The organism is Spirosoma liriopis (genome assembly GCF_023196085.1).
Taxonomy (GTDB): Bacteria; Bacteroidota; Bacteroidia; order Cytophagales; family Spirosomataceae; genus Spirosoma; species Spirosoma oryzicola.
In genome coordinates, this window is sequence record NZ_JALPRF010000002.1 from 1,095,758 (window position 1) to 1,151,385 (window position 55,628).

The following is a 55,628-nucleotide window of genomic DNA, read 5'->3' on the forward strand; positions in this document are numbered from 1 at the left end:
AGGGCATGGGTACCCGCGCATTGGCATTGTAACCAGGCGTTGCGCCCGTGCTCGTGTACTCATTCATCAACCCGTTAAAACCCGCGATTGCCTGATTACCATAAAAGCCACTATTCTGAATCGTCGGGAAACAGTAGCGGTCGGTCAGGTGGTTGACGTTCGCCACTGGAGCCATAGGTACCGAGTCAATCCCTAAGCCCAATTCAGACAAAACGATTCGCTGACTGTCGCCAAAAATCTCACCCAAATTTTGGGTGTAAAACATATTAAAACCTTCGTCTTTTACTTCATGAATCATCACAAAGCCCTGCTCGATCAGCTGACCATACACGTACTTTTCGCATCGATATTTACGAGACTGATACTCGACCTGCGGTTGGTAGAAGTAGCCAAGCAGCTTGCGGTTTTTAGGCGTGTTAGGTAAGTCGAAGCCATACACCCGGCTACCCTGTATTGCTTCGAAGTCAAGGAGTGGGTTAAACCGCTCTAGGGTTAGAGAGCCAGCGGGCGTTAGGTCTGCTGGCTCCCCATCAATTCGTATATCAATCATTGAAGGTCTGATTTTTCTTTAACTACGTTAATTTGGTTACTGACGTTGACGAACGTCTGTACGCTGACCGATAGGTCTTTTGCCGCAATACGGCCTAGCAAACCGGACTGGTAGCCTTGCTCGGATTTGGTCTGAGCCAGGATGTCTTGCACCCGTTGCAGTTCGGTACGGTTCGAATCGGATAACGCGCCCAAATCGTCGTGCGTGACTTCTCTCAGGTCATCCAGTTGGTTCTGTAAGAGCGTCATCAGGTTCGTGAAGTGGGTCTTTGTGTCTGTTCGTAACGTCTGAGCCTGCGTAGCCTGAGCGAGTTTTAGGGCTTCCAGATCAGTATGCACCCCTTTCTGAAGGGTTACCAGATTGGTGTCGATGTTGGTATCGAGCGACTCCAAATCATCATGCACGTTGTCACCCAACGTGGTCAAGTCAGTATGCAGCATTTTTTGCAGGTTTTCCAGATCGGTATGAATACTTTTCTGCAAGCTGCTATTGTCTGTTTTCTGAGCCGCGATCAGCTTGCCAAAGTCGTCGTGATTCGATTTAAGCAGATCCGCCAAGCTGGTTTTAGTTGCATCTTTCAGACTGGAGATATCCAGACTTCGTGCTAGGCTGAACATCGACAAGGCAAATAACAACGACGTACGGAAATTGCCCAGTTCGGTAACCACCTCATTACTCATACCCGTCGATTCGGCCCTGTATGTGTTTTGCAGAGCGACCAAATCAGTATGAATACTATCTTTCAGACTCATAAGAAGTAGGGCTTGCATCAGATTGGAATTGCTGAAACCCTGCCGTACCTCCGTCCGCAGGCCGGTCATTTGCGTATCGAGCGTCGAAGCGCTATTAATCGCATTGGTACTAATCAGCGTCTGGAGGTTGCCCAACGTCAGGCCCATCTTATCCAGCGCTTCAGCGGTCGCCAGCGTATTTTTCTGGATATTATCCATCGTGGCTTGTGACTTCTCAATCTGTGCCTGTGTATTGGCATCGATAGAATCCGCACTACCATACTCGCTGGATGAGTCACTACCCGAATAGGAGCTTTGGTACTCGCCACCGCTGCTGGCTCCATTGTCCATCTCCTGAATGTCGTTCATCCAGCCACCATCCGCAAAACGACGCAATCCACCATTCCGCAGGCTGTCTGCATAGGTGCCGCCATCAGAACCGAAAATACCACCGTTCAGCATAATTGGGGCCCCATTGCGGTGCAAGCTGGAATGGAGCAAGCTATCGACAACGTTACGATTATTGGCGTAGGTGTTGCGCGATAATACCATGATCGGTTCCCCCCCTTCCATTTCGGCTACTTCCTGCCCATTATCCCGACGCGTAATGCTCAGACCCGAATCGCCATAATTGGACCCATGACGAGGGCCTTCAGGTACACCGGCATTACGGATTTTACCCCCTTTAGCCAAGCTAGGCGGTTGCTGGTTTTTGATCATCGCAATCTGAATACCGGTCGTTACAGCGGCACCGGCCACCGCGATCAGACCGAGCGGCCAACCTAACGTTGCTAGCGATTTCAGGGCGGCTTGGGCACCATTGATAATCGCCAGCGCAATGTCGATTTTCTGCTGACGTTTGAAGGCTTCCAGCTGGGCCGTTTTGGTTTTGGCGTCCGCTTCCTTATTGATTTTATCAACCCCTTTTTCGTACTCGTCCTTATTGATCAGCCCTTTGTCGTACTTCTCTTTCCAGCTGTTTAGTTGGGTATCTTTCTCTTTTTTGATGTTGGCCAGCTCTTTGTCGAGCTTCATCTGAGAGAGCTTTTGCAACGCCTGCACCGCCATGACCGTATACTGGCCCACTTCATCAATGGTATCAATCTGCTGCTTCTGGCTTTCGGTAAGCTGCTTTTTCTCACCAGCCAGCTTCTTCGTCAGAATGTCGGTGAAGGCCGTAAAATCGCCATCCATCAGGGCTTTGATCGCTGCAAAATATTGCTGCTGATTAGCGCGACGTGCTTCGGTTTTCTCCTGTGTCAGTTGCGTTTTGTCATTCTCGTACTGAACATCGTTCGCTTTGAGTTGCGATTTCAACCGGTCATCAACAACCTTATCCGCTGCCGCGCGCTGATCATGATCAGCGAGCATACCTGCATTTTTGATTTTATCTTCAGCGGCTTCGCGCTCCAGCTTGGCCTTATTGTATTTATACTCTTCATCCAGACGCATTTTTTTTGCATCATAGATTGCCTGCGCATTATTACCAGCAAGGATTAATCGGGCCTGTGCGTCGGCTACAGTAGCTTGATAGAGGGAATCTTGTAAGGCGTTCTCCTGCTGCTGTTTTTTCTGACGATACTCTAGATCAACCTTTTCCTTATCCCGAACGAGGTTATCATTAACCTGCTTGAGCATGACTGCTTTCTGCGTTTCGTCGGTAATATCCTTCTGGATTTGGGCGCGCTGGGCAGTGGCCACATCATCCAGCTTTTGCAGTTTGTCAGCTTTCTCGTCACCCGACAATTTTATCTTCAGATCGAGAATGCGTTTTGCTGTTTCGGCGTCCTCTTTCTCTTTCTTCTTTAAATGCTCCGAATTGGCTTTTTCAATATCACGAAGCATCTGTTCATTGAGGGCTTTCTCGAATACCGCTTTTACTTCGGCACTGGCTTTACCAGCCATCATCGCTTCCACTTCAGCATCCCGCTTCTGGCGAATTTTGGCGGTTTCCCGTTCCAGATCATCTTTAATAGCTGCAATGCGGGCATCCTCAATTTTTTTCAGGGCTTCATTATTGGCCTTAACCGCTTCTTCTGCCTCTTTTTTAGCCGCTTCTGCCGCTTTTTTGGCTTCACTATCACGGTGCTTATCATTCTGAGTGGCCTTGCGGTCGAGTGCCTTTTGCTCCGACGATGTGACGATATCCACCAACTCGTTCGCATTTTTCTGTTCCGCTGACTTCTTGGTATTGAGCGTTTGTTGGTGGGCTGCTACCTGTTTCGGACGATCTTCTGCCAGTTTATCCCCATATCCCTTGTTGAAAGCGTCACCGATCATGCCCGCTGCGGACTTAACCTTACCGACAATTTCATCGACGTGCAGAAACGTCGATATGGTAGAACCAATCGATTTGATTTTAGTGATACCGGTGTCGATCAGGCCCCAAAAATTATTGAGAACGGTACGAACTGGCTCCAGCGCTACACCAATGCGAGACAGTCCATTACTGACAAAGCCACTAACCGCACTAGTTAAATCGCCCAGGTAGTCTATACCTGTTTCGATCACACCCCATACCGACGATAGCACACTTTTGACGGTATCGAGCGCGGGCCGCAGGGGTTCCAAACCTTTCTGAATCCACCCAAGCACTTTATCGGTTAGATCGCCCAATAAGCTGACCCCCGTTTTCATTACTTCCCACGTACCAGCGATGGCACCACGAACCGTTGAACTGTTGTTGTAGATTGCAGTCAGGCCGGCCACAAGCAAGGCAATAACAGCGACAACAGCGCCAATCGGGTTTGCACTCATAGCCCCATTCAGGAGCCACTGAGCAGCTGTGGCGGATTGCGTCCAGACTAGCCGGGCTTTTTCAGCTGCTGCATGAGCAATACTGGTGGTAGTAGCAACAATCAGGTTGGTGTTCATCGCCAGAATCGCTACACCGAGGGCGGCAAAACTGGTCTTGTTTTCACTCACAAATTCAGGAATAGCCCGAACGACATTGACGAATGCAACAAGTCCCTGCGCCCCTTTTGTAATAGCGGGTAATAGAGCCTGCCCGATTTCAGTAGCGATAAGCGCTACTGCTTTCTGAGATTTCTCGTACTCAGCAGCTGCATTCGAATTGACAGTATTGAACTCTTTTTGCAGACTGGTGCCCTCAGTCATGGCCTTATTCGCCAAATCCTGCTTTTGCCGAACTATATCGGTCTGTCCACTCAAGAGTGACATAACCTTCGTTGCTTCCTGTGACTTAATACCTAAATCATCCAGGCGCTTCGCCAACTGATCAGCGGGTACATCCTTAAATTTAGCCGCTAATTGAAGTAGGAACTCATTCGGGTTGGTATTAATCAGTTTCTTAAAGGCATCTTCACTCATGTTCAGCTGCTGGGCAAACGTGGCCGTATCCTTAGCTGCTGTCAGCAAGATATTGGATAGGCCGCCTGCTGAGATTTCAGCACTCAAACCCAACTCTTGGAAGGCCGCCCCTAAGCCCATTGTCTGGCTGATCTGCGGGGATAGATTACCAAGTTGACCCATCCGGGCGGTGAAATCAGCAATCACAGGACCAGTGGCCGCACCATCAGCGCCCAACTCGTTAATAGCAGATCCTATTTTGTTGATGGCTTCACCCGCTTCGAGGTCCTTCGTTTCTTTGAACAACTTTTGAAGACCTCCTAATTTAGAACTGACTTCTTCAGCGCCACCAGCAAACTCGTCGCCCAAGGCAACGTTCGCCATATCGACCGATTTGACGAAACCTAATAATTCATTGTTGGCCACGCCCAACTGCCCCCCGATCTGGGCAATCGTCATTAGACTTTCTTTGCTCGAACGGGTGTCAATCTTATCAATTTCCTTCGATAGCTGATTGACTTCTTCCGCGCTTTGACCAGTCGCTTTAGCAACCCCGGCCATCATGTCATTAAGTGCTAGTGCTTTTTTAATGCCATCCTGAACGAAGCTGAAGGCCCGTTCCAGCAGTTCAGTAGCGCCAAACGCGGCCAGATAGCCGGCGGCTGTTGACTTGGCTCGTTCCCAAAGCGACGGTTGCTTTTCAACTTCTTCGTTGACACCCCGAACCGTCTGCCGGTGGTTACTCAGTACGGTGTTGACTTCGGTAATCTGTTCCGCCTTTTTGATGTAGGCTTCGGTACCAGGTGTTAGGTCCTTGATTTCCCGATTAAGCTGTTTGTAGTAGCCTTCCAACTGGCGAACGGTCATACCCGATACGCCCATTTCTTCACGGACTAGCTTAATCGATTCCTCCAGTTTTTTAATGTCCTCCTTGTTGTCAGCCCACTCTTTCGTCCCTTTCTCGACAGACTTTTGAGCTTCCTTGACCTCAAGCAGTTTTTTCTCCAGTTCCCCAAGCTCATTATAGACGGGTTTACCGTCGAATTTGAGCGTAAAAAGGGCTTCTTCTTTTAATTGCATGGTGCTGGGTGGATTTTACCAGCAGCGAAAGAATCACTCAGAAAACCGTCATAGTAGGACGGAATCCCCCCAAAAAAGAAAGCCTGACCGCACTACGGTCAGGCTTTGCCGATTACAACAAAAAAACCTAATTAACCCTTTCCAGCATTTCTTTGATACCCTTCATGATGGGTTCCGGTAATGCGTCCAATAGCTTATAGCTTGTCTCATAAATGAGCTTCCCCCGTGTTGGATTATAGAACGCATTGCGCTTATAATACCTAATCTTGGCCGTGAAAATCCGGGAACGTGAAATTCCCCAGGCGATCCGGTTGATTGCTCGGTTGTCCGGAATGTTCAGCACCCGGTATTTGGCATTCAGCAAGTAGCCAGGCACGTACTTGAATTTGTCCAGACCAATCTCCCGCACGTATTGCTCCATTACCTGCACCGGAGGCATTTTCTCGTATAGCAGCTGCCGCATGTCCTTAAAACGGCCATAGCCCGAAAAGCCAATGCTGAACTCGGCATACAGGTCACGAGCCACGACAACAGACTGGTGGCGAATGGAGTCTAGTAGCTCGCCTGTCAATACATAACCAGCGTCCTGTAGCTTCCGTTGCATTACTATCGACGCTTCAGCCACAATATTACCAATCACATCAGTAGCGACTTCTTCAAACTGTTCCTGTGTTAGATTAACCGCGAATCCCATCTTTATAAATCGACTAGCTGAACGTATAGTTTGTCCATGCTGGCCACGATCAGCGAACTACCAGCAGTCTTACCAAACAAACTGTGATACTCGTACCCATCGGGGTTGTAGACAAACGTTTTCTCCAGATACAAAACCCCATTATTATACACCCGTAGCCGTGCCGAAGCGCCAGCGGTACCGTAGGTAAACAGTCGCCACGCGTCGGGGGTGAAATCAGTCGAGGGGAAATTCAGATCATTACTTCCGGTCGGATAAACATAATTACCACCTTGCCCTTGCATCGTCCAGGCATTACCCATATAAGGAGCCCCACCCGTTTCGATTCCTAATCGACTCGCCAGATTACCCCGGTAGTGCCAGTTGCCATCGGGAACATTAAAGGTATAGCCAGCTGGGTTAGCCAGGCACGAACCGTACTGATTCGCGTACGCCTGCGTATCCATCGCTTTGAGGGCGCTGTCGATGCGGCTCTGTAGCTGTGCGGCTGTTTCGGCACCATACATACCCGCAGGGATAGTGAGCGTAGCAACCGTCGCTTCCATATCTGCACCACAGTTATTTCGTTTGTAAGAGCCGGCTTTCTGCACCAGATCATTAACATAGGGCGTTGTGGCACACAGAGCCGACGCGATGGGCGAGACATAACCGTCTGTTCCGGGCGTGTTGGACTTCGAGCGAAGCGGTTTTACCAGACTCCCATCATCAACATAACGAAGCTCCAGCTTGGCGGCTCCGAGATAGCCAGTCCGCAAACCGTTGTCATTAATCAGACAGAAGGTATTCACCGGTACCCATTTTGTCGCGCGGGCCGGAGCGGTGGGCGGGCTGGGCAAGTTGGAGTAAGCGACTTCGTTTTTGGCAAAACGGAACATCAGGATGCGACCGGCCAAATCTTCATCATCAGATCGCAGCGCCAGTGCGGTATCAGTCGAGTCGGGCAGGCTCAGGGCGACAAAACCTTCCTGAGCCACTAAATACACTTCTTCGCTCAAGACCACTTCACTCAGGTAGTTCAGTTCATCGCCATCGCGCAGACCGGTGGCCACGGCTAACGTTCGCTCACCAATGCGGTTATTACGGAAAATTTCGGCAGTGGTGGGCAAGTACTGCGGATCGAGCGCGCGTTGACTATCGGTGCCGACCACTGTCAAGGTGCGGGCGCTCTGTCCAGTACAACGTAGGGTATCGTACCCGCCCAATGAATTGGCAAACAGTAAATACAGAATGTTGGCTTCATAATCGCGGTTGACGTAGTAGGTACGCACTTCGCTCAGACGCTGAGCCGACTCGTTAGCAATCCAGACTTGATAGGAGTGAACTTTCTTACCGGTTGCGGCTTCGCGCTCGGGTAATCCCAACGCCACGAAGCCCACCGGCATACAGTAGACCATATACTGGTTAACTGTCGTCATGCGCTGTGCAGTCAGCGTGTCGATACTACCATCGGAGTAGGCAATGTCTACCCGCAATCGCAGCTCCGCAGGCTTCGGCGTGAAGTTGACTAGGTAGTACAGAAATTCAGGCTGCACCGTATCGACCCACTTCTCGTTCGGCTGCCAGGTTAGGAACTGGCGACTTTGTGCCAGGTACGTTGTAAAGAATTGATCACGCCAGCCCGCGAACTGTTCGACTGACAGCGCGCCTTTAATCGCATATTCGAGGGGTAACGTTTTGTCGGTACCGGCCACCAGTGCTCCATCCTGCTCAACACGCGTTTGCGTCAGGTAGGGCGTGATCATATCTCCGCAGGTCACGATACCCACCTGATCAGGCGTAGGGGCGGTACGGCTTAAAAAGTCGTCGATAAAAATGCCCACATCAAAGGTTGCTCCGGGATAAATCGTAGCGCCTAATTCCTTACGCGGGGGAAACTCTCGACCGGGTAGAGTAAGCAATTCTGCATAGTCGCCGGAGCCGTAGGTTTTCGGCATTTTGAGCGTCAGGAAATAACCCAAACCAGACCGGTTTTGACTGTCAGCTACAGCGTCGATGGTGTAGGCCATCGGGTTGCGCGACAACCGAAGGGGTAAAAAGGTGAGTGGTGTTAAAGCGTCCATTAGGGAAACAGCAGGTGGTTGGCAGAAATCGTTATATCCAGATCGACATAGTACCCTTCTAAACTCACGTTGGCTAACATCCCGATCGGAAATATGCGCTCACTAGGCGTGACACAGAATTGGTAGCCTTCGCCCTCCTGTTCGACCGTCTCAGCACTTTCTTCGGCCTTTATCTTCAGCTGTCCCAATATCGACAACAGCAATTTCATGGTGTTGTCACGCGTGGCCAGCCCCGCGCGGGCGCTCACGTCGTCAGGCTTCTCGGCAACGGTGAGTGAACAATAAAACGTCACTTGTTGCAGACCGGCCCGGTTGTCTTTGGGGCCAATTTCGGCTATCTGGAAAAATGCAGTCGTGCCGGCGTAGGTGTCGTTATAAAAGGCGCTGATTTCATCGACTGCCTTTTCTCCATTTGATAGGGCTAAAAACTGAACAATGCCAGCGGTGCCGGTGGCGATCTGCTCAATGAATTCGGTTAGGCTTAGTAGATCGGTAATCATTTGGGTTGATTCTTTAAAGCTTCTTCTTCTCTATCCTGCGCGTCCAACAAATCATCGAGCATCGTCGCAAACAACAAATGGGCAGGGGTTTGACAGACCTTATCGAAGTCGCCAAAATGCCCATCTTTCGCTACGTTTTTGAGAATCATAATCCAGCCACGTCCGTCGCCATACCGAGGCTGTTTGTCGGCTCCAAACAACTCACCGTAACTTTCCAGAAACTGATTATTCATGCGCTCGAAGTAATCCAGTACAACCAGCTTCATGCTTAGATCGAGGCCGGCCAGATCCTTCGCGCGGTCAACCATCCGGGATTCGTTGAAGGGTTCGCGCAGGTCTCCATTCCATTCGGCTGAATTGCGGAACTTCTTGAAGTCTGCGCGACGTGGTCGGCACAGTATAGCAATCAGCCGGTCGAGTGCGTCAGGCGTCGGCTCTTCAGGATTAGCGAACTCCAGATAAGCCATGTTCGCAAACGACAGCTCTACTGCACTGGTGTCGCCATAAGCGTCTGCGGGCAGGTGATAATTCACACCTTTATGAGCAAAGGAATTGATAGGCGGCTTGCCTTCGGGTCGGGTCGTGAACAACCAGTTAAACTGTTGCCTGAGTTGTCCCCACTGCCAGTGTGCTAGTTCCAGCTTTACCCAAACCTTTGGACTCATGCCTAGCCAGGCACGACAGGCCGCAGCTTCGTTGTCGAGCGTTTCATACGAGCCGTCCGCTTTCAGGCGGGGGCACATGATCAGCTGAATATACTGCTCTGGCGTTAGCTCTGACCACTTCTCGGCAACCTGATAGGTCTTACTACCAAATTCAATTTTTCTCATTAGTCGGCGGATTAAGGGCTTTCTCCAGATACTTAAAAATGAGCGCCTGACGATCATGGGTGAGTATACCGTGATTGATCAGCCACTTACGGGTTTTGGGACGAGTTGGGCCGGGAAACTCTTTAATTGCATCCTTGCCTTCATGCTCTTTGATGTAAGCAATCAAGTCATTAAAAGCGGCTTCTTTCATCTGCTTGCTCATCACAATCAGTCTTGCTTCGACAACTTTCAGTTGCTTCTGAGTAGACCAGTGCTTATCTGCCAGTGAAATATGAATGTAAGTGAGGTAGGCTATCAGCACCAACCCAACGAAAAATATTACAGGTTCCATAAGGCTATTTCGGTTTGTCTAATCCAAGTTCTTTACGTTGTTCTTCGCGGGTTTCAAGCCGATATACACGGCGGTCTACATCCTCAATTTTCTTGAGTCGTTCCTGAATGTACTGCCAAGCAAAAGCGGCCAAGCCGAATGAAACGACCTGGCCAGCTAGTGAGGTAATAATGTTGGTAAGCGTCTGTGACATTAGTCTAAGATTGTCCAGTCTTCAGCTAACATATCGGTCTGAGAGGCTAACCAGCCATTGACGATAAAACCATCAGCGGCAACCATACATAGGTAAGATGTGAACTTGATGGTAGGCTCTTCGCCGGGAACTAGAGGTCTATACCCCTCATGCATCTTAGCATAGTAATCCTTTACCGTATGTGGTAAAGATTTTACTTTGTTGACGACCGTATCTACCGTCAATGCATCACCGGGGCGCATGAAGACAAACATACCTTTGCCATTCCAGCCTACGCGGGCAATTCGTTTACCTTGTTTAACAGCTTCGAGAGCCAGAGAAAAAGAGAGCATACTAGTAGGGGTTAAGCCTGTAATCGGATGTCGATCAGTTTTCTGAAAGCCAAAACTAGTTTCTCACGATAGAAGGGGCTAGGACAAAACCTCCGGCAGATGTGGTCGATGTACTCCTGCCGATTTTTCAGACCATACTTCCGAATCACGTAGCCTTCGTACATTTTGTAATCTGCCATTGAGTCTGATTCTTCTGCGTACACCGCGTAACCTTGATCGTCCGTCGTTAGGTATAGACTCAGCCAGGGATGCATGCGTCTGATCTTGAGGGCGAACAGATTATGGTTCTGCATAATCCTAGTTTTGGGATACCAATAACCCGTTTCAACCGCACTAATGGCAAACGCCACGTCGGGGTAAGTATAACCTTGTTCACGTATCAGTTTCCAGTAGGCTATATTAGTTTTAGCCTGACGACCACGTATAGTAACACGGCCCCGCGCGTTATCCAGTTCTCCAGTCTGGCTGCGCGCAGTTTCTTCCGGTAGGCGTCGGTTTGGGATTGGGCAGTCGTGACCCGGTTCTTTTCCTGTTGTTTGCCCTCGTTCAGTTGTTTGATGGTCTGCCCCTGACTTGTCAATGCCTGTTGTTGCTGAGCTAGTAGGGTGTCCTGCGACTGTACCTTTCCGATCAGCAGGATCAGATCTGCCTTGTCTTTGAGTACCTGACGTGCCCCGGCTTCGGTGAGTCGAATCGGTTTGGGGTCGAGCCGTTTCAGGGAGTCCATTGTACATCCGGTCGAATTCGTGCTGTAAAGCATCGCCAGACAGAGAATCAATCTGACGGAAACGAGCCATGCGTTTCTTGTCCAATTTGCGTAATCGTTCCTCATGGGCTTGTTGTTGGAGATATAGGTTTAAACTAAGTTTGCCCTGACCCTCCAGTGTCTTGTAGTATGTGGTCGAATCAAGTGACCACTGCTTTGGCTGATTGTACTGTTTGTAAATCAGGGTGGCACTTAGAAGGCCCAACAGGACCTGAGCGAAGATTGCCAAGGCAATTAGCCAGGCTGGTGTGGAAAGATTTTTATTCATTATGATTCCGGAATGAAGCGGACAATATTTCGTATGTAATGCTTGGGGCGGGGAATGTTGACGTACACGCCATGCACACTGTTACCTGCGGTCGTGTTGCCACCAACCGCGTAAAAAACCCTGACGCGGGGGTCGAGCGGCCAACTGACTACGAACTCGACATGACTCCACGTTTTGTAAGTGACCACATCGCCCGGTATAGCGTGAGAGCCAGGAGGAAGCCGTTTCTTCTTCATAGCATCAAAGGAGGCCACCGCTGCCAGATTTGCGCCTTTAGGTGTAGGAACACCACAAGTTTTTAACACCCAACCTACAAATGCCCCGCACCACGGTTTAGCCGCTGCCGCAACACGCTCTGGATGCGCCCACCCGATAGCCTTGAAATAGACGTCAATCTGTGGATGGTCGTTGCGGTTCGACTTCTCCTTGACGTGGGCCTGTGAACTGGCGGTTTCCAGCACACAGGCCCGTTTCTTATTCAGGCTGTCTAGGCGTACAGCGACTGGTAGAAGCTGGCAAACAGCTGCATGAACGTGTAGAACAAGCCCAACAAGAAGAGCAAGACGGCCCAGGCGGGCGATTCGTTGATTAAGGATTCGAGCGACCGCTCGGAATCGATTCGATTGTGCCATATACGATAGAATTGAGGGAATGCAACACGGATGAAAAAGACAGCGACCAGAAACGTCAGGAACGTGAGCGTGAAGCTGAGTAGAGCCCGAAGTGGAGCATTCGATATCATACTCTGCCCCATGGCATTATTGGGATCAGCTGAAATGAAGGAGCCTACGACGCAAGTCAGGATAAGAAAGGCGATGAACACCCCGATAATGATCTTAATGGCTTTGTTGGTCGATAGAGGCTGGAGTTTGGTAGGCTCTTTACTGACCTCTGGCAGCGGGTCGTTCAGATTCAGTTCAGCACCTAGTTTCGTGGCTTCGGCTTCGGCATCCTTCGCCCGACGCAAATAGTCTTTGGCCTTCACAGGATCGTTGTTGGTACGGGCCATTTCGCGCCAATCGGTAGCATCTTCCAACAGGTTCGACCGCTTATTGAGCTTGTCCTGCCGGGCGGCTTCGGCTGCTTTTGCGGCCTTCGTAGCCATCTCCTGTTTACGCTGAGCAATGCCTTCTTCAACGGCGGCTATTTCAGCTTCTTCGTTGGCTACTTCTTGAGCCAACTGTTCAGCCAGATCAGGCTCAACTTCGTCGGGTTTCGTAACCCGGAATGTGTTCTGCTTGGGTTGCTCGCGGGCTACCATGTCTTTTGGTTTATCGTCGTTTTTTTTCATAAAAATTTGGTGGTTAGCGAAGACGGAATACGCCTTGATATTGTGAATTATCGGGAAGCTCGTTTGGACCTTTGGCCGTGTACCGGTCAGAATTTTTGTAGAGTGGGTACTGATCAGCGTTCTCGGTTAGATATGCCTTGAGTGCTACCGACGCGCTCGATGCTTCGCCATCAGCCTTACGTTGCGCTTCTAAGAGTAGCTTCGGATCGACCGCTTTCTGGTTGTAAATGCCATCGAAATCACTCAGGATGCGTAACCCACCGCCAGAAGTCTGCACCACGTTCAGGTAGTACAGCGCCAGTGCGTAAGCGTTAGTGGCGGTCGCCTGTCCAACGGCCTCCAGCAAACGAATGTCGGCAGGCTGTAAAGGGTCCGTCGATACGCGTTTAGCCTTCAGATCGTCGTACAAAGCCGAGCCGATCAGCGGCTTGATACTGTTTTTTTCGGCTTTATGTAGGTATGGTACCAGCGATAAAAACAACCGATAACTGCCCGCTGCTTGGGGCAAATACTCGGTCAGTTCGGTAGCGGAAAAGACAAACAGACTACTCGACCGTTTGTAACTGTCAGAATTTAGCCAGGTTGGGTACTGTGTCCGATGCTGATACAGATACACCAATGCCTGTTCCAGTGCGTTCGCGGCATTCTCAGCTGATTCGCGTAGGCGCTTATCCAATACACCCATACGAACCGGCTTTGTCTTTTCGGTATCCTGTTCCTGTAGGCCATTATCGCCATCCGTTCCTAGCGAATAGGGTAGGTATTTGACGTAGGTATAGAAGGCCAATGCGGACTGTAAGCGGGTCAACAACTCTTTGTTGGCAGGGGTAACGCTGGATGGCGTAGCGGTGAACTGCGTGGTGAGTTCGGCTAGCATTTCGGGACCGATAGCCCGCAAAATGAACTCATTTTCTGCCAGCTGAATGTACGACTGGATGAAGTCGATCTTAGTCGCCTGACTAATGGCGCGGCCCAAATGCAGTTTCAGCCCTTCGATGGTGTTGAGAATCATTTGCCCGACGTTTTAGTAGTGGTTTTCTGGCTATCCTGCTTCTTATCGCCAGTCTGCTTGGAATCCGCCTTTTCTTCTTCACCAGCTGTGGTGCCACTGGTGGTTTTCTTGCTCGATCCGGATTTTTCCTTGTCGAGCGTTTCCAGAAGAATGTTTTTGAAGCCAAAAAACACGTCGTCGGGTAGCTGTAACTCGCGTTTGATATGGCGATTCCAGTAGCTTTCAATGACCTGACGCTCACGCGGGGTGCGGTAAAACTGCTGGTATTCGGCAGAAACGCGTAGTTCGGAACCTGATCCGCCCAATACCTTCCCGTCGGATACGCCCGCCAGTCCAGAAAGAATGCCGGAGGCATTGGCGAAAGCGGTAACGGCGATGTTATAGAGTTCGGAATACTCCTTGCCAGTCAAGCTGGTCGGAATATTTTCAAACTCGATGTAGGGGACCATCTTACCATCGGTGCCCATCGCGCACTCGTCGAAGATCACCCGACGCTTACCTTCCTTGTTGAACAGGATCTCATCGACCGACTTATAAAAATCGTCTCGAAACTTGTCCTTCGACTCATCGGTGTCACCACCAAATTTGTCGATATAGGCTTCGGCCACCCGACAAATTTTGTTGGCATTATACTCGGTGTCCAGCCCGTTATTGTGAAAGTCCGGAATCCGGTTAGCCAGGCGAATCCACTTCTGAGCCGCCCACCAGATTGCAAAGCCGTAGTAGAATTGCCCTGACTGCTGACGCTTCAGCTGAAGGATGGTTTCAGGCGCATCTTTGGTTTTTTCCGAATACGCAGGGACAGCCACTACATTTTTTTGGTTACTCCAGTCCGGAGCCAGCAGCCACGTATCAACCGCAGCACCCTTTGCCACCACCGCCCGACAGGTCAGGCTATCCCGAATCGAGAGGGTCAGTTTTCCATCTTCGCGGCTGTGGTTCATAAAGACGTTACCCGTTTCAACGAGGTAGGTCATCTGCCCATTTGCCAACGCGTGAAGGTCATTTAACTCGTCAAATTGCTTGATTTTGGCATCCGTATAGGGTGTCATTACCAAGTCTTTACCATCCATCGAATGCTTAAACCAGCCGACACCTGAGCCAAACAAAAAGTCGGCACGAGTCTGAACGAGGTTCATCACGTCGCCATTCGAGCGATAGAGGTCTATCATCTCGTTTACCAGCAGGTTATTCGGTCCCCACGGGTAGTAATCGTAGCGCTTTTTGTTGACGGTTACCGACCGTTTGTTGTTACCCTTTGCCGAATTGGTATCCTGATTCCCTTCTTCGAAGGAGACAGCCGCCGAAGGTTGCGAACTGGTCATAAAGGCAGTAGTGCCGAGTCGTGAAACGTCCATTAAAATCGGTGGTCAATCAATTTGCCGTTGTAGGATAGAAGCAAGGGAATGTGCAGCTCGAACTTGTGGCCGGTCTGGTCGATCAGGTGCAGCTTTCCGGCGTGGCGGTTCTCGTGCTTAATGCTGGTGAGGTCTTTCTTTTGTGGCGGAACATCACCAGCCCGACGACGAACGCTTGTTTTTCCGCCATACGCACCGTCGGCTTTACGGTAGGTCAAATCGAAGAAAGGACTGTGGCCACTGGTGCCACTAGCCCGATATTCTGCTAAGACCTGAGAGAGATAGATACCAAACATTTGCCCTTTTTTTGATGCAATGTTCGGGTTTGGCCTACTTCGATAGTAGGACGAAACTTTTTAGGGGGTGTTTTCGGGGTTTTTCCGGTCTACTGCAAGCAATCAAAATTCACTACCAAGCAGTTAGGCCAAAAAGAGGGGTGTTTTTTTCCGGTTCTCTCAAGGCTGATCGCCCACGCTATAGCGAAACTGGCGACCGCCAAAACGAAAAAATGAATATATGCCGCCTACTTTTGGCGCTGACTCGCTCGACCGCGCAGGCGAGTGGGCGCGGTCGAGCATTGAAAACCGAAAACAAAAAATTAAAAATTCGAATCGACGATTCGTTGGCTATCGAATGGTAATGCCGCCAGTACGGGTCGTGCCACCGACTGGCACATACTTATGGAACTTCTTATAGAGAATATAATCGAAGCAGTCGCTTAAGTGTGTTGCGAACTCTTGAGGCAAAGCTTTGTTTCGTTCAGACGTTTTGATCTTCTCATAGGTTGTGCCATCGACAGGTGCGGACTGAAGGCTTATGAGTAAGGGTTTGCAAGTTGTCTCGTTGATCCGAATCTTAGGCAAACGAACATTTGTTTCTTGCAGTAAAGCATTGATAACACGATAACGAATCGAATAAGCGGGATAAGACTCTTGAACTTTGTCAACGATAGTCCAACCTTTCGCTGTTAGGGTGTCCTTGATAATACCGAAGTAGGTCTTATTGCGTCCAGCGTCTTTCTTATTAGCCCCATTGTCGCCATACACATACAACACCTTCTTACGGTGCCCTTTATACTTCTCAGCAAAGTCATTGGCCAGCTTCTCAACAAGGCTCTCGGTAGCGGTCTTAACAAACAGGGTGTCAATAAACCTATACTCCGAATGATGGTCCTGAGACAAGATCAGGGAGGTAAACACTGCGTTAAAATCCCAACTTGATTCTAGAGGCTTATTTGGGTCATAATCCAGACGCTGATCAGGAACATAAAGCCGCTTTTCATCATCGAACTGATAGCCATAAGCCATCGAATAGGCATGACGATTAGCATCCAGTGCGTGGTAAAAACCGTTAGGTATGCGCGTAACCCGGTGGTTCAGAATCTCCACCCCAAATGTCAGCTCATCACCACAGGCTTCGCGCTGATCATCGATGAACGAGCCGGGTAAAAACTCCAGATTATCATAGGCGGTCGATTCCATAAAAAAGTACTTATCTGGATTCGACTTTTGGAGTTCCTCGGTTTTATAGACCCATTGGCCCTGCGGTAGCCAGGGTGCCGATGTGAAATCGGCAATTAGCCAGTGTAGGGGGTGGTTAAAACCCTTCCGACCCGGACGCGGGTCTTTATAAATGTGCTTATTAGAGCGAACTGTGGGACGTAGTACCTTATTGTAAAACGTCTCTTTTATTGTGGCGGATTCGTCAATAAACAGCTGATCGAAGTTGGCACCCCGCGTGGTTTCTTCCCGATCCGCACTGACAAATTGTACGGTATAACCATTCACAAAGGCCAAACAGTTGTCAAACGTTCGAATCGGATTAATAGCCGTATGCCAGTGATCGGGCGGGCGGCGGTTAATCACATAATGACCGAAACCTGTTTTGGAGTTATACTCATATAATCCATGTTCCTCCAGTACTGCACCGGCTTGAGATAGAATAATATCTTGCACTTGTCGATAGGTCAAACCGGCTAGGCCGGCGCGCGCCCTGGGGAGTTGAAAAGCCGATTCAGCCATTAGGTGGCATAACTCGCGCGATTTACCCGAGCCACGAGCGCCCTGGAAGGTCGCCCGAAAACCGCCCTGATAGGCTACCCCATCTTTTTTAATGTCAGCCTCGTTGCTCGTACACGCTTGATGAAAGTGTAGCTGCTTGGCATTAAGCTTGATAATTGCTTCCTTACTCATTGTCTTGACCCTCCGAGCCATTAAAGTTGTTTACAACTACATTATTCTGAGTGTACTTGACAATACGGGCAGGCATCATTTCATCAGGGCTCAATGGCGACTGATCATCATGAATTTTCTGAAGTTTGGCGATTTCGCGGGTAGCCGCAATGATGGCTTCGGCATTCTTGTCCTTCACGGCAATGGACATGGCCACGTACAAGCCTTCAATTAGAATTTTACGCGAACCTTCACGGTCGATGTCTTCTACCTTGCCATAGAGCTTCGTCGATTCGGCCATTAGCTGGTATGCTTGGGAATACTTAAGGTTGTATTCCTGCATCAGCATATTGACCACCTGTTGCGGAGAAAACAGTTTACAGCGCCAGCCAAAGCACTTACGGTACTTCTCCAGCGTGGCTTGCTCTTTCGGGCTAAGTGGATTGTGGTGCAGTAAATGATCTCGAAATTTATCGAGCTTATCTGCTGGTTTGTTGTCGGTTTTTGTAAGGTCGGTCACCATATGAAAAAAGCTACCTACAAGAGTAGTAGGTAGCTTTTTGGCTTGGTAGGACTTAATTGTTAGTTTTAATCAAAAACATTGTGATATGTCGATCCTAAGCGCTAATACACTTTTTCATTTTACTGATAAGCTGCAATGGCTTATTAATATTTTAGATAAAGGATTTATTCCAAGGTGTAGCACAGAATTTGATGAAGGCAATAGCATTTTTGGAGATAATAAACATGGGTTGAATGTACCAATGGTGTGCTTTAACGATATTCCTATATCACAGCTAAGAAATCATATCGATTTATATGGTCGGTATGGAATAGGTCTAGAAAAAGATTGGGGTATCCAGGCAGGTGTTTCTCCGGTATTCTACTTGAACAAAGAATCTGAGTTTGTAAACGATTATCTACACATTGCGGGCGGGCTTCATAATATTTCCACAGTTTTAAATTCTCATGCTCAAAACAATCAGCTAAGAAGTGTTATATATGGCTTGACTCAACTGCAAGGCGAGCATTCAAGTCTAGACTTACATCAAATAGATGGAGATTTGTTCGATTTAGTAATTGCTTTCTCGGCGCTGAATAAGTACTATAAACCTTATAAGGGTACGTACAGAAGAGGAGATAAAGTATTTTATGATTATTGCTATTATGATGAGAGGGAATGGCGATATATACCAACTTTTAAAAACTCGGAAGATCAGACTGTACCTGAGTACTTGTATGAGTATTATCTTATGCAAATCTCAAAAAGAGATGATCCTGGAACGGTAGAAACATTAAAAAAGTCTTTAGAAAGATCGATAAAGGAAGGTATACCTGAAGAAAAAATTAGAAATTATAGTCCATCATCAATGATAGCTAGTGAAGAAATGAGAGTAAAATACAATGATGCTTTAGCCAGATCACCTCGTTATCATCTTGTGTTCGCTTTAAACAGAGTTAAGTATATCATCTTAGAGAGTGACACAGAGATAGGTCTTTTAATAAAAGCACTACGAAGCCTACAAGATACTCAACCGGAAAGGTTTACAGATGAGGCAATAAATCTAATATCAACTAAAATTATCACTTGTAAGCAGATTAAAGAAGATTTTTAAGAAAGCACGCCCAATAGATGAATTTATTGGGCGTGCTTTTATTTAATCAAATAGACTTGTCTCACTCGGGTTGCTGATTGCTTTCATGGCATTCAGGCGCATTTCTTTCTCACCTTCCACATAGCCCTGATTATCGAGCAGGGTGCCTTCGTCGAAGAAATGCCACCAGCTGCGTTTTAACTGCCGACCGCGTTCATTATGCTTGTCAAGCGCGAAATCGGGTATCTCCAGCTTTTGAAACGGATGGCGGAACCAGTGCCAGATCAGTGTCCAATCGACCATGCGCGATTTCTTACAACGACACAGCAGCAGTACGGCATGAGTGAGGAATAAACGCTGTGGCTCGTTCTTGTCTTCCTTCTTTTTAGCCTGTTCCTGATAGGAGCGATAGAGCGCCCACATGTTGGCTGGCATCATGGGCTCAGCCAAGCCCACGTCCTCACTGCTCATGATCCGCAGGCGCTTCCAGACATATTCGCCATAGCCAGAGTCGTACAGTTCGACGGCCCAATACATCGCCTGTTCCTCCAGGCCACGACGGATGCACTTCTGAAACGCACTACTACACTCAAAAAAATCGTACCCCTTCTTGGTTCTTAAATCGTATCTGCTCATGCTTCACTGATGATCTTATTTTTTTCGACTGTGACCTGTACCATTTGCTCGATAGCGAAGCCGGCGTTCGCCATCCATTTGCCCTGTAGGTTCAGCGAGGGCGAAAAAATTAGTTGTCTATAGACGTTTTTGCGGGCGCTGTATCCCAATTTTCGTTTTCTTTGCATCGACTGATTAAGAAGTTGAACATCCTTTGTCTAGTCAGAAGCCCGCAGGTCCCACTGCGGGCTTCACCTTTTTAGAACAGGCTTACCTGAGCTACATTGATCTGTTTCTTACGCATGCCTGAACGGATCGACATCCAAGCATCACGAACGCACTCGCCAAAAAACAACCAGGTGCCTTTTTTCCAGATGCGGTGCGCTTCCTGCATAATTAGCTTGAGCAAATTCTTCTTCTTGGTCATTTTCGGGTTCTCGAACGCCTGTGGTTTGCGGATATACATCAGAGTGGCAGGTCTAAAGTGATCGAAATACGAGTTGCCTGATAACCGGGAAATTCGGTCATGAAGAATACGAGAGCTGCGATTTCGCTAGCTGCTTGGACGAGTACGCAGCCTTGTCCCCAGACTGCCTTCGGTTCGTTGTAAAATACTTTGTAAGTGAACATCTTTTGTCTTGTAAATCAGTGTTTTAGTGGCTGACTACTCTGTAAAAGTCTCCCGACAGAACGGATATACAATTCGTCAATCCAAATAAATTTTGTTTATACGACCCATTTTTTTTAGGGTCAAAACAGGCTCATTTGCCCCATTTTTTCGGCTCTCTTTTGCTGTGGGGTTAAGGCTGATGCTTGGGCGGCTGCCGGTATTGGTGGTGGTAGATCAGGCTGTGTTTTGTTCTTCTCAGCCCATTCCGCTTTTTCCTTTTGCCACAGCTTCCAGCTATGGCATTCTTCCCGGCCTGTCATCGGCTCGATACTGGGACCACCACCTCGGTTTAGATAGCGGTTTATGTGGTAGCCAAAACGCCACTCGTCGGGCTGAAGGGAATCCATGCAAACCGCCTGACCAACGCAACCGTGAATACACATATTGACGGCCGTCATTTTTGCACAGATTGAATCCAGATCAGCACCAAACTGAAAGTTGCCCGGTGCCTTCGCATGGAAGGCCAACAGCATCCTTCCGGAACCACTACAGGGATCATTGACCAGCTGCCCTTTATCGGTTAAGCTCTGGTCGGCTCCCTGAATAGCGGTCATCATATCCACGAGGCTGGGAGGGGTAAAGAGCTGCCCTAGAATCTGCCGTTTGCTCTGGCTGGCTAATATCTCGTAATACGTGCCTAGCGAGTCGTACCAGTCGTTATCGCCTACAATTTGCTGGCTCTGGAGCCTAACCCATTCCTGCGTCATGCGCACGAACCAATCCAGATCGCCATATCGCTTCTTGAGTTGCTCGTAAATGCCCTGACGGACGGGCATAAATGATTCGGTCAGGAAGTCTACCCAATCGCGGAATGCTTCAGCGCAATCCCATCTGTAGTCATTTTCGGAAAATATCTTGTTTAGTGGCCGCAGCTCGTGCGGCACGTCGGTTGATTTTGGCATAGCGGTAAAATGAAAAACCCCTCGGTCGAGGGGCTTAGAATGGAACTACGATTTCTTCAGGTTTAGATTCATCTACTAGTCCGGTCAGGCTCTCGGCGTATCGCTTGCTAATTTTGAAGCCGAACAGATCAAGCCAGCGTGTTTCGAGTTCGTCCAACTGACGTTTTTGAACACTACGATACTTGCCCGGCTTCCAGGCGCGTACATATTCGACCAGATCGTTCTCGGTCACTTCACCATTGTAATACTCGCTGATCTCCATCGCCTGCACGTCCAGTGGGCTACCTTCCTTATCGAACCAGGCATTCGACACGTCGCTCAGCCAGTTCTTGTCGCCCCACCGTTCGAAATCAGTTTTGGGAAAAGGCCGTAGGCAGTCATTGATTGCGCCCTCTTTGCTGTAGTCGCACCGTTCCTCGCTCAGTAGCGTCAGGTAGATGCGTGAGAGCTCCAGCGGGTGTTCGCTGGTGGTACGTAGCAGATCGTCCGCTTCATGGGCTTCGAAAAAGTCAGGAATGACGGTTTCGGGGATGAACTGCATCGCAAAGCGTAGCAGCTGTTGGTGCTTATGGGAGGTGTCTATTTTCTGCCCGACACTCGTCGAAAATTGGGCGTACTCAGCTTCAGTGGCACCTTCATTGCGCTGGAAAAAATTGGTTTTGCTAGACATTGTAAACAGAGTGATTAAGTTGTTGAACTCTGTAAAAGTCTCCCAGCAAAACGGATTAACAACACGAAAATATTGAAAAATTAAACAGGATTTTGTTCTAATGTTGTTTTGTAATTTGCTTTAATACTATGTAAATCTTCAAGGATATCAGGATCATCCATTTTTAAAATGCTATCATTTAATAATTGCAATATTACTTTTTTCTGATTGTGTAACATCACTTTATCTATAATACTTAATTCATTATTTATGATTGATCTGCTATTAGCTAAAGCAAGATTTGAAATTCCTTTCAGTCTTAGTAAATCATTGTTTTTCTCTTCAATACTATTGGTTTTCCCATATACTTGAGTTAGAAGATCAATAATTAAAATAGATTCTAAGAAAGCATTATAACGTTTTTCCGCAAGTATGCTTGATTGCATCATTGTTTGTAGGATAAGTGCCATGCTAAAATTGTTACGTCTGTAATCATCTTTATTTTTTAAAAGTAACCCATCATTGATAGACATTTGCTCTGTTAAAATTTCTTCTACTTCTTTTCTTAGTGTTACTACTTCATACTTTATAACTCCCCATGATAATAGTCCAGCAAGCGCTAGTAATCCACCAACTAGGAGAGAGAATCTGTTAGCTTGATCGCTCATAGCATCTGAATAATAATCTTCCTTTATTTTGTAAAACTGTAATTCTTTTTGTAAGGAATCAGTCCGTTTTTGATAAATAGTTTCAATATTATTCATTCTGATTTTTAGAGAATCAGTCGGGTTTTTAGATAAACCAATGTTATTTAATAAAATTACCAACAGTGTAAATAGGATAAAGCGATTCATGGTATGGTAGCTTATTTAATTATTATAAAAGCCCCTAAACCGAATTGTTTGGGGGCTTTTACTTCAGTCTAAGAATCTACATTAAAGACTATTGATTCTCGAATAGAATAGTGAAATGATGATTAACACTTGTCGAGTTTCCAAATGTAGAAGTAGAAGTAGTGTGTTGAATAGACTTAACAATAAAGCCGTTTTGCTTCTCTTGGTCTATTATTGAATTGATTTCTTCATCAGTACGTGGAGCTGCGATTGTTCGACCCATCGGGGTATGAAAAATAATTTTTTGCATTAAAATGGTAGTTTAAGAGTTTTTTGAAAAGGGTGGCGTGGGTTCTTGCTTTTCTTCAGCGTGATCACGTCCGACCCGAATACGCCTTGAAGATAAGCAAAATCCTTTTCTTCAGCATCGAGGTTGCGGTGTTCAGCCTGACCACCTCGGCCAACAAACGTATCGATCTGGTTAAAGTAAAAACGCATATCCAAGTACGCCATGCGGTGTTTGTAGGCATTAAGGGCAGATATCCAGTAATCGCAGTTACAACGTATCTGCGTGTCCCACCAGAGGCCAGAGCCTTCGAGTAGGCCAAACGCACAGCCATTGACCCAACCAGAGAGTTGAATAGGCTTCATCGGATTGTACGCCTTTGGGTTTGGAGTATCGGCAAAACCGAACAAATAAATACCCATCTGCTTAGCCACGTCTGCCGAGTGCTGGATAAGGTCATAGACTTCGCGTGGCTCCATCATGATCTGTTCGCCACGATCCGTGTAAATACGTCTCACAGCGCTTATATCGTCATCGATCATGAAGACGCTACCGAAGTGCTTATAAATCCAGTTACGCTTAGCCTGTAGCCCGATAACGCTATCAGGATGGGTTACGATCTCGTCTGCTGGATTACACTTTCGATATATATCGCCCTGGCTGTCTGGAACGCAAATAATCGCCTGATCAACTACCTGTGTGGTGCGGATGCTCGTCCATCGCTTGTGTGAAGGAATAACTATTTTGACGCTTTCCATAGTTCGATGAATTTAGCAGCTGATACTACCCGCGTCATGCCCATTGTCTCGCTCTTATACGACTTCTCCTTTTCGCACTGGAGCAGCTCCGCAATGTGGTTGGCGTCAATCTCATTGGTGGCCACGATTACAAACGCATCATACTTTTCCGAAAACTTCGCCACAATCGGCATTTCGGGTACCTGCTCTTTGGCGGTCGCCTTTTCGTGGAGTTCTTCCATTTCAGCCAGGCTAATGCCGAAATCGTTTAGGTCCACATCGGCAAAGTGTTCACGAAGAATGTCATCAACCCAATCGCCACTAATGGCATTGGAGGCAATATTATACTCCTTAAACTCCTGATCCGTCAGCTGACGGTTTGGAACGCGCACGTCTATTAGATCGTCGCCACGTCCCAACTGAACGAGGGCCTTACAGCGCTGGTGACCTGCGAGTAAAATACCGTCGTAGTTGATAACAGGAATTTCTACCAGCCCAAACTTTTCTAACGATTCACGCAGTTTCTTCGACTGCTGGGCGGTCATCTTACGAGGGTTGTACTCGTAAGGCAGTAAGTCAACAACCTTACGTTGCTGAGTACTCCAGACTAATTTTTCCATTGGCGCTAACCTAATTTTATCTCGATTTCCTGAATCGCCAGATCAGTCTTCAGCAACTCCGTTTCCCATTCCAACCGCTTTTTCTCACTCGCTTTTGGGTCCTTCAACTTTGTCTTGAGCTTCGAGCGTTTGTCGATCAACCGACGCTTGTCGTACACCAACTGCAATTGCGTAGCATCGGTCTGAACAGGCTCCAGTACTGGGGCATCTACTTCGCCGTGGGTACGTTCTTCGGGTAAGAAGCGGTTACGCTCCAAGTAGCGTTTCTTATCCCAAATTGTCTCAATCTGCGCTTTAAGATCAAGGATTGGTTTAACCAGTTCCGGACACGAAACGGTAGGCGGTACCAGGTGAAGTTTATTGCTCAACTCCGCCATGCGCTTGTTTAGCTGGTCGGCCTGTTTAGACAGATCCGCCTGCATACTGTTGTACTCGTCGCCTTCAAGAATGCGACCGGTCGCAACTGGCTCGACTTCAACAACAGCTTTAACAGGCCGGGCCTGTGGCTGAGCAATGGGCCTGAAGTTGAGCTGCTCTTCCAAGTCAGCTAGTTTGCGCTTAGCTTGGTCGAGTTCGGCCTGTGTACAACGCTTCGCCCCTAAGAGCTTTTCAAGCGAACGAATGGTGGCCTGTTGTTGGCTGATCTGTGTCTGGAGATTCATTGACACAAAAAAACCGGCCCTAAGCCGGTTTCGTTAGGACGCTTCCTCGTCCTCATTCCCTTCATCGCCATTCCCCTCGTCCGGTTTATCAACGATCATTTGCCGGAAATTATTGAGGTTCTCCCGATACTCCCACGCTTGGTGGTCTTCGTGCGGGTCGAGCATCCAATCATGCGTCGGCATATTGTCCGGCAGGTTCAAGTATTGCTCTAACGTCAAACATAAATAAGCCGCATCGATACCGGCATCGTGAAGGTGTTTGCGCAGGTCGGTAAACCGGGCGGGTGCGGGGATAGACATTTATTGAGCCGGTTGGTCACTGCTAACACTCGTTTCACGAAACGACCGTGCCATACTTACAATGGCGTGCCAACCGGCCATGTCTTGGAGCATGAGCCGGCTGGTCGTTTCGTGAAATAAAAAAGTGTTAGCGGTACAAACATACGAAAAAAGCCCTACCTGTTTCCAGATAGGGCTTTTCTTTGGAGAGATAACTTACACTTGTGGTGCGTTGTCACCAGTTTGTTCCGGCTCCTCGGTCGGCTCTTGCTCCTTCGGCTGGCGAGCAGCTAGTTTCTCCTGCACCGCGAGTTGCAGCGCTTCTTTCTCAGCTTCACGGGCGGCGGCCTGTACTTCAGCAATCTGATCAGCGTCCATGCCCTCGTACTGAGCGTTCTCAGCGGCAATGGTCTTTGCCCTGTTCAGTGTGGCTACAATAAGCCCTAAATTGCTGAACGGGTCTTTCTCCATTGGCGAGTCTTTGAGGCTATTATCGGTCATCTCGTTCAAGATACGAACGGCTCCCTTACCGGCATTCTCCAACTGCTTGATAATGCCTTCTATTTTCTTACTGTCCAGCTTTTGCATTTTCTTGAATTTGTGCGGCTGGTGTAGCCACAAGTTCGATAAATCCTTTACCTACCTCGTGCTTCGAATATTGCTCTAACACGTCCTGCGGGGTGTTCTCATCAAGAACAATAGAACTTTCACCATTCACCAGCTTTACATTCTTAATTAACTTGAGCATTTTTTTTGGTATTTTATTGGTTTTACGTGTCATAAGTAGATAAAAAAAGCCCCTCCCGATTGAGAGAGGCTAGTTCACAGATTATGCATTGCAACGATTAAGCCGGAAGCGCAAGCGTCATCGCAGTCGGCAGAATTGGCGGTAAGAATGGGTAACCATCCCCTTTGAACTTAAAGTCGATCTGTAGCGGATCGTCGCCTTTAGCACCTGAATCGGTTGCTACTTCAAATTCAAGCGGCTGCCAACTGGTTCCAAGTAACTCGCGTGTCCCATTCTTATAGACAGCAATAACAACCCCGCCTTCGTTAAGGACCTTTTTGATAGCCGCCAGTTGACCTGCTTCGTAGCCGGCCATCTTGCACTCGCCCGAATGGGAACAGTTCTGGTAGCCAATCTTACCTTTCTGGTCACCTTTAACCCGGCAGGTGTCGAGGTCAAAGGTGACCACTGCGGCAGTGACACCGGTCTTTACCGGAAGGGTAGTAGGAACCAACAAACCCTCTGCTACGTCAGCTTCCATAGGAAAGTCGCTGGTGAAGTCCGATGCACCATACATGTACAATTTGAGGATACCACCCAGGTTTGATTTTTGGCGCTCTTTGCGGCTCATGCTGGTTAAACTAACCGTGGCCATGCCTAGCGTGACACCATCGGGCCCCATAAAGAAATCATGTACCGAGGGCGGAACAACGGCCTGCACTTCAGTGGGCGCAATCATGCTGGCCACGAGGATCAGCGAAAACAAAATGGAACCGAGAACTCGGAAACTTTTCATGGAATTAAGAGAGAATATGTGTGGATTGCTTAAAAGAGCGTTGAACATCCTTTATCTCGACACAAGCCGAGGGGTACCGATTACTTGTTGTTCATAAAGATTACCCGGCCATCAGCGTAGTTAATGCCGAACTCGCCATCGATGAAGATTTTGATATTTCGGTCGGCCTTCTCCACTTGGATGCTTGGCACATCTTCTGCATCTTCTTCAGGTCCCAATACTGCGAAATTGCCGTCAAGTGTGATGATGTGCTTAGACGTACCTTTCAGCCACGAGCGGGGTTCAAGCGTGATGTTCGGCAGAGCTGATAGCTTCAGCACGTTGCCGTCGCGGTACACAATCTGAGAGCCATTTGACACCTGAGCATTCAACGCGTTGACTGCATAGACGTAGTGAACGGGATCGATTATAAACACACCAGTTTCATCCAACGGTTCATCCATTGTCTCAAAGAAACGCATCGTCAGTTTCTGGATTTCAGACAGGATGTTGCTCTCGTTGATCGTAGCCGCAGCTGTGATCATGTTGTCTGCGGGAATGTCGCCCACTGCACCCGTACCAGTAGTCGCGTAACCCTGATCCAACAGAATGTCCAGACCGTCCGTAATATCAACGTGGCTTGTACCATCGGCTTTGTAAACGCCTTTATAGATCGCACCTTGAATATCCTTGCCGATCTGACGATTCACTTCACCCATGTACCAGTTCATGGCCGGGAATGAATAGATATCGCTCGGGTCCATCGCCTGTTTCCGAGCCAGATACGTTTTGCTCCAGGCATAAATCTGCTGTTCGCTCAACTTCAGGTTGACTTGGAAGGGTAGCAATTGGCCTTCGCGGTTAGCCAGGCTAACGCCACCTTTAAAGTTCGGATCGCCACCCTTACGACCAGGCTGAACCATCGGATCGGAAGACGAACGGATCAGAGGCACTTTATCCCGAATTTTATAGCCGGTGAATAGCCGGTCCTGCTTGATCTTAAATCCGTTCGACAGATTTAAGTGAAAAATGGTGGAGTAGTCTGCGACGTTCTCCTTTAGCTTGTTAGCTAATTTGTCAAGATTAAGCGAAGTGCCTGCCACTTGAAAAAAAATTAGATGTGAATAGAAGAATTAAAAAAATTAATAAGGTGTGGATAGGAGCAATATCTTACTCCTGTACGGGTACGTCGATGTCTGCCATCAGTCCCGCGCCCGGATACTTCGCTTTCAGTTTAGCCAGCTTATCTTGGTGCGCCTGATCCTTAGCTGATAGCTCGCTTTCTGCTTTCTGTTTGCCCTGCCCGTTGGTCGAATCGCCCGAAACGTGGGATCCATCCATAGCCGCTTTGTGGGCATCCCATGCGGCTGCTTTGGGTGTCAGTTCGGTAATTTTCGTGTTGGCGGTCGTCAGATCGGATTGTGCCTTGGTCAACTCGGCTTTCGTGCTGGTCAGATCATTCGCCACGCTCTGATTGCCCGAAGCCTGCGCGGTGAGCCGGATTTGTACTTCCTGCGCGTCAGCCGTAAACCCTTTGAGTTCTTCGGCGCTGAGCTTGCCGGCAAGCGTTTTGTGGCTATTCGGAAACAAAGCGGCCAACGTCGCGTCTGCGGTTGGTTCTTCGGCTTTGGGTGGTTCAACAGTACCTGACTGGTGTTGCTGAAAAACAACCGACGCTTCCTGCTCAGCTCTATTGAAATCTTCCTGACTGGCGTTTTCAGAAAAGTGCTTAAAAAGGGTAGGGAAGTGCTTTGCCAGAAAGCTACCCGACTGCGTGTTTTTGGACATTGTATTATTGAAGTTGAAGTACTCGCTTGTAAGCCTTGTTCATGTCGCCAGTCGAATCAGCCAAGCCTAGCTTAATTGCATCCTGCGCGTTGTAGACCTTGCCTGTCCAGATCGAATCAGACGTGAGTTTCGAGCCACGTCCGGCACGAATGCCTGATTTGAATGCTTTGTTGGCCGCATCCAGATCCGCCTGAATTTGGGCTTCGGTTTCTTCGTCCAGTTCCTCGTAGGGGTTGAGTTTGGCCTTATCGATAGAGCCGGTCGAACGATAAATCTGCACATCTAAGCCCTGCTGTTCCAGCGCCTTCGATACATTCGTATGAATGTAAATCGTACCGATAGAGCCGATTTTTGCCAGCGGACCGGTTCCCATCATGATCTCAGTCGAGGGAGCCGCTGACCACAGGGCGGCACTGGCGCAAAACGTGATCTGTGAAATGACCGGCTTTTTGCTGGCGAGGTAGGCCACAGCCGCATTGAACTCGTCGGTCGAATCGACGGTACCACCGCCCGAATTGTAGTTTAGAATTGCCCCTACCTTCGAATCATCTTCAGCTGCTTTGTAGATCAGCTTCATCAGGAAGGTATTCGAGAAATAGTTGTCGTAGGTGTAGCCCCGCGACATGGTACCCTGAACAGGGATGACAGGAACGTGGCCATTAATCGACAGGTAATCAATCCACGCCTTTTCGTAGGAGTAGTCAGCTGCTTTTAACAGGTGATCGGGCAGTTGCGCTGAATAGCCCAGTACGTTGCTTTGAAACAGATCACCTTGGATTGCTGCTTTTATGGCATTCTCGTGGATTTTGGCGATAGCCCACGCACCTGAAAGAAAATTGCCCGTCATGTGTATGCGTCGAATTAAGACGTTACAAACATGGCGGGCTAGAAAGCCAGTTAATAGGACAGAAAACCGCTACTCAGGCGACCAGTGAGAGGAATAGACGTTCACCCGCATTGGCCATAATTCCGGTCGTCAGGTCTAAGGATGCAGCGGCAAAGTTGGGTACGTTGGATTTGCGGAACGTTCGGGGTAAACTACCGCTGGGAATGCGGGCGTTTATTTCTGAATGACCATTTGCGGTGTTGAAGCCAGGTGAATTGCCATCAACGATAATGCCAATCAGATAGCGCATACCTGCTACCAATGTATAGGGAGCGTCGAAGGCAATCCGGTTCCATCCCGAATAGTCTCGGTAGTTTGGCCCCGCATTCCCAACCGCTAGTCGGTTGCCACTCAGATCGAACAAAGCAATCGCGTTGTTGTAATTGTTGTCATACTGAAAGGCCGTAAAGTTGATCCGCAGAGCCACCCCGCCAACCGTGATCGCAGCCGGCGCAATGACCTGACAGAAGTAAGGCTGCTGGCTCGTTAGTCCCAACCGCGAATCGGTACTAATGTCGATTAGCCGGTCACTGGCGACCAATAACCCATTAATAACCGAATCCGGATTGTGATTGACCCAGCTGCTACCAACAGGCGTCGATACTTCCTGTAGATCACCATCGGCGCGAACACTGAGCTGACCCATTGACTACGAACGATAAATGACCTGTGTAGAAATAGCCAGCTGTAACGTTTGTGCATCAAGTGCGGTACCAACAACTTGCAAGAAATTGCCCGAACCGACAGCTGCCGATTGGGTAATCTTGCCGGCTTGGGTAGCACTTAGATAGACAGGTGTACCCGGCGTCAGACCCGAAAAGCCCGAAACGGGAATTCGAGCGAATACCGTCGCCTGAGCACCTGACGCGGTAGCTGACGTAACAATGCCCACCGCGCGGGTAGACCCGTTGGACCCTGCGATGGCCTTCTTGATTTTGTTGGTCGTCGAACCCGAATCATAGTACACATAGACCAGATCGCCCGCTACCAGCGCTTCACCGGCCACGTAACCTTTGCCGTCAAGGGAGCCGACGAGGGAGGGGTCTAGCTGCCCGTTCGGGCCGGTAACTGGAATCTTACCGGCATCAGCGGCCCCCGCAGATGTAGCGATAGCGGTGATCTCTTTAATATCGCTACTGGTATCGTCGATGGTTAAAAACTTGTTATTTGCCATTGTTTATGTAAGAAAGAAAATTGGTTGCTGTAGAATTAAAAGCGTGTCGGCTTTGATGGCTCGCAGGATTTTATGCACGAATACCAACCCTTCGGAGCGCGTGACGTGCCAGCGCCCAACGGCACCGGCTACAAAGCTCTGACCAGCCGTAAGGGTGCCTGCGGGAAAGGCGACTTCGCCCGACGTGCGCACATGCACCGCCTGCCCCGGATCAGCCGAGTTGAGGGCAATGCCCACGAACGCATAGGCATGATCAGCGCGAGTAGCATCATAGGGAACGAGGCCACTGGCGGTAAGCGCCACGGCTGCCCGGTCAATTATGGGTACCTGCGCGATATACGAAACGTCGCTATCGCCACCGGCAAAAACGACGGTACCACCCGTACGCACGAGTCGAACGGGTGTCATGGGAGGCCGCAGCAGGGGCACTTGGTTGGCGGTTACCCGAATCAGCTTAATGGGCTGACGAGCCGGGCGAATGAGTTTAATGACTTCCATTATTCGACAGTGAGTATAATGGTGACAATGTTTTCTCGCTCGTCCCCGCGTTGCTGATAAACATCCAGTCGGTACTTGCCCGGCTTTAGGCTGTTCATAATCAGCGTCGCTACCTCAATCATGACCACGCTGTCCTGTGGCATACTCATGGTAGCCGTATACAGCCGACTGCCCGATGAATCCAGCAGATCACCCCGTAGGTTAGCTTCTTCCACGCTGGTATCAGGGTGTTGCTCGTCATCCACAAATAGGGAAAAGGCCAGCGCAAAGCGTTCTTTGCGACTGACCTTAATAAGCATTTCAGGGGCGGTGTAATCCTGCTGAACCATAAGAGTTTAGTTTATCCACCAGCTGCGACCGAACAGGCGGCAAGCTAGGTACATACAATAGTTGCGAATGGGCTTATTAGGCTCGACTAGCTTCAGCTGTTCATAGAGTTCCTGATCAGCCAGGCGTCGCGCTTCTTTCATGCCCAATTCTTTCTGAAAGAGCCGGTTATCATACCACCAGTCGTGTAAAATCGTCGCCCGGTTGTGACGACCGATGGGCGGGAAGAAGCCCCATAGGATCATCGGTACCGACGCAAAATCGGTGGTATAGCCACGCGGTACGGTGACTTTACCCGCCTTTGTCTGGTAGGTTACGGAGTAAACCAGCTCCCATCGATCAGATTTGAGCCGGTCTTCTTCTTTGTAGCGAACAATGATTGGCTGGTTCATAGATCACCGCGCGCGTCGCTGTTGCTGATTTCGTTACCCATCAGGGCGTACAGCAGTTGAGCCACCGGCGTTTTATCGTTGATCGTCAAACCCATCTTTTTCAGATCGCCCAGGGTAACCGCCTGAAAATAGTCGCGCTGGGTAATTACCCCTTCCCCCGGAGTTGTAACGACCTTGCCGGTTGCAGTATCGACAAAAGCACCTGCGGTCTGGCGAGTGACAATTTGCTCCTGATAACGGGCTAGCGCATTCTGCTTCTGAACGGCGCTCAGGCTGGCATCCTGCTCAATGAGTTCAGTGATCGGCTTACCTGTATCGTTGACGGTGACGATGCGGACCTGCTGCACCATGTTTAAATCGCGCAGAATTACGAACGATTCGTGGTAGGCGATGCGGTTAAAACCCGTTACCGCTTCGGGAGAAATGGATTTCTGGATGGTTTGCATTAGAAAAGCGATAAAAAGGTTGGGAAAGTCTTACCAAGATTGGAGTTGCATCCGTCGCCAGCCCTGCGTTGTTTTGTGGTAGAACCAGGTATCGTCCCAAGCGACGCAGCCCGGCTGACCATTTGGATCGTTGGGTCCCGAAGGTGTATAGCGGTTCTCCAATCGCAACTGGTCATAGCCGTTTGGCCCCTTCGCATGGAGCCGGGCGGTAGGGCTTGGGGTACCAATACCCACATTTCCAACCGTATCAATACGGAATCGTTCGGGAAAAGCGCCCCCACCATACCCTTGAATAATGAACGCATCCGATCCGGCTGGAACCCCGTAACGCCAAATGCCGATACCGGCTTGGTGAATTTGAATGAGCGCTCCAATGCCGCCCGATAGCCGGGTATTCTGGAATTGGGCTAGTACAGCATCAACCGGATTGTCGGCCTGTACATCCAATTTAAAGCCCGGCGTAGCGGTGCCAATACCCACCTGACCGTTGCCCAAAATAACCATCAATAAGTTGCTCGTAGCGGGTGAGCTGCCCGCGTAAAAAGCATGTTTTGAGGTTATTGCATCAACTTGGTAGCGGAGCGTACTGGCATTGATACCAAAGCCGTAAAACTGGTGATCATTGCCCGTCGCATCGTTCAGTACGATCTTCCGATTGGCGACCTCATTGCTCAGTCGAAAGACTTTTGTCAGCGAATCAATAACGAAAGCAAATGCCGCTCCTGACCCCCACGGCCCAAACTTAAACACGCCATCGCGGTCGATGCCAATCTTGTCGATACGCAGGCCGGGGTGGTGCAACTCGATATAAGCCGGACCACCATTTTGCGCACTGACGCGCATACCTGCCTGATCATTGGGTACTTCCGCCAGTTGCTTATTGTCAGTGTTTTTGGTGTAGGCTTCGATGCCACCCTTAAACCGCGTAACACCTACTCGGTACACGTCGTCGGCATTGGCTCCGCCCGGTTGATTATCACTGCTCTTTAGCCAGGTTGATAGGTTGCCATTGATACCACTCGCTACCCAATCCACTATTTTTTTCAGGATCGTAATAATGTTCGTAACACGAACACCTCGATAGCCTTTATTAGCTAATTCGTTGTCGATATCGTTTTTTATCGACGTACCGTCTGCTGCCATGATTTAAGATTGAAAGTCGTAAGAATACCCATTCGAGAATTCAGTCGAGAAGTCGGAATCGGACTCCACAAACAAGCCGGGATCGTTAAAGAAATAATACGGCTGTTTGGTGACCGTGCCCCAAGCAAAGGTGTAATTGTTGGGCCTGCCGCTGAAGTCAGCTATAAAGCGTAGGGGCTGCTTCGCGGTGCCGATGACCTTGTAGAGTCCGTTAGCGTCTAAGCAGATCGCCACAAACTTGCGTCCTGACATACGCTGAACTGCCAGCGCAGTAGTGGGATGGTCGCGCGGTACGTCCAGCACGATCCGCTGATTGTAGACTACACCCTGAACCGAGTTAGCTGCCTTTTGCTCATGGTTGGCCCGATCAGGCGGAAAGCGAAACTCAATTAGCGTAGCATCTTCGCCCAGATTAAGCCCGGTCGGAGACAGGAGCCAGTTCGATGTGAGAAAACCCGGCAGGGTGCGCGGGTCGATGACTCCCAACAAATGTCGAGCCTCGATCAGCCAAAGCCGACGGAGACCCGGAACATTTGCCTGACCGCTCTGTTTCGGTAGTGCAGGAATCCCAGAAGTACGGTCGATAGGGTTCATGGGGCAAAGTAGGCGTTTCTACTGCCCAAATGGTAGGACGCAAAAAAGGCCCTTTCCAGAGAGGAAAAGGCCCTATGCGCTGAATAGCGAAGCTTTTTTTAGGTGAACAAGTTGGAAAACGAGCGAACAACTCTGAAAATCGGTGAACACCCCCCCAAAACAGGTGAGTAAGTGCCCCTACTTTTTTTTAAGCGGCCTGGAGCTTCTTGGCCATATAACGTTGGTGGTCGCGCCATTTTTTTCGCAGGCTGTCGGCTGGTACCATGTCTTCGGTAATACCGTATCGCTCCATAAAGCTGTTTACGGCCTCGTAGTCGGATATGCCCAAATACAACGAGGTTTCCATACATTCCAAAAATGTCTGCGCAAAGATGTGATTGAGCAGCTTGGACATTAACAGTAATTTGGCTGGATGGATAAAATGATTCTTCAGCGAATCGGGATACAGAAGAATGATCGACGTGTTTTCGTCGATTTCTGATTTAGGCAGTACGTGACGGTATCCAACTTTCTCGCAGGCAATTTCGGCCATCACACCCAGCATTGATTTTTTAGTCATATCAATAGTGGTCGTGTTGTTGCCGTAACGAGCAATGACAAATTGACGAACGTGGTTTTCTTTAATGGGTATACGTGTTTTGAGCATATGAAGAAAGTAGGCAAGATTACTTATATTTATAGCGCCAACTAGTAACCTTTCCCGACTAATCATTTTGCAAGCCCCTCGCTGCCAACGAGGGGCTTTCGTTTGCCGTTACAAAAGTGGTATTTATGAAACATCGAGGTTAGGACTGCCATTCGGCTCGTAGTGAGTAATGTCACCCGTTTGCAGATCCGGTACCGCGATCATGACTTCCCCATCGTTGAGCGCCTGAATGTAGGCATGGGTTTTCTGCAATTCAGTAACGGTTTCGCAGTTAGCCAGCTTGTAAGCCAGTTGCACAATTGTATCGCGCATGACGCCAATCGGCTCAAATTCCTCCTTGCTAAGCTCCGCCTTTAACCGGGCTTGGTGGCGCTCCGCTGCTTTACCTATGGCATCTTTATTAGGCGATTCCGCCAACAGTATATACGTCATCTGCGTCAGTAGATAATTTACTACTTTATTCTTGTTACTTGGGCTCATAATCGAGTTTTAGTTGATTGTGGTGGCGGCCAGTTGGCCCGTACATTCTTCGTTGTGCATTGTCCTTCCGGTCGTGGGTCAGGTGGCACGTCTGACACATGGCTTTCAGGTTATGAAAGCGGTTGTTCTTCTCGTCGTGATCAAGGTGCGAAACCGTCAGTATGACAACACAAACCTTGTTGGTATCATGCGAGTAATCCCAACCTATTTTTCCATTATAGGTGTCTCGCCACTCCTTCGCTTCCTGATACGTAGCAAAGCCAGTTTCAGGCGGATCGTCTTCATCTGGAGAGAACCATTTACCCTGTATCCAGAAGCCGACGGAGTAGTTGAGCAGGCCGCAAACCTCACAACGATTCTTGGCCCTACGGAACCTGATCAGATAGCTAATTAGTTTCCATTTAGGGTGATACTTCTTCCGATCTATCGGCATTCGGCACGATATTAAAATCTTCGTCTATTAATTCTGATAGCATGTAAGAGGCCAGAACGATCATTGCCTTCGTGCTTTCTATCGACTCTTCGTCCATATTAGACAGATCCTCAACTTTGTCGAGCATTTTGTCCGCTACCTCCATGTAGCTTTGTGTTGTGCCGTATTGAATCATGACAATTACAGCCCTGTATTCTCGAAGTCCAGCCTTGAATACTGAATCGCCTACTTGCAACGCGCACGTTCGGGCAAACTGGCACGTCTGCTCCAACATACCCCTCATTTCATCGTCTATAGTGATCATCGGATAGAAGGAGATTTAAGATTATTAAAAAAGGATTGAGCCTTCGTTTGGTCAAAGGATGCCAACGCGTCTATTGCTGGCTTACGCTCTGGAAAATCAAGCTTAACACTCATCGTTACCCCTTCATATTCCGTACGGATTATCAATTGATAAGCATCGTCTTCATTTTCGACAGTAAGCAAAACCTGAGCATGGTCAGCTTCCAAAATAAACAGTCGAGCGAACTGGTGTAAAGACCCGTTTGCAACATCCTCGGTAAACATCACACCTTGTTCAGCTGGAGTCATTTTTGACCTAAGACGCTCAAGACGCCTGATAGCCGATTCGAGCCGTTTGTATCGTCTGGCAGCTTCATCCCGTTTAAGTTGTGGTTTAGTCCCTCTGGTAAGATCAGGGTACTCCTGTTTACGCACATCGAATTCGCGGTTCAGTTCTTCTAGTTCTTCGTCAATCGTTATTACTCGTGCCATTTTTTTCAGTGGGTTGACTGGTTGACCGGAAAACCCTGTTTTTTGTACAATTTTTTCGATAACTACTTGATCTTTAGCTTATCCCACCGGTCAACTAGAGTCAACTAAAGCCATGTTTTTTAGGAGCTAAGTGATTGATACTCATTCGGCTCGGTCAACTTTTTGGGGTTGACTTTAGTTGACCGCCAGTCAATTTGGGTCAACGTTACTTGGTTGACTTTTTTTAATGGGAATCAGCGAGTTAGAGGCCGAAACACCACAGTTTGGTTGACTCTGGTTGACCAGTAGACTAAATTGATAGCCAGTAGATTACATTTCGAATTGTACTAAAAAGGGAATGTAACCGGTCAACCAGTCAACCCACTAGTAATTTTTAGCGTTGAAAGCGCCGGGGTACTTCTCCAGATAGTCTTTGTAGCGTTTGTTGATAGCCTGCTTCGATACGTCCAGATGTGCAGCTAAATCTTTTTGACTGTAGTTGAAGGAGCGTAATAAACTGGCAAATTCGAGGACCTGTGGCGGTACAATCATCTTCTGCTTGGCGGTCTGATAGGCCTCAAAACCGGACTGTAGAAAGTAATCACAACATAGCAACGCCCTGGCTACGTCTTCTTCATCTATCCACCCGGCCTTACGTAGATTAGGCTCCGTAAAAGTTGAATGCATCATTTTTAGAATCAGGCTCATGCGTAGCCCATATTCCTTTATTTTGCCCAATAGACCCGCCTGAACGCCACGTTCCTGAATGCTATCAATGTCATTGACCTTTTTAGTCTGAGTATCCTGCCAGTGCTGAAAGTATTTGATTGCTTGCGGATTGAGCTTATAAACCTGCGCGGTATCTTCCCGGTAGTCCATCGCTAGTTCTTCGTACAAACGCTTAATCATGTTGTTGTACGGGGAAATAATAGAGTCGTCGAGACGAAAGGATAGGTTAGGCGAAATGGCCTGATCTTTCTCGGCAAAGGCCCACAGGAAACGAAAGACGAATCCGGTTTCGAGCCGGTTTTTTTCGAAGAAGCGGTAGAGAATATTCGGCTGGGTCGAGCCGATCACGCTGGCGCACCAGTGATCTCGGTTCACAATGGTTAGTTTGCCGCCCGTTCGCTGAAGTCGAAACGAAGTAGTAGGCGACCAACCTCCTGTCCAGAACGATGCTTCCGATGCGCCTGATTTATAGCGCTCCATGTCGTCCAGCCACTTTACCAACTCATCTTCGTAGCGGGCAATGCCCTTGAAGTTGTGGCCGAACACGTCCTTTACCAGCGCTTCGAAGGTGATATCCTGTACAATGACCACCTTCATGGGTACATACTCTGAACTAGAACTCGTTAGCTCATCAAGTTCGTCGTCCGGCGATTTATTGCTTCTGGCCTCCAGGCTATCGTAATAATCCCTGTCGAACTTCTCCTGCATCTTATAAAAGGGTTTCATCAATACACCCTGCACCATCGATTTACCCGATGAACTGATCCCTACCGAAGCGCCCCACATCGACAGACCCACTTCCCAACTGCCTGTCGAGGCCCGCAGAGCCGAGCCGATGGCAATACTACCAGCCTGTAAAAGCGTTAGCCCAATAAAGGCTCGTTCGCCCTTCAAATCGCCAACCAATCCCGCAATTAAAGGCTGTATGGGTTGGGGAAAAACGTGTAGTGGAAATTGAAGGCTTTTACGACGTTTTTTAGTCTCCGCATCTAGGTCATCATCGGTCAGAACGGCGGCATATGGACTCGTCTCCAGCGCGGGTAATTTACTTTGAAAAGGTTGAAATGGCTGGTACGTTTTCATAGGCCGAAATCGAACGAAAGGAAGGAAAGTAAGCGGCTGGCTTCCTGCTCAGACAGGTCAACAGGGCCAGCCGCTGTCATTAATTTTTTGGATTGAGGCCGGAAAACGAATTGACCGCTGGTTGACAGAACAAGGTCATTACTAACCTTATACATCCGTTCAGAAGGCTGTTCAACCGTCACTTCATTGTGTACTATATGACCGGTACTGTAGTCGTTTTTCTGATGGACGTATTCTTCGGAATAGATCTCTTTCCGGTCATTGTAATTCATGGTATCTCCGTGGACGTGGCGGGGCGTTTGAGCCTGCACATCCAGCGAACTAATTAGATCAACAGCTTGATCGAAAGCACGTTCCAAGGTTGCTAGTTGAGCTGAGTTCTGATTCCGAAACTGATTGAAAATGTCTGCGGCTTCCGAACTAGCCTGAGCAAAGGCCATCTTTTTAGAAGCTAGAACGTCAATACGTTGCGGTTTTTGTCGTTCACTCATGGTCATAGGGACTAGTAGGTTTTAATGAGTGAAAAAATGCTTCCATGCGCTTGGGAATCAGCCAACTGGATAGGATCAATAGCAGCATGAACAGCACGAATGCTAGGCTGAGTAATATGGACTTCATAGAGTAGAGAGAGAATATGCGATTCGGAGCCATCAGATACGGCTTCAAATCAAGAAGACACCGCTTAGGCATACAAGGACAGACCAACCAGCGTGGTAGGGCGGATCACTGAGACTAGCAATTCGCCGGTTAGTTTCCAGTATTCGGCGTTGGTTAACGCTGGAATTAGCGCCAGTCGTGATGCGCTAACAACAACCCGTTCAACCTTGAGGAAACGTTTCAAAAGAGCCAGTTCATAAGCGTCGATAATCAAATTATGCGCTTCGTTATCTAGCTGGCTAAGCAGGAAATCATCAAGCTCAATAAGGTGGTTTTGACTTAGATCGTGTGGAATCGAAACGTCGTGATACTTATCCAGTAGCACTGTATAAACCCGCTTTTGGAGTACTTCCATAAGGCCAGCGGGCATTTCTATCGCATAGAAGTTGAAGTGATTCAGGGCCTTAGGTTGAACCGGTTTCGGTTTGATGACTGTCAGTAACTTGAACATCCTTTTGTTAGTTTAATCGTTGCACCCGTAGCGGGTATTTAGTGTTTGTTTGATTTTTTCAGTCAAAGTGTACAGCGCATTGTACCAGGCTATTTCAGAGGCTATCATTGGCCGTTTGACACGGTCCCACCCAGCAATAGCGTTCTCAGCTCTGGCCAGCAGGCGGTACAGATTGTGGTCGGTTTCGAGATCCAACTGAGCGTAATCGAAATCAGATTGCATCGCATCCGAGAGACTAATCATGGCGGACGTTGGCGGACGTTGGCGGACGTTGAAGAATTGATATATGATCAGTTTTATCCACAAAAAAAACAGTAGTGACTCCATATGTTTCCATTGTTATATAATTGATTATTAGTTGGTTGCTTTCTTCATGTTGAACCGTTTCAATCGGTCGGCTGTCTCAACATCCTTGTCAGAAAAATGACTTGCCGCTTTTTCTACGAGGTCGGTAAACTCAGGGTCTGCAACGCGGCCTAGCCACGCATTATGCCAGCGAGTGGCATTGGTTAACTTGTCGAGTTCAGGAGCTTTTTCAGCCACATATTCCATGACGGCCTGCTGTCCAACAGACTCAGGTAATCGTTTTTTTGCGTCTAACATGCGCTGGCGGCAGGCTTGCGATGCAGAAACCGCTCGTACTCTTCTTTTGACCATCCTTATAGCCGTTTATTCGTTTGCGTAATAGGTTGACAATGGATACCGTTTTTCCCGTATTTTAGCACTGCTATTTCGGGTAGTGTCCCTTTTGGTAGTACTAAAGTAGCTGTTTGGTTGACAGTTGTCAATCTTTGAACGATATATTTTTTTTGAATGCCGGCATTTAAAGAGATACTCCTAAACTTAATGAAGCGCAATGGCCTGAAGCAGACAGACTTAGCGCAAGAGTTGAGCATTTCAAGACAAGCAGTAAATAAGTGGTTTACGAAAGGGTATAAGCCCGAACTTGAGCATATCCCCAAACTTTTAGAGCTGTTCAAAATAACTTCGGACGACTTTTTTAGGATGTTGAACGACGAAGATGTAAACCAAACATATACAAGTCAACCTTCTACCCAACAATATGTATCGTTCGAAGAAGCTTTGCAGATGCAGAAAAAGATTTCAGAGCTACAGGAACAGGTAATTAAATACCAAGCGAAGGAGTTGGAAGAAAAAAATCGTCAGATCGACAACAAGAACGAGTTGAGTCCTGATAAGGACACTACTACTACTTCACGCTAGCCTTAATTGATAGAAACATCAATTTTAAACTACACATGAGTAAAAAAAATCTACCTAATGGCGCGTTGAAATGGGTTATTGGAATACCAGCAACCTTACTACTACTACTCTTTATAATTGGTCTATTAGCTCCTGATTCGGTAAAAGCCAAGCGGAAGCCAGCAGAGGAAGTGACGACCGTAGAAAAAGCCCCTCAGTTGATCAAAAAGGCAAAAATTTATTCATGGGCTGAACTGCCCACAGCCGTAAAAACGCAGGTTGGCGAGTACAATAGTTTTTACAAAGGCGGTTGGTCAACAAACAGATCGACTCGGTTTGATAGGCAGGAAGCCTATTACGTTAACGCTACGATTAACAATAAGCAACTAGCAGAACTTAGTCAGTCTAAAGGCTTCGAGCCTGAGCATGTCCTATCTGAAAAGCCAATCTATTTGTACGGTAAATACAAGAACCGTTGGACGTTTCAGGACCAGCAAGGTGAGATTAGTGAGACCACCAAATTTGAAGGATTTAATACGATTCAGGTCGATAGGGTAGGCGATCAGGACGCGGTTTGGATTGGACCAATCCCCCAAAAGCCTACGCAGATGACAATTTTAGGTCGTGGCGACGATCTTGAAAATAAACCTGTTTACCGCTTCTAAGGGTATGAAAATTGGCAGATTATTGGCAGCTGGCAGTATAAAATCGCAAATTGGCAACTATATTCTTGGTAATCTAGTGGCGCTCAGCGTATATTTGTGTGCTTTTAGTGCCGGCAACAACAGGTTCGAATCCTGCCACCCCGACACAAAAAGTTTATAGTTTTTGAGTTTTATAGTTTTCAGTTGGTTATGTTAACTGTAAACTTTTCAACCGAAAGCTATAAACTTTTTTTTATTTGGTCCCGTAGCTCAGCTGGATAGAGCATCTGCCTTCTAAGCAGACGGTCAAGCGTTCGAATCGCTTCGGGGTCACATTGATTATAAGCCGGTTAGCTTCGTTGCTGATTGGCTTTTTTATTTTAGGTCTTACTAGCTTCTAACGCTCCATTGCTACTTGTCGGCAGTTGTGCTCGATGGGTCTTCCTCGGTGATTGTAAAGGAAATGGCTCTGCTGTTGGGCGTGACTTCCTGATGCGTCCACTCACTGTATCGACGGGTAAACGCGGCTCCGTAATAGAAAATTAGGGATGCATAAAAAATAAAGAGCAGTACTAAAATGATTGCTCCTGATTGCCCGTACATCGACGCGACCGGACTGTTGATTAGTAAGCGATTTAAAACGCTCTCTCCCGCTTTGAAAAGAACACTGGTAAATAGCGCACCCAGCCAGACGGATTGCCAGGGTATGCGTATGTCAGGTAGAAACTTGAGCAGGCTGGCAAACCAAACGACGCGGATAAGTATCGAGACCGAATAATGCCCCAAACCTGTCAGTTCGTTGTAGTAGGATAGTGAGGAAAGCGACAAACTGTTGCCCGTCACCGTCATCAACTGCTCGACGGCTACCGATAAGCTAAGCAACAAGCCTGATCCAATGATAATGGCTAAAGCAACCAGTTTATCGACCAGTGTGTACAATACGTTACGGCCGGGTTTTGGTTTAATGTTCCAGAGCTGGTTGAGCGAATTTTTTAAGATGGCAAACAACGTCGTTGATGCTACAAACAACAGCACAAAGCCAAGAATCGTTAGCAGCGGGTCTGGTTTAGGCTGCTGAAGGCGTTGCGAAATGTCTTCCAGTTGGCTAGCGCTTTTATGACCAAACAATTCAGCTAACTCCTCGATTAGCGCCCCGCTGATGTACTGATAGCGTTTGTTGAAAAGTTGACTAAATACACTGCTAAGGATAATAACGATAGGAGGCAAGGCGAAAAAGGCAAAGAAAGCGGTGGCTCCTGCCATACGAATCGGGTCATTAGCCCGCAACGTATCGAGCGCTTGTTTCAAAAGCTGGAAGGCCGAAATCGCTTTTTTCACAGGGAAACAGTCTGGGTGCATGAAGACAACCCGCTGCTTAGGTCTAGAGTTTATTGCAGGCTTGCTAAATACAGGCAGGCCGCTGTTTGGTACTAACACAAATAAGCCAGGTATCAACTGATGCCTGGCTTACCTTATCTTGACTATTTCATGCACTTCCTTAACTACTGATAGGCGTAGATAGCAGCAATCGTGAGGATTCGGCACGTCAGCATTCTTGGCTTAGTTGACACCCCATTTTACTTTGATCTTTCGGATCTCGTCGAGAATAAAACGGATACGGTAATCAAGGAAAGCCACCCGCCTTTTTATTGACTGCTGACGCTCCACGATTGCCTTTAGTCTGGATGCTGCCAGCCTGGTTTTTTCCTGCATAATCTGTTGCGGAATGGTCAGTCTGTTTTTCATGGCTTTTGTAAAGGTTAGTCGATAAAACAAATAAGCCGGACCCAATATGGGCCCGGCTTACCTAGTTCTAAATCTATCAAATGTACCTGCTATTAACACCAGCAAGCCGAATAAGATGTGAATCGTGAGGATTCGGTACACATGCGCGGTAACTTCATCCGCAACGATGCGTTAGCGAATCATCCTTTAGAAGCTGTAACGCGCTCCGATCTGAACCTGGAATGGGTCGCCCGAGGGGGTTACAACACCCGTGTTGTTGACGCGGTACGTGAACTGCTGCGTTGTCTGGCTGAAACCGGGTACGGCTGCCGTACTGCCCGAAGCCGGAATACCAAGGGCGTAGAGGGACTGTGTACCCAGCGAGCGGTTGATACCCCAGTCTTTGTTCAGGAAGTTAGCAAAGTTGAAGATGTCAGCTGAGACCTCAACTGCGTGGTTTTTATGCAGTCTGAACCGCTTAAGCGCCCGTATATCGAATACGCCGTAGAAGCCGTTGATCCCGCCGTTCCGTTCCGCAATCCGACCCGAATAGGCGTTGATGTAATTTTTCAGACTTTGGCTGGCCGCACCGCTTTCCAATAATGTTTGCAGACCCGACCGTACGTTTGCCGGTACGCCTTCGCTGTTGCGGTCAAAGACGAACGCCAGATCGTTGGTAGCTACGAAATCAGCGTTGGTGTTAGCACCCGACAGCAACGAATATCGTGTACCACCGATGCCTGAGTAACGAACGCCCAGGGTAATACCAAAGAATGAAGGCAGCGTACCGTAGAACACAACTTTGTGCCGGAAATGGTTGTCCGAATAGGTCATTCGGCTCAGGTTGCGCGGATCGTCTTTAACCGGCAGCGACAGCGTTGCGGTGTTTGCTACGTTACCGTTGTACGATGTATTGTCGTGGGTATCGTTCCAGGTGTAGCTGGCCGTAACTTCGCCATCGCGGAAATATTGCCAGGTAGCATCCGCCACAACCGCAAACTGATTGACGCGTCCTTCGCTGTTCAACTCCAGTACCCGACCCAGTTTCTTGCTGATACGGCCCTGCTGCCAGTCACCCACACCACTCGATGGCATGCTCGCGAGGGGTACGTACACCCCCCGGTTGTCTTCGTTGGCGAGTCGGAAAAATGGATCGGTTACCATGTTCCGGTCAACGTACATGTAGTTGTTCCGACCCAGCGACATGTAGCCCGCAATACCGACTCGTAACTTTTCGGTCAGGAAGTGTGTGTACGATAGGTTTGCTTTGTAAAGCATCGGGATCTTTGCGTTTGGCCCCGTCATGTTGATGGTTGGCACCTGGAAAGCCGCCAGCGTTGGAATGTTGGCCGCACTCTGCCGGTAGGCTGTAAAATCAGGTGTTGGTACGTCAGCACCCCGCACGTCAACCGTAGCAAAATGCTTTCCGTCGAAGGTCAGGTTGTTGATCAGCATGTAGTTGTTAATGTCCGAGGCAAACACTCCCGCACCGAAGCGAACAAAATCTTTATGCTGCTCATTCACGTCCCAGTTAAACTGCAAGCGAGGCTGTACGATAAACGATTTGATCTGATTGTCGGTCCGTAGGTTTAGTTCGTCGAACACCAGTTGGTTAAACTGCGCTTTCGGATAGTGTGCGTAGTCGAAGCGTAAACCTGCCGTCATTTCCAGACCCCGTGCCAACTGGGTACTCAACTGACCATAAACACCGGCGTTGATGGTGTTTCCAACCACCGTGGGGTCCGCTACCAGAGGCACCTCCCGATAGTACCGGTACGGTTGCAGCGCGTTGAATTTGTCGAGCGACGACGTACTTCCATCAACGTTATAGTGGAACCGGCCATTCACCTCACTGCCGTACAGCGAACGAGCGTGGGTGTACATCAGGTCCAGTCCGAACGTGTATTGAATTCGGTCGGTATTGTAGTACAGGTTGTCGACCAGTTGCACGACATTGTTGGTAAAGCCTTCCTGCGCGAAGCGGTGACCACCCATCTGGATGTTGGTTGAGAGCGTGCGTCCATCGACCGTCGAAACCACGTTTTCTACGATGTTACGTGGAATGTTGGCGGCTGGCAGCTGATCGCCGGGACCGCTTTTCTGGTAGGTGTAGAGGTGCTGAAGTTTTAGCTCGTTGGTTATTTTGGGCGTAAACGTCGTGCGGAGCGTCGCCAGCAAGCTGTTGTCAATGTTGTAGTCGTTCCCGTACGATTCGTAGATGTTGATGGCCGTATTATCCGCCAGACCCAGCTTGTTGCGGTCGTTGGTGTAGTTGTTCCGGATGGTCAGCAGGTTGTTCTGGTTGATCTGCCAGTCGATACGAGCGAAGGCGGCATCCGAACCCCGGTTTTTGTCGAACGTACCGTACTGAGGGGTGTTCGATACGCCATATTTGCTGCGGGCGATGTCAACGAAGCGGTCGAGTGTGGTGCGGGTTACGTTGAAGCGGCTTTCGTCGAGGGATGTTTGCACATCAGCGATGATCAACGGGCGAGAATCCTGCTGGTGGTCCCAGACAACGAAGTAGTGAAGTTTGTCTTTGATGATCGGTCCGCCCAGCGAGAAGCCGAACTGATTGGTCGAGAACTTATTGTTCCGCAGGTTACCGCGAATGTCGTACTTGCTCGATAGCCAGTTGGCACGGGTGTAGTTGAAAACGCTACCGGTCAGTTTGTTCGTGCCCGATTTGGTCACGGCGCTGACGATACCACCCCCGGCGCGGCCATAAACCACGTCATACTGGTTGGTGATGACCTTAAATTCCCGAACGGCTTCAATCGAGATCGAGTAGGGGGCACCGCTACGGCTGGTCGTTGCACCCGCCGAGGTTGGGTTTTTGGCCGTCATCCCGTCGATGGTATAGTTCGTCGATGAGCCGATCTGCCCCGATAGGTTACCGTTATTGCCACTTAAGGGCGACAGGTTAACGAGCGAGGTAAAGTTACGGCCATTGACTGGCATGGTGATAAGCGTTTTGGCCGTGATTGCCGTGGCTGCACCCAGGTTGTCCGTCTTGTTTTTCAGACCCGATGCCACCACCTGTACGACTTCCAGATCCTGACCCGTTTCCTGCATGGTCAGGTTAATTCGAATCGCGTCGCCCTGGTTGACCATGTAGCCAGTCCGGCGCTGTTCGCCCAGCCCAACCGCCGTAGACCAGATGGTGTAAGGCCCGCCCAGCGGCAGTTCTTTAAGCTGGTATTCACCCTGCGCGTTGGTGACAGTACCGGTCGAAAAGCCCGTCGATTCGTTGCGGACTCGAACGGTAGCGCCCGGTAGCGGAGATTTCTGATTGTCGGTAATTACTCCCGAAATGGAAGCCTGGGTTGTTTGAGCGACTAGGTTACGACTAGCCAAACAACTCACGAGAAAGAGAATTGTAGTAAGTAGATACGTTTTCATGAAGAGGAAGCGTAAAATTTCCTGCTGCAAAGAGAGCGTACCTACTTTACTTCGACGTTACCGGTCTGTTACCAATTTGTGACCTTTGTTGCCCAATAATGAAGCAATTGTGTCGGATATGTGAAGAGAGCTATGCCCAAACTAACGGTTTGTACATAACTCATGGAAAACCCACGGCAAATGCTTCGCGGTGCTACTTTTTCAGCTAAATGTACTATTGGATTAATGTTAAGCGAGCGCCGGCCATCCACGTTAATTTGACCGGCTGTTCATAGAAAATACTACGAATTGTTGCCTGGTAGGTTGGTGGAAGCGTTACCGCGTGTTTCAGCCGTACCACATCCGAAGCCATAGGCAGACGGCCACACGACCAGATAGCAACCTCGTTCCAGTAGCCGCTCCGAAGCGTGTACATCTGGTCGCAGGCAGCTTTTGTCTGAAACGTAGACGAGTTCGAAAAGGCAGAGCTTTCGGTCGGCGAACAAATACTTCTGATTTGCCACTCATACTGCGTGGAGTTGGCTAGTCCGCTTAGCGTATAAGTACCAGAATTTCCGATGGAGAGGTTACTGACTATTGTCCAGTCTGCTGAGCCTACCACCCGCCAGCGGATCTCCGCCCGCGTGTCGGTGGTTCCGCCGTAAAAATACCAGCTAAACGTTGCCGAGTTTTCGGTAATCGTATGCGTATACAATGAATTGGGAACAGAGCAGGGTACCGTTGAAAAGGTAGCCGTTACCGAATAGTCCGAATACTGGTCGTCCTGACAATGCGTTCGTAACTGCCATTCATAATTCGTACCTGTTGCAAGATCCGTAAGAGTTATAGCACTGCCCGTCAGATTATCGCGCGATATCCAGTCTGCTGAGCCTACCCGACGGTAGCGTAGATCGTAACGGACATCGATTCCCGTCGGATTCCAGTTCAGACTGGCACTCGTTACTGTAATCGTACCAGTGTACATATTGTCTGGCATTCGGCATCGGGTGGTAAAAGCAGGCCCCGACACAAAGGCGGTGTTGTTCGACGGTGAGCACGTCGTTTTGACCTGCCATTCATACGTGGTGTTATTTGCTAAGCCGGTTACGTTATAGCTACCGTTGGAAAGCGAAGCCGTCAGGCTACTAACCGTCGTCCAGTCAGGACTGCCCACGGCCCGGTACCGTATCTCGTAGGTAGTTCCTGCTTCGTTCTCTACGTACCAGTATAACTGTGCCGACGAAGAGGTCACGAAGGAAGCGTAAAGGCCACCTGTGAACGGGACATTGCATTGCGTTGTAAATGTAGCGACTGCCGAATAATCGGATTGGGTACTGGACGAACACCGGTGACTGACACGCCATTCGTAGGAGCTATTAGTCTGTAAACCCGTCAGCGAAAAGAACGTAGAAGGCTGGTTACTGACAGTGGTCCAGTCGGTGCTTCCCGAAGGCCGGTACTGAATGTCATAAGTACTGTTTGATTCGGAACTTCCGTTTATGTACCACGACAACGCAGCGCCGGTGGCCGTTGCTCTACTGTATAGGCTTGCAGGAACCAGACAGCGCGTCGTGAAGTAGCTCGACGGCGAAAAATCAGACTGGTCTGCTGCCGAGCAAATACTTCTGACCTGCCATTCGTATTGCGTATCGTTCGCCAAGCCCGTAAACGTATAGTCAGTCGTAGTCAATCCTGAAATCACCTTCCAGTCTGCGGTTCCTACCGGACGGTAGCGAATCTCTGATTGACGACCGACTTCGTAATAGTTCAGATACCAGGTCACATAAGCGGATGCCGATACTACATAAGGTGCTGTCAGTGAGTAGGGAGGCAGGCAGGATAAGGTCGAGAAGGTCTGAAGGGCAATAAAATCAGTACTGACCGTTGGTAAGCAGACGCTTTGAACCTGCCATTCGTAGGCCGTCGAAGGGGATAAACCAGTGAGCGAATAAGACGTGGCTGTTAGGCTGTTGACCGTTGTCCAGTCAGGGGTTCCGGCTGCCCGCCAGCGTAGGGTATACGTTTGGTTGGGAGCTGTGCCATTCCAGTAGATGTTGGCTGATGTGCGTGATGAATACGCACTCGGGAAGGTTGGCTGCAAACAGGGGATAGTAAAACGAACCGGCCCTTCATATCGGTCACTTCCCGTGGCGCGGACCCGCCATTCGTAGGTAGCGTTGCTGGCCAATCCATAGAGAATGGTCGTATTGGATGGTATACCGGACTTACTGGTCCAGTCGGCGTCACCAACGGCCCGCCATTGCACTTCGTAAGTGATACCGGTTCCTAAAGCAGGCCAGGTCAGTTGTGCGCTATTACCGACGAGGGTTGTCGTCAGACCAGCACTGACCACAATGTCAATGGTTGAGCTAAGGCTGCCCGTAGTTGTATTCGAAGGACGTATCCGGTAGTAGTATCGAGTTTGCAGGGTTGTTTTTGAATCAACGAAAGTGGTTGTGTTGGGACCTACTCCGCCAACGGGAACAAAGCTCCCGTTTGGTGACGTGGAGCGTTCGATGAAAAAGCCCATCTCATTGTCCGAATTATCCTGCCAGGTCAAGGTAATAATAGTACCGCTCAGGCTGGCGATCAGGTTACTGGGTGCTGTAACGTTGCTCGGTGGCGCATTAAGGGAGTAGTTCGTGTGGCTTTGGCGAAGGGCCAGAGCCGCCTGCATCCGGTCGAACTGCCCCGCCGTAAAATCGTGCGTACAGGGATAATAATACGACATGATGTTTGTTATGGATGGCGAATAAGGGGCTCCATTCGCATCGCGGGCCGTACTGTTGGGATCGTATTGCGGACAACCGTTTACATAAATTGTTGATGCTCCTGCCTTGTTATAGGGGTCAGCGGGCGTATCGCAGATTAAATCGCCGTCTGTCGTGCAGTTGGCCCCGGCTCCCCGCGTAACCAGCTCGGTAGTTGTACCACTCCCTAGCGTACCATTTCCTGGATTTTGACCAAAGGTGTGAATAAGGCTAAAGTTATGCCCTAACTCGTGGGGAATCAACTGGTTGCCCAAGTATTCGAGAGAACCGGAATTACTAGCTACGATAAACGAACGAGTAGAGAAGAGGGCGTCGTACGGATAATAAGCATAGCCACCCAAACCTGGATTGGCAAAGCTATTGACATAGTACTGATTCATGGCGTTGGGCGCGTCACGGCCATCAACCGACGAACCCTCCGGGTACGGAAAATTAGAATACAAGCCATCGTTGTCAATGTAATCGGGGCTGGTGCCGGAAAAATAAAATTGAATACCGTAACCGTTTGACAGGTAATAGCTATTAGTAATGGCCATGACCTGATTCAGATTGGCCAGACTGAACCCTTCGGTTCCATTGCTCTTCCGAAAAATGTGAGGGCGAATGGGAACGTAGGTAATTGCTGTAAAGGCGGCTCCCGATGCTCGTTTGCGTTCCAGTGCCAGATTCGCCTGCTTTACCAGCGCACGAGCTTGCTCTACTGTTAAATCGGTTGTACCGCATGTGGGCAGCTGTGGACGCGACTGGGCCCACAGCTGGTTGCTGACAAGCCATGAGAATAAAAGCAGAAAGGTTAAAAGCGAGGTAAAACGTTTATGCATACAGTAAGGCGTAAGAAATAAGTTAATAGGCCAAGTTTGGGTGGAAAACTAGATAAAAGAGCGAAAAAATTGTCTGTAATTGAGTGCACAGTTCCGTAAATGTAAACAGACGTCGGCACTTTTTAAGCCATCGATAAGAAGACTTTACAGATATAAACAAAACCAAAGTAACCCCGCTTGCTTTAGAGCATAGCAGAGGAACTCGGGCGTCGGCTCTGAGTTAATTTGTATAATAAGAACTGGAGTGACCTTGCGGCCAACTGGAGAAAATAAGGAGATAAAAGACAGACGTAATTCAGTTCAACTAGCGAATTTCGGAGCTAAGCGCATCGTTTGCCGAAGTAAAGAGTACCGTTGTCTGCTCGTTTGTTGCTAGGGGTATCGACTGAACCAGAATCTTTGTTTGTAGGCCGCAGCGCCAGGAGCAATCGGAGTAGGGTAAAAATCATTGGGCAGGCCCGAATCCATTCGGGAGTTGTGACCTTGCTGCTCATTAGGGGCCGCGATTTCGGTACGCCAGGCTGGTTTTGGCGTGATACCTTGTTTGGTACTGGGCGTGGCGAAGCGCACTGGTGAAATCAGTGTGTCTAGATCGGAGGCAAGCCGATAAGATATGATCGTCTGGCCGTCAGCTTGCTTTACCCGTTCCTCCACGACAACAAAAGCGCCCGACGAAGCAGATTGGGCGATAGCCTGATCAACCGTGAGAAGAAGCAGTGCGACAACCAATGATTTAGGTACCGACAGACGAACTGATTCGATTAAGCAGGATCTATTTACGACTCTAATTACAAATGCGATAGATGCGGCATAGCGATCTGCATTTACGCAACGTTTCAGCGCTTTGCTCACGCTATAGAACGGAATAGACAGATGATAGAGCATAGTAAAAAACGGTTCGATACCATGGCTGAATTGCTTTGCGCCGTTTCGTATGCTGTACGACTGCTAAGCCTAAACGGCATAATGATTCAGTACTTTCCGTTTGGAACTGTAGTGAGCAACGATAATGAAGGAAGAGTTGTTAGAGGCTGCGCGTTAGTCAGCGAGTTGTTAATTAGAAAAATAATTGGTCAATGGTTCATTCATAGCGGGTTACGCAGGGTAGATCCGCATGTGAATAGTTTTTACCGTTGGGTCGGTAATCTGCTGATGTTTACTGTTAGGTGGTAGTATACCATATGATCAGTATTTTCAACGAGCAGCGTAAAACAATGTAATTGTTGTTGACTAGTAGCGTTGGAGGTAATTTATCGCTGAAAGTCGCTAAACTAGTAGTATCCAGAAGAGCGAGAAAATTGGATAAGACAGCCTTGTTCTTGACAAGAGTATCTACGATTTATTGAGTGGAACCGTATTTGTATCGATAAAATAACGGGCAGGGAAGTAATCGCGTGAACGTTGTTTCGACCACGGCAAGGATAATTTATTTGGAGAAGCGCAGATGCGGTCGCTAATACGAAAAGCTAAACAAAAAGAGTGTATAAGTACTAGTTATTCAGTGCCAGAATTTCTCGCTAGTCTAAGGTACTCGTTGGCCGTCTGTGCGGTCTCGGTCAAATAATCGACAATTACTTCATAGTGATCAATGACCGTTTCCACCGTGAATTTTTGGGTCGGAATGCGTAGTGTGATCAGGTGTTCAGGAAGTACGGCTCTGAGCATTGGCGTGAGTGTGACAAACACAAGTTCTCCTTGTACGGTACATTCATCGGTAAATGGCAGCTTCTGTACGCGGATAAGGTCACGGGATAGGTAAGGATTATAAGCCATAATCAGTTAAATACGGTCCGGTATTTGATTGATACTGAAGAACTGACGTTAAAATAGATATTATGTCACCAAATTGCCGAATAATAAATTAGCGGATAAAAAAGTAATAAGGATCAGATACTCGATAAACTACTATGTAAGGCTATATACGTTGCGAGGCTATTTGTTGCATCAGGCGTCGAACAATGTAGTCTATATTTTCTATAAGTATACAAGTTTAGTGGATTCTAGGTCTTACGCCTGACCGTGTAAGAATCCGTTGAACCTGCAAAGCCTGCCACCGGGCTCTGGATAAACCTGTTCAGCAACGAACATCCGCTATTCGCTTTGCCACGCCATCAACACGTAAACGAATAACTACTCATTATCCTTGTTTTCGTTCTTAAGCAGGTCTACTGCTTAGGTTGGAGACAAACTAGTCAGTGTGCCTTATATTCGAACGCGAAAGTGATTACTCAGCCAATCTGCTCAACTGTAATGCGATTTATTTGCGCCATTCTCGTCGCTCTATCAACTACGCTGCATTGCGTGGCCCAGCCGACTCAGCCACCGGGTACCACCCTTACATACCGAAATCCGGTCATTGCGGGTGACTTCGCCGATCCCTCCGTTATTCGCGTGGGTAACGCCTACTACGCCGTTGGAACGTCATCGGAGTGGGGACCGGCATACCCTATCTACACCTCCACTGATCTGGTCAACTGGACACATGTCGGATCTGTTTTCAATACGATACCGGACTGGACGATGGGCAGTTTTTGGGCACCGGAGCTTTTCTTCCGGAACGGTACTTTTTACGTGTACTACACGGCCCGTCGAAAATCCGATAAGCATTCATACATCGGTGTCGCCAGCACCCGCGACATTCGGCAGGGGTTTACCGATCATGGTTTACTGCTGGAATGGACGACCGAAGCGATCGACGCTTTTGTGCTTGAAGAAGATGGTAAACTATACATCACCTGGAAAGCCTACGGGCTGGATAAAGGAAAGGATATTGAAATTCTGGGAGCGGAACTGGCTGCGGACGGACTGAAGGTGACCGGAAAGGCATTTTCAATGCTGAAAGCTGAGCGGAACAACTGGGAAGGGGGTGGGGCCGAAGGACAGGCAATTGTTAAACGAGGCCGTTACTATTACATGACGTATTCGGGAAATTCCTGTTGCGGAGCGGGTTGCAATTATCAGGTTGGGGTGGCCCGCGCGGAAAAATTGCAGGGTCCCTGGGTCAAACACACGGGAAATCCAGTGTTGGTGAGCGATCAAACCTGGAAATGTCCCGGACATGGAACAATCGTGACTACGCCGGATAATCGCTATTTTTATCTGCATCATGCCTACAACGGCGTCGATTTTACGCAAACGGGCCGTCAGGGGGTGCTCAGCGAACTGGTTTGGGACGACAAAACCCAGTGGCCTACGTTCCGGTACGGGACGACAACGCCCGCTCAGGCGGAATCGCCGGGCAAAACGAAGCAACAGCAGCAGCCCGACCTGACCGCGAATTTTGGTGAAAAGTCAAACGATATACCCTGGGTGTGGGATGTCAGCTCACCCAAACCGGTCTTTTCGGTCCATGACAATCAATTGCATCTGACGAATACGCAGTCTGGACCGATGGGTAGTTTTCTGGGGCTGGTTATCAAAAAAGGAACGTACACGTTTGCTGCTGATGTGACTCCCCAGGCGGATGTGCTTCAGAGCATATGTTTGTACGGAGATGCCAGTAACGCCCTGGGGCTTGGCGTGCGCAAAGGATTGCTTGAGCTTTGGCAGATCAAAGACGGAACACGGACGGTGTTGGAAAGTAAGTCAATTCCTGATGACGTCCCCTCCGTCAACGTGCAGTTGATAAGCCGGTTCGGGCAGTTCTACGAATTTAGCTGGAAGCCTAAAGAAGCGCAGCCGCAATTACTGACCAAAACGCCACTGGATGGCTCGTATCTGCCCCGCTGGGACCGGGCTCCCCGCATCGGTATCAGCGTTTCCGGAGCGGCCAATAGCAGCAGCACGATTCGATCCGTCGAGATGAAATACGAGTAAGGTTCTCGTTGGGCTCAGAAATCAGGTCTGTATCATTATCGTGCCGTCCGACTCTCAAACCAGACGGTGGTGAAGCGTGATGTCGGTTTTTCAAACCGGGCAGGCGACCCCGCCGACATCACGCTTCACCACCGTCTATGGGCATTTGTAGCCTTTATTCGTTCTTCTTTCGTTCTGCTTCCAGCGCCAGCACGTTATTATTGGCAATTTTCAGACCGGCGGTGGGTAATTTGCCAACCGGGCGTACCTCTATGAACTGATCACCCTGATTGACAATCTCTACCTTCTGTTTTCTGAACGGAATTGTATCGGCTCCCGATTGGGTTGTTACAAACACAAACTTGCCATCACCGTCATCCAGCAGAGCCGTGCGCGGCAGGGTATGTTCACTGATGCGCTCGCCGGTACCGATGATACGTGCCTGTACGTTCATGTCAGCCGCCAGTAGTTCATCTTTAGGTCGGGTAAAACTGACGTGCAGCGTAATGGCCCGGTTTTCATCGTTCACCGAGCGGGCAATGTACGTGACGCGGCCCTTCACTGGTGCAATGGAGCGGTTGACAAATTGCAACTCAACGGGCTGGCCTTCGCGAACGTAATCGGCATCTTTTTCGTAGACGAATACATTGGCTTCGATGCGGTTGGGGTTGATGATTTCGGCCAGCAGCGTCTGCGGTTCGACCAACGCACCCAGGCTCTCGTGAAATTTGGAGACATAGCCATCAATCGGTGAACGAATGATGAGGCCCGATGTGAGACTTACCTGACGCTGTTGAATGATGTTGGATGTACCCACGCCAATAATCGTCAGTTTGTCTTTCAACGCCAGTTCGCGGGCGCGGGCTGCTTTCAGTTTGGCGTCAGCCGACTGGAATTGGGCCAATACGCCAATGTTGCTTTTGCGGAGTTCATCCTGCCGTTTGTACTCCGCTTCCAGAAACTCTACATCGGCATGGGCAGCTGCATAGTCGTTTTGCAGTTCCAGCAGTTCGAAGCTCGACAGACGAACAATCGGCTGCCCCTTGCGCACGGGCTGACCCTCGCGGACAAAGATCCGGTCGATCTTGCCCGCGATGTGGCTGCTGACTTCCGCGCGGCTGTCGGGCAATAGCCGAATAACGCCATTTGCGTAAATGATTGGTTTCAGCGCCCGCTTTTCGAAATCGACCAGATCGATATTGACCGTTTTCAACTGATTGGCAGTCAGTCGCACTGTATCGGTACTCGTAACGACCGTTGTTTTTTTCGACTCGGTAGCCTGATCTTTTCCGTCAGAGTCACCGCAGGAGGTTAGCCCGCCGAGCAGTGGAAGGAATCCAATATAGATGATGATAGGGTTGCGTTTCATGTTATTCGCCTTTGATATAGTGCAAGGTGATGACAGCTTGATTGAAGGAAAGCAGGGCGTCGAGATAACCCTGTCGGATTTTAAAGGCCTGCTGTACGTTGAGCAGGTAATCGTAATAGCCGATGCTTCCCAGGCGGTAGCCATCACTAGCCGCTTTGATGATCTCTTCGGCCTGCGGTAACCCCGTCACCGTATAGTAATCCAACGCTTCCTGATACTGTAGGTAGTCGGCAATCGCTTTGTCGTAGTCGCCCCGAAGCTCGTACTGATTCAAGGTAATCTGACTTTTGGCAATGGCTACGTCAGTCTGGGCGGCATTGATCCGCGACCGGGCTACCCAACCCCAAACCGGCAACGAAAGGCCAAACCGGAATCGGTACAGAAGGGGTGATTCTGGCCCACCCTGGTTCAGATACCCAACGATGATATTCGGTAACCGGCGCTTTTTTTCCAGCTTCAACAACGACTCGCTTAACTGCTGATTCTGCTCATAGAAGCTTGTTTGCGGATTACGAATAAAGGTGCTGTCGGATGCCAGTAGCGGAGCAAGCTTACTATCGGGAGCAAAACTCATTCGCTGAAACGGACCGGTAACGCGCAGGCTTGTATCGTT

At 48.8% G+C, this 55,628-nt stretch carries 65 protein-coding genes and 1 tRNA gene (2 of these 66 running past the window's edge); 6 read left to right on the plus strand and 60 right to left on the minus strand.

The window, feature by feature from the left end; genetic code table 11:
* The 16 genes from M0L20_RS13515 to M0L20_RS13590 form a co-directional block, all read right to left on the minus strand.
* Nucleotides 1-550, minus strand: partial view of a hypothetical protein gene (locus M0L20_RS13515; RefSeq protein WP_248477464.1) — the 5' end (the start) only. 872 nt of this gene lie to the left of the window's left edge; only the first 550 of its 1,422 coding nucleotides appear in the window; the start codon lies at nt 548-550; its stop codon lies off the left edge, out of view.
* Nucleotides 547-5,670, minus strand: a complete 5,124-nt coding sequence (locus tag M0L20_RS13520) for a phage tail tape measure protein (protein ID WP_248477465.1) — start codon at nt 5,668-5,670, stop codon at nt 547-549. Before M0L20_RS13520 ends, M0L20_RS13515 begins: the two co-directional genes overlap by 4 nt.
* A 127-nt stretch (nt 5,671-5,797) precedes the next feature.
* Nucleotides 5,798-6,364 (minus strand): hypothetical protein, encoded by a 567-nt coding sequence (locus M0L20_RS13525; RefSeq protein WP_248477466.1) that lies wholly within the window; start codon nt 6,362-6,364, stop codon nt 5,798-5,800.
* A gap of 2 nt (nt 6,365-6,366) precedes the next feature.
* On the minus strand, nt 6,367-8,424 hold the full coding sequence (locus M0L20_RS13530; protein ID WP_248477468.1) for a DUF5977 domain-containing protein: 2,058 nt from the start codon (nt 8,422-8,424) through the stop codon (nt 6,367-6,369).
* Nucleotides 8,424-8,924, minus strand: coding sequence for a hypothetical protein (locus tag M0L20_RS13535; RefSeq protein WP_248477469.1), 501 nt, complete (start codon nt 8,922-8,924; stop codon nt 8,424-8,426). Before M0L20_RS13535 ends, M0L20_RS13530 begins: the two co-directional genes overlap by 1 nt.
* Nucleotides 8,921-9,754: a hypothetical protein gene (locus tag M0L20_RS13540; protein WP_248477470.1), complete on the minus strand. Its 834-nt coding sequence runs from the start codon at nt 9,752-9,754 to the stop codon at nt 8,921-8,923. Before M0L20_RS13540 ends, M0L20_RS13535 begins: the two co-directional genes overlap by 4 nt.
* The gene (locus tag M0L20_RS13545) at nt 9,741-10,085 is read right to left on the minus strand and encodes a hypothetical protein (RefSeq protein WP_248477471.1); all 345 of its coding nucleotides are present in this window, start codon (nt 10,083-10,085) and stop codon (nt 9,741-9,743) included. The genes M0L20_RS13540 and M0L20_RS13545 overlap by 14 nt, the downstream gene beginning before the upstream one ends.
* A gap of 4 nt (nt 10,086-10,089) precedes the next feature.
* Nucleotides 10,090-10,278 (minus strand): hypothetical protein, encoded by a 189-nt coding sequence (locus tag M0L20_RS13550; RefSeq protein WP_248477473.1) that lies wholly within the window; start codon nt 10,276-10,278, stop codon nt 10,090-10,092.
* Nucleotides 10,278-10,610, minus strand: a complete 333-nt coding sequence (locus tag M0L20_RS13555) for a DUF2829 domain-containing protein (RefSeq protein WP_248477474.1) — start codon at nt 10,608-10,610, stop codon at nt 10,278-10,280. Before M0L20_RS13555 ends, M0L20_RS13550 begins: the two co-directional genes overlap by 1 nt.
* Before the next feature lie 11 nt (nt 10,611-10,621).
* The gene (locus M0L20_RS13560) at nt 10,622-10,903 is read right to left on the minus strand and encodes a hypothetical protein (protein WP_248477475.1); all 282 of its coding nucleotides are present in this window, start codon (nt 10,901-10,903) and stop codon (nt 10,622-10,624) included.
* A gap of 101 nt (nt 10,904-11,004) precedes the next feature.
* A complete protein-coding gene (locus M0L20_RS13565) occupies nt 11,005-11,442 on the minus strand; it encodes a hypothetical protein (protein ID WP_248477476.1) in 438 nt (145 codons plus the stop codon).
* Between the two features lie 201 nt (nt 11,443-11,643).
* Nucleotides 11,644-12,240, minus strand: a complete 597-nt coding sequence (locus M0L20_RS13570) for a C40 family peptidase (RefSeq protein WP_248478085.1) — start codon at nt 12,238-12,240, stop codon at nt 11,644-11,646.
* A complete protein-coding gene (locus M0L20_RS13575; RefSeq protein WP_248477477.1) occupies nt 12,132-12,935 on the minus strand; it encodes a DUF4153 domain-containing protein in 804 nt (267 codons plus the stop codon). The genes M0L20_RS13570 and M0L20_RS13575 overlap by 109 nt, the downstream gene beginning before the upstream one ends.
* Before the next feature lie 13 nt (nt 12,936-12,948).
* Nucleotides 12,949-13,947, minus strand: coding sequence for a DUF6712 family protein (locus M0L20_RS13580; RefSeq protein WP_248477478.1), 999 nt, complete (start codon nt 13,945-13,947; stop codon nt 12,949-12,951).
* Nucleotides 13,944-15,305 (minus strand): hypothetical protein, encoded by a 1,362-nt coding sequence (locus tag M0L20_RS13585; protein ID WP_248477479.1) that lies wholly within the window; start codon nt 15,303-15,305, stop codon nt 13,944-13,946. The genes M0L20_RS13580 and M0L20_RS13585 overlap by 4 nt, the downstream gene beginning before the upstream one ends.
* Nucleotides 15,305-15,601, minus strand: coding sequence for a hypothetical protein (locus tag M0L20_RS13590; protein ID WP_248477481.1), 297 nt, complete (start codon nt 15,599-15,601; stop codon nt 15,305-15,307). Before M0L20_RS13590 ends, M0L20_RS13585 begins: the two co-directional genes overlap by 1 nt.
* A 212-nt stretch (nt 15,602-15,813) precedes the next feature.
* Here M0L20_RS13590 and M0L20_RS30125 point away from each other — a divergent pair, with 212 nt between their 5' ends.
* Nucleotides 15,814-15,945, plus strand: a complete 132-nt coding sequence (locus tag M0L20_RS30125) for a hypothetical protein (protein ID WP_262923907.1) — start codon at nt 15,814-15,816, stop codon at nt 15,943-15,945.
* Here the strand turns inward: M0L20_RS30125 and M0L20_RS13595 are convergent.
* Together M0L20_RS13595 and M0L20_RS13600 are read right to left on the minus strand one after the other, a co-directional pair.
* Complete coding sequence (locus M0L20_RS13595; RefSeq protein WP_248477483.1) at nt 15,932-17,497, minus strand: terminase large subunit domain-containing protein; 1,566 nt, start codon at nt 17,495-17,497, stop codon at nt 15,932-15,934. The two genes, M0L20_RS30125 and M0L20_RS13595, sit on opposite strands and share 14 nt — an antisense overlap.
* Complete coding sequence (locus tag M0L20_RS13600; protein ID WP_248477485.1) at nt 17,490-17,999, minus strand: hypothetical protein; 510 nt, start codon at nt 17,997-17,999, stop codon at nt 17,490-17,492. Before M0L20_RS13600 ends, M0L20_RS13595 begins: the two co-directional genes overlap by 8 nt.
* Nucleotides 18,000-18,084: 85 nt before the next feature.
* Between M0L20_RS13600 and M0L20_RS13605 the strand changes: the two genes are divergently transcribed.
* Complete coding sequence (locus M0L20_RS13605; protein ID WP_248477487.1) at nt 18,085-19,092, plus strand: abortive infection system antitoxin AbiGi family protein; 1,008 nt, start codon at nt 18,085-18,087, stop codon at nt 19,090-19,092.
* 42 nt (nt 19,093-19,134) lie between these two features.
* Here the strand turns inward: M0L20_RS13605 and M0L20_RS13610 are convergent, their stop codons facing one another.
* The 34 genes from M0L20_RS13610 to M0L20_RS13775 form a co-directional block, all read right to left on the minus strand.
* Nucleotides 19,135-19,707, minus strand: a complete 573-nt coding sequence (locus M0L20_RS13610; RefSeq protein WP_248477488.1) for an AAA family ATPase — start codon at nt 19,705-19,707, stop codon at nt 19,135-19,137.
* Nucleotides 19,704-19,874, minus strand: coding sequence for a SymE family type I addiction module toxin (locus M0L20_RS13615; protein WP_248477489.1), 171 nt, complete (start codon nt 19,872-19,874; stop codon nt 19,704-19,706). The genes M0L20_RS13610 and M0L20_RS13615 overlap by 4 nt, the downstream gene beginning before the upstream one ends.
* A gap of 71 nt (nt 19,875-19,945) precedes the next feature.
* Nucleotides 19,946-20,152 (minus strand): hypothetical protein, encoded by a 207-nt coding sequence (locus M0L20_RS13620; RefSeq protein ID WP_248477490.1) that lies wholly within the window; start codon nt 20,150-20,152, stop codon nt 19,946-19,948.
* 284 nt (nt 20,153-20,436) lie between these two features.
* On the minus strand, nt 20,437-21,258 hold the full coding sequence (locus M0L20_RS13625; protein WP_248477491.1) for an N-6 DNA methylase: 822 nt from the start codon (nt 21,256-21,258) through the stop codon (nt 20,437-20,439).
* Between the two features lie 34 nt (nt 21,259-21,292).
* On the minus strand, nt 21,293-21,928 hold the full coding sequence (locus tag M0L20_RS13630) for a hypothetical protein (protein WP_248477492.1): 636 nt from the start codon (nt 21,926-21,928) through the stop codon (nt 21,293-21,295).
* An 80-nt stretch (nt 21,929-22,008) separates the two neighbouring features.
* Nucleotides 22,009-22,761, minus strand: a complete 753-nt coding sequence (locus M0L20_RS13635) for a hypothetical protein (RefSeq protein ID WP_248477493.1) — start codon at nt 22,759-22,761, stop codon at nt 22,009-22,011.
* Nucleotides 22,762-23,049: 288 nt separating this feature from the next.
* A complete protein-coding gene (locus tag M0L20_RS13640; RefSeq protein WP_248477494.1) occupies nt 23,050-23,784 on the minus strand; it encodes a GREB1-related protein in 735 nt (244 codons plus the stop codon).
* On the minus strand, nt 23,766-24,383 hold the full coding sequence (locus M0L20_RS13645) for a ParB N-terminal domain-containing protein (protein ID WP_248477496.1): 618 nt from the start codon (nt 24,381-24,383) through the stop codon (nt 23,766-23,768). The genes M0L20_RS13640 and M0L20_RS13645 overlap by 19 nt, the downstream gene beginning before the upstream one ends.
* 5 nt (nt 24,384-24,388) lie before the next feature.
* Entirely contained in the window at nt 24,389-25,045 is a 657-nt protein-coding gene (locus tag M0L20_RS13650; RefSeq protein ID WP_248477497.1) for a hypothetical protein, read from the minus strand.
* 33 nt (nt 25,046-25,078) lie between these two features.
* Nucleotides 25,079-25,345 (minus strand): hypothetical protein, encoded by a 267-nt coding sequence (locus tag M0L20_RS13655; RefSeq protein ID WP_248477498.1) that lies wholly within the window; start codon nt 25,343-25,345, stop codon nt 25,079-25,081.
* A gap of 195 nt (nt 25,346-25,540) precedes the next feature.
* Nucleotides 25,541-25,912, minus strand: a complete 372-nt coding sequence (locus M0L20_RS13660) for a hypothetical protein (protein WP_248477499.1) — start codon at nt 25,910-25,912, stop codon at nt 25,541-25,543.
* The gene (locus M0L20_RS13665; RefSeq protein ID WP_248477500.1) at nt 25,893-26,105 is read right to left on the minus strand and encodes a hypothetical protein; all 213 of its coding nucleotides are present in this window, start codon (nt 26,103-26,105) and stop codon (nt 25,893-25,895) included. Before M0L20_RS13665 ends, M0L20_RS13660 begins: the two co-directional genes overlap by 20 nt.
* Before the next feature lie 64 nt (nt 26,106-26,169).
* Nucleotides 26,170-26,847: a hypothetical protein gene (locus tag M0L20_RS13670; protein ID WP_248477501.1), complete on the minus strand. Its 678-nt coding sequence runs from the start codon at nt 26,845-26,847 to the stop codon at nt 26,170-26,172.
* 80 nt (nt 26,848-26,927) lie between these two features.
* Complete coding sequence (locus M0L20_RS13675; protein WP_248477502.1) at nt 26,928-27,929, minus strand: hypothetical protein; 1,002 nt, start codon at nt 27,927-27,929, stop codon at nt 26,928-26,930.
* A gap of 67 nt (nt 27,930-27,996) precedes the next feature.
* The gene (locus tag M0L20_RS13680; protein WP_248477503.1) at nt 27,997-28,614 is read right to left on the minus strand and encodes a hypothetical protein; all 618 of its coding nucleotides are present in this window, start codon (nt 28,612-28,614) and stop codon (nt 27,997-27,999) included.
* Between the two features lie 4 nt (nt 28,615-28,618).
* The gene (locus M0L20_RS13685; RefSeq protein WP_248477504.1) at nt 28,619-29,461 is read right to left on the minus strand and encodes a S49 family peptidase; all 843 of its coding nucleotides are present in this window, start codon (nt 29,459-29,461) and stop codon (nt 28,619-28,621) included.
* 73 nt (nt 29,462-29,534) lie between these two features.
* Nucleotides 29,535-30,146: a hypothetical protein gene (locus M0L20_RS13690; protein WP_248477505.1), complete on the minus strand. Its 612-nt coding sequence runs from the start codon at nt 30,144-30,146 to the stop codon at nt 29,535-29,537.
* A 3-nt stretch (nt 30,147-30,149) separates the two neighbouring features.
* Nucleotides 30,150-30,674 (minus strand): hypothetical protein, encoded by a 525-nt coding sequence (locus M0L20_RS13695; RefSeq protein ID WP_248477506.1) that lies wholly within the window; start codon nt 30,672-30,674, stop codon nt 30,150-30,152.
* 3 nt (nt 30,675-30,677) lie between these two features.
* Nucleotides 30,678-31,172 carry a hypothetical protein gene (locus M0L20_RS13700; protein WP_248477507.1) on the minus strand — a complete coding sequence of 165 codons (495 nt, stop codon included), beginning with the start codon at nt 31,170-31,172 and terminating at the stop codon, nt 30,678-30,680.
* Entirely contained in the window at nt 31,172-31,501 is a 330-nt protein-coding gene (locus M0L20_RS13705) for a hypothetical protein (protein WP_248477508.1), read from the minus strand. The genes M0L20_RS13700 and M0L20_RS13705 overlap by 1 nt, the downstream gene beginning before the upstream one ends.
* A 6-nt stretch (nt 31,502-31,507) precedes the next feature.
* Complete coding sequence (locus M0L20_RS13710) at nt 31,508-31,891, minus strand: DUF1353 domain-containing protein (protein WP_248477509.1); 384 nt, start codon at nt 31,889-31,891, stop codon at nt 31,508-31,510.
* Entirely contained in the window at nt 31,888-32,337 is a 450-nt protein-coding gene (locus M0L20_RS13715) for a hypothetical protein (protein WP_248477510.1), read from the minus strand. The genes M0L20_RS13710 and M0L20_RS13715 overlap by 4 nt, the downstream gene beginning before the upstream one ends.
* 30 nt (nt 32,338-32,367) lie before the next feature.
* Nucleotides 32,368-33,480, minus strand: coding sequence for a hypothetical protein (locus tag M0L20_RS13720; protein WP_248477511.1), 1,113 nt, complete (start codon nt 33,478-33,480; stop codon nt 32,368-32,370).
* 3 nt (nt 33,481-33,483) lie between these two features.
* Nucleotides 33,484-34,074, minus strand: a complete 591-nt coding sequence (locus M0L20_RS13725; protein WP_248477512.1) for a hypothetical protein — start codon at nt 34,072-34,074, stop codon at nt 33,484-33,486.
* A 187-nt stretch (nt 34,075-34,261) separates the two neighbouring features.
* Nucleotides 34,262-34,720, minus strand: coding sequence for a hypothetical protein (locus tag M0L20_RS13730; protein ID WP_248477513.1), 459 nt, complete (start codon nt 34,718-34,720; stop codon nt 34,262-34,264).
* Between the two features lie 123 nt (nt 34,721-34,843).
* Nucleotides 34,844-35,200: a hypothetical protein gene (locus M0L20_RS13735; RefSeq protein ID WP_248477514.1), complete on the minus strand. Its 357-nt coding sequence runs from the start codon at nt 35,198-35,200 to the stop codon at nt 34,844-34,846.
* A complete protein-coding gene (locus M0L20_RS13740; RefSeq protein WP_248477515.1) occupies nt 35,187-35,633 on the minus strand; it encodes a hypothetical protein in 447 nt (148 codons plus the stop codon). Before M0L20_RS13740 ends, M0L20_RS13735 begins: the two co-directional genes overlap by 14 nt.
* Nucleotides 35,602-35,937 (minus strand): hypothetical protein, encoded by a 336-nt coding sequence (locus M0L20_RS13745; RefSeq protein ID WP_248477516.1) that lies wholly within the window; start codon nt 35,935-35,937, stop codon nt 35,602-35,604. The genes M0L20_RS13740 and M0L20_RS13745 overlap by 32 nt, the downstream gene beginning before the upstream one ends.
* Entirely contained in the window at nt 35,934-36,407 is a 474-nt protein-coding gene (locus M0L20_RS13750; RefSeq protein WP_248477517.1) for a hypothetical protein, read from the minus strand. The genes M0L20_RS13745 and M0L20_RS13750 overlap by 4 nt, the downstream gene beginning before the upstream one ends.
* 363 nt (nt 36,408-36,770) lie before the next feature.
* Nucleotides 36,771-38,198, minus strand: a complete 1,428-nt coding sequence (locus tag M0L20_RS13755; RefSeq protein WP_248477518.1) for a DUF3987 domain-containing protein — start codon at nt 38,196-38,198, stop codon at nt 36,771-36,773.
* On the minus strand, nt 38,195-38,689 hold the full coding sequence (locus M0L20_RS13760) for a hypothetical protein (protein ID WP_248477520.1): 495 nt from the start codon (nt 38,687-38,689) through the stop codon (nt 38,195-38,197). Before M0L20_RS13760 ends, M0L20_RS13755 begins: the two co-directional genes overlap by 4 nt.
* 191 nt (nt 38,690-38,880) lie before the next feature.
* Nucleotides 38,881-39,306 carry a hypothetical protein gene (locus tag M0L20_RS13765; protein ID WP_248477522.1) on the minus strand — a complete coding sequence of 142 codons (426 nt, stop codon included), beginning with the start codon at nt 39,304-39,306 and terminating at the stop codon, nt 38,881-38,883.
* 12 nt (nt 39,307-39,318) lie between these two features.
* Complete coding sequence (locus M0L20_RS13770) at nt 39,319-39,549, minus strand: hypothetical protein (protein ID WP_248477524.1); 231 nt, start codon at nt 39,547-39,549, stop codon at nt 39,319-39,321.
* Nucleotides 39,550-39,660: 111 nt separating this feature from the next.
* The gene (locus M0L20_RS13775) at nt 39,661-39,963 is read right to left on the minus strand and encodes a hypothetical protein (protein WP_248477526.1); all 303 of its coding nucleotides are present in this window, start codon (nt 39,961-39,963) and stop codon (nt 39,661-39,663) included.
* A 156-nt stretch (nt 39,964-40,119) separates the two neighbouring features.
* On the opposite strand from M0L20_RS13775, the gene M0L20_RS13780 reads away from it, so the two are divergent.
* The 3 genes from M0L20_RS13780 to M0L20_RS13790 all read left to right on the plus strand — a co-directional run bounded on the left by M0L20_RS13780 (nt 40,120) and on the right by M0L20_RS13790 (nt 41,486).
* Nucleotides 40,120-40,530 carry a helix-turn-helix transcriptional regulator gene (locus tag M0L20_RS13780; protein WP_248477527.1) on the plus strand — a complete coding sequence of 137 codons (411 nt, stop codon included), beginning with the start codon at nt 40,120-40,122 and terminating at the stop codon, nt 40,528-40,530.
* Between the two features lie 35 nt (nt 40,531-40,565).
* Nucleotides 40,566-41,174 (plus strand): hypothetical protein, encoded by a 609-nt coding sequence (locus M0L20_RS13785; RefSeq protein WP_248477528.1) that lies wholly within the window; start codon nt 40,566-40,568, stop codon nt 41,172-41,174.
* A gap of 238 nt (nt 41,175-41,412) precedes the next feature.
* Nucleotides 41,413-41,486: transfer RNA gene (locus tag M0L20_RS13790), tRNA-Arg, on the plus strand.
* Nucleotides 41,487-41,564: 78 nt separating this feature from the next.
* On the opposite strand, the gene M0L20_RS13795 is transcribed toward M0L20_RS13790, so the two are convergent.
* The 6 genes from M0L20_RS13795 to M0L20_RS13820 all read right to left on the minus strand — a co-directional run bounded on the left by M0L20_RS13795 (nt 41,565) and on the right by M0L20_RS13820 (nt 51,516).
* Complete coding sequence (locus M0L20_RS13795) at nt 41,565-42,491, minus strand: YihY/virulence factor BrkB family protein (protein WP_248477529.1); 927 nt, start codon at nt 42,489-42,491, stop codon at nt 41,565-41,567.
* Between the two features lie 222 nt (nt 42,492-42,713).
* Entirely contained in the window at nt 42,714-42,899 is a 186-nt protein-coding gene (locus M0L20_RS13800) for a hypothetical protein (protein ID WP_248477530.1), read from the minus strand.
* Nucleotides 42,900-43,085: 186 nt separating this feature from the next.
* Nucleotides 43,086-46,280 (minus strand): TonB-dependent receptor, encoded by a 3,195-nt coding sequence (locus tag M0L20_RS13805; RefSeq protein WP_248477531.1) that lies wholly within the window; start codon nt 46,278-46,280, stop codon nt 43,086-43,088.
* A gap of 214 nt (nt 46,281-46,494) precedes the next feature.
* Nucleotides 46,495-49,851, minus strand: coding sequence for a fibronectin type III domain-containing protein (locus M0L20_RS13810; RefSeq protein ID WP_248477532.1), 3,357 nt, complete (start codon nt 49,849-49,851; stop codon nt 46,495-46,497).
* A 372-nt stretch (nt 49,852-50,223) separates the two neighbouring features.
* Nucleotides 50,224-50,736, minus strand: a complete 513-nt coding sequence (locus tag M0L20_RS13815; protein WP_248477534.1) for a hypothetical protein — start codon at nt 50,734-50,736, stop codon at nt 50,224-50,226.
* A gap of 609 nt (nt 50,737-51,345) precedes the next feature.
* On the minus strand, nt 51,346-51,516 hold the full coding sequence (locus M0L20_RS13820) for a hypothetical protein (protein ID WP_248477536.1): 171 nt from the start codon (nt 51,514-51,516) through the stop codon (nt 51,346-51,348).
* A 585-nt stretch (nt 51,517-52,101) separates the two neighbouring features.
* On the opposite strand from M0L20_RS13820, the gene M0L20_RS13825 reads away from it, so the two are divergent.
* Nucleotides 52,102-53,667: a glycoside hydrolase family 43 protein gene (locus tag M0L20_RS13825; protein ID WP_248477538.1), complete on the plus strand. Its 1,566-nt coding sequence runs from the start codon at nt 52,102-52,104 to the stop codon at nt 53,665-53,667.
* 154 nt (nt 53,668-53,821) lie between these two features.
* On the opposite strand, the gene M0L20_RS13830 is transcribed toward M0L20_RS13825, so the two are convergent.
* The gene (locus M0L20_RS13830; protein WP_232561504.1) at nt 53,822-55,015 is read right to left on the minus strand and encodes an efflux RND transporter periplasmic adaptor subunit; all 1,194 of its coding nucleotides are present in this window, start codon (nt 55,013-55,015) and stop codon (nt 53,822-53,824) included.
* A 1-nt stretch (nt 55,016) separates the two neighbouring features.
* On the minus strand, nt 55,017-55,628 hold the 3' portion of the coding sequence (locus M0L20_RS13835; RefSeq protein WP_248477539.1) for a TolC family protein. 597 nt of this gene lie beyond the right edge of the window; the window shows 612 of its 1,209 coding nt (coding positions 598-1,209); the start codon falls outside the window, past its right edge; the stop codon is at nt 55,017-55,019.

Coding starts and splice junctions, on each gene's coding strand:
- M0L20_RS13520 (WP_248477465.1), bottom strand. CDS start 5,670: ATGCAATTAAAAGAAGAAGCCCTTTTTACGCTCAAATTCGACGGTAAA.
- M0L20_RS13525 (WP_248477466.1), bottom strand. CDS start 6,364: ATGGGATTCGCGGTTAATCTAACACAGGAACAGTTTGAAGAAGTCGCT.
- M0L20_RS13530 (WP_248477468.1), bottom strand. CDS start 8,424: ATGGACGCTTTAACACCACTCACCTTTTTACCCCTTCGGTTGTCGCGC.
- M0L20_RS13535 (WP_248477469.1), bottom strand. CDS start 8,924: ATGATTACCGATCTACTAAGCCTAACCGAATTCATTGAGCAGATCGCC.
- M0L20_RS13540 (WP_248477470.1), bottom strand. CDS start 9,754: ATGAGAAAAATTGAATTTGGTAGTAAGACCTATCAGGTTGCCGAGAAG.
- M0L20_RS13545 (WP_248477471.1), bottom strand. CDS start 10,085: ATGGAACCTGTAATATTTTTCGTTGGGTTGGTGCTGATAGCCTACCTC.
- M0L20_RS13550 (WP_248477473.1), bottom strand. CDS start 10,278: ATGTCACAGACGCTTACCAACATTATTACCTCACTAGCTGGCCAGGTC.
- M0L20_RS13555 (WP_248477474.1), bottom strand. CDS start 10,610: ATGCTCTCTTTTTCTCTGGCTCTCGAAGCTGTTAAACAAGGTAAACGA.
- M0L20_RS13560 (WP_248477475.1), bottom strand. CDS start 10,903: ATGCAGAACCATAATCTGTTCGCCCTCAAGATCAGACGCATGCATCCC.
- M0L20_RS13565 (WP_248477476.1), bottom strand. CDS start 11,442: ATGAGGAACGATTACGCAAATTGGACAAGAAACGCATGGCTCGTTTCC.
- M0L20_RS13575 (WP_248477477.1), bottom strand. CDS start 12,935: ATGAAAAAAAACGACGATAAACCAAAAGACATGGTAGCCCGCGAGCAA.
- M0L20_RS13580 (WP_248477478.1), bottom strand. CDS start 13,947: ATGATTCTCAACACCATCGAAGGGCTGAAACTGCATTTGGGCCGCGCC.
- M0L20_RS13585 (WP_248477479.1), bottom strand. CDS start 15,305: ATGGACGTTTCACGACTCGGCACTACTGCCTTTATGACCAGTTCGCAA.
- M0L20_RS13590 (WP_248477481.1), bottom strand. CDS start 15,601: ATGTTTGGTATCTATCTCTCTCAGGTCTTAGCAGAATATCGGGCTAGT.
- M0L20_RS30125 (WP_262923907.1), top strand. CDS start 15,814: ATGAATATATGCCGCCTACTTTTGGCGCTGACTCGCTCGACCGCGCAG.
- M0L20_RS13595 (WP_248477483.1), bottom strand. CDS start 17,497: ATGAGTAAGGAAGCAATTATCAAGCTTAATGCCAAGCAGCTACACTTT.
- M0L20_RS13600 (WP_248477485.1), bottom strand. CDS start 17,999: ATGGTGACCGACCTTACAAAAACCGACAACAAACCAGCAGATAAGCTC.
- M0L20_RS13605 (WP_248477487.1), top strand. CDS start 18,085: ATGTCGATCCTAAGCGCTAATACACTTTTTCATTTTACTGATAAGCTG.
- M0L20_RS13610 (WP_248477488.1), bottom strand. CDS start 19,707: ATGAGCAGATACGATTTAAGAACCAAGAAGGGGTACGATTTTTTTGAG.
- M0L20_RS13615 (WP_248477489.1), bottom strand. CDS start 19,874: ATGCAAAGAAAACGAAAATTGGGATACAGCGCCCGCAAAAACGTCTAT.
- M0L20_RS13620 (WP_248477490.1), bottom strand. CDS start 20,152: ATGTATATCCGCAAACCACAGGCGTTCGAGAACCCGAAAATGACCAAG.
- M0L20_RS13625 (WP_248477491.1), bottom strand. CDS start 21,258: ATGCCAAAATCAACCGACGTGCCGCACGAGCTGCGGCCACTAAACAAG.
- M0L20_RS13630 (WP_248477492.1), bottom strand. CDS start 21,928: ATGTCTAGCAAAACCAATTTTTTCCAGCGCAATGAAGGTGCCACTGAA.
- M0L20_RS13635 (WP_248477493.1), bottom strand. CDS start 22,761: ATGAATCGCTTTATCCTATTTACACTGTTGGTAATTTTATTAAATAAC.
- M0L20_RS13640 (WP_248477494.1), bottom strand. CDS start 23,784: ATGGAAAGCGTCAAAATAGTTATTCCTTCACACAAGCGATGGACGAGC.
- M0L20_RS13645 (WP_248477496.1), bottom strand. CDS start 24,383: ATGGAAAAATTAGTCTGGAGTACTCAGCAACGTAAGGTTGTTGACTTA.
- M0L20_RS13650 (WP_248477497.1), bottom strand. CDS start 25,045: ATGAATCTCCAGACACAGATCAGCCAACAACAGGCCACCATTCGTTCG.
- M0L20_RS13655 (WP_248477498.1), bottom strand. CDS start 25,345: ATGTCTATCCCCGCACCCGCCCGGTTTACCGACCTGCGCAAACACCTT.
- M0L20_RS13660 (WP_248477499.1), bottom strand. CDS start 25,912: ATGCAAAAGCTGGACAGTAAGAAAATAGAAGGCATTATCAAGCAGTTG.
- M0L20_RS13665 (WP_248477500.1), bottom strand. CDS start 26,105: ATGACACGTAAAACCAATAAAATACCAAAAAAAATGCTCAAGTTAATT.
- M0L20_RS13670 (WP_248477501.1), bottom strand. CDS start 26,847: ATGAAAAGTTTCCGAGTTCTCGGTTCCATTTTGTTTTCGCTGATCCTC.
- M0L20_RS13680 (WP_248477503.1), bottom strand. CDS start 28,614: ATGTCCAAAAACACGCAGTCGGGTAGCTTTCTGGCAAAGCACTTCCCT.
- M0L20_RS13685 (WP_248477504.1), bottom strand. CDS start 29,461: ATGACGGGCAATTTTCTTTCAGGTGCGTGGGCTATCGCCAAAATCCAC.
- M0L20_RS13690 (WP_248477505.1), bottom strand. CDS start 30,146: ATGGGTCAGCTCAGTGTTCGCGCCGATGGTGATCTACAGGAAGTATCG.
- M0L20_RS13695 (WP_248477506.1), bottom strand. CDS start 30,674: ATGGCAAATAACAAGTTTTTAACCATCGACGATACCAGTAGCGATATT.
- M0L20_RS13700 (WP_248477507.1), bottom strand. CDS start 31,172: ATGGAAGTCATTAAACTCATTCGCCCGGCTCGTCAGCCCATTAAGCTG.
- M0L20_RS13705 (WP_248477508.1), bottom strand. CDS start 31,501: ATGGTTCAGCAGGATTACACCGCCCCTGAAATGCTTATTAAGGTCAGT.
- M0L20_RS13710 (WP_248477509.1), bottom strand. CDS start 31,891: ATGAACCAGCCAATCATTGTTCGCTACAAAGAAGAAGACCGGCTCAAA.
- M0L20_RS13715 (WP_248477510.1), bottom strand. CDS start 32,337: ATGCAAACCATCCAGAAATCCATTTCTCCCGAAGCGGTAACGGGTTTT.
- M0L20_RS13720 (WP_248477511.1), bottom strand. CDS start 33,480: ATGGCAGCAGACGGTACGTCGATAAAAAACGATATCGACAACGAATTA.
- M0L20_RS13725 (WP_248477512.1), bottom strand. CDS start 34,074: ATGAACCCTATCGACCGTACTTCTGGGATTCCTGCACTACCGAAACAG.
- M0L20_RS13730 (WP_248477513.1), bottom strand. CDS start 34,720: ATGCTCAAAACACGTATACCCATTAAAGAAAACCACGTTCGTCAATTT.
- M0L20_RS13735 (WP_248477514.1), bottom strand. CDS start 35,200: ATGAGCCCAAGTAACAAGAATAAAGTAGTAAATTATCTACTGACGCAG.
- M0L20_RS13740 (WP_248477515.1), bottom strand. CDS start 35,633: ATGCCGATAGATCGGAAGAAGTATCACCCTAAATGGAAACTAATTAGC.
- M0L20_RS13745 (WP_248477516.1), bottom strand. CDS start 35,937: ATGATCACTATAGACGATGAAATGAGGGGTATGTTGGAGCAGACGTGC.
- M0L20_RS13750 (WP_248477517.1), bottom strand. CDS start 36,407: ATGGCACGAGTAATAACGATTGACGAAGAACTAGAAGAACTGAACCGC.
- M0L20_RS13755 (WP_248477518.1), bottom strand. CDS start 38,198: ATGAAAACGTACCAGCCATTTCAACCTTTTCAAAGTAAATTACCCGCG.
- M0L20_RS13760 (WP_248477520.1), bottom strand. CDS start 38,689: ATGAGTGAACGACAAAAACCGCAACGTATTGACGTTCTAGCTTCTAAA.
- M0L20_RS13765 (WP_248477522.1), bottom strand. CDS start 39,306: ATGTTCAAGTTACTGACAGTCATCAAACCGAAACCGGTTCAACCTAAG.
- M0L20_RS13770 (WP_248477524.1), bottom strand. CDS start 39,549: ATGATTAGTCTCTCGGATGCGATGCAATCTGATTTCGATTACGCTCAG.
- M0L20_RS13775 (WP_248477526.1), bottom strand. CDS start 39,963: ATGGTCAAAAGAAGAGTACGAGCGGTTTCTGCATCGCAAGCCTGCCGC.
- M0L20_RS13780 (WP_248477527.1), top strand. CDS start 40,120: ATGCCGGCATTTAAAGAGATACTCCTAAACTTAATGAAGCGCAATGGC.
- M0L20_RS13785 (WP_248477528.1), top strand. CDS start 40,566: ATGAGTAAAAAAAATCTACCTAATGGCGCGTTGAAATGGGTTATTGGA.
- M0L20_RS13800 (WP_248477530.1), bottom strand. CDS start 42,899: ATGAAAAACAGACTGACCATTCCGCAACAGATTATGCAGGAAAAAACC.
- M0L20_RS13805 (WP_248477531.1), bottom strand. CDS start 46,280: ATGAAAACGTATCTACTTACTACAATTCTCTTTCTCGTGAGTTGTTTG.
- M0L20_RS13810 (WP_248477532.1), bottom strand. CDS start 49,851: ATGCATAAACGTTTTACCTCGCTTTTAACCTTTCTGCTTTTATTCTCA.
- M0L20_RS13815 (WP_248477534.1), bottom strand. CDS start 50,736: ATGCTCTATCATCTGTCTATTCCGTTCTATAGCGTGAGCAAAGCGCTG.
- M0L20_RS13820 (WP_248477536.1), bottom strand. CDS start 51,516: ATGCTCAGAGCCGTACTTCCTGAACACCTGATCACACTACGCATTCCG.
- M0L20_RS13825 (WP_248477538.1), top strand. CDS start 52,102: ATGCGATTTATTTGCGCCATTCTCGTCGCTCTATCAACTACGCTGCAT.
- M0L20_RS13830 (WP_232561504.1), bottom strand. CDS start 55,015: ATGAAACGCAACCCTATCATCATCTATATTGGATTCCTTCCACTGCTC.